This window comes from Erwinia sp. QL-Z3, from assembly GCF_004551645.1.
GTDB classification, from domain to species: Bacteria; Pseudomonadota; Gammaproteobacteria; order Enterobacterales; family Enterobacteriaceae; genus Erwinia; species Erwinia billingiae.
In genome coordinates this window covers 1,843,850-1,901,520 of record NZ_CP037950.1, presented here as the reverse complement: position 1 = coordinate 1,901,520, position 57,671 = coordinate 1,843,850, and the positions used below count along the sequence as shown (strand labels likewise).

45 protein-coding genes (2 of these 45 running past the window's edge) are annotated in these 57,671 nt (G+C 57.2%); 13 read left to right on the top strand and 32 right to left on the bottom strand.

Translation table 11 applies throughout. The features are described from left to right. From E2F51_RS09305 to tssB, 11 genes are all read right to left on the bottom strand, one after another. On the bottom strand, positions 1–1,676 hold the 5' portion of the coding sequence (locus tag E2F51_RS09305; RefSeq protein ID WP_134823287.1) for a type VI secretion system Vgr family protein. It extends 847 nt beyond the left edge of the window; 1,676 of the gene's 2,523 nt are visible here — the first part of the coding sequence; the start codon lies at positions 1,674–1,676; the stop codon falls past the left edge of the window. A 187-nt stretch (positions 1,677–1,863) separates the two neighbouring features. After that, positions 1,864–2,214, bottom strand: coding sequence for a putative T6SS immunity periplasmic lipoprotein (locus E2F51_RS09300; protein ID WP_134823286.1), 351 nt, complete (start codon positions 2,212–2,214; stop codon positions 1,864–1,866). Between the two features lie 43 nt (positions 2,215–2,257). Further along, positions 2,258–2,719 (bottom strand): putative T6SS immunity periplasmic lipoprotein, encoded by a 462-nt coding sequence (locus E2F51_RS09295; protein ID WP_245174182.1) that lies wholly within the window; start codon positions 2,717–2,719, stop codon positions 2,258–2,260. After that, complete coding sequence (locus tag E2F51_RS09290) at positions 2,713–3,261, bottom strand: type IV secretion protein Rhs (RefSeq protein WP_134823285.1); 549 nt, start codon at positions 3,259–3,261, stop codon at positions 2,713–2,715. The genes E2F51_RS09295 and E2F51_RS09290 overlap by 7 nt, the downstream gene beginning before the upstream one ends. Next, complete coding sequence (gene tssH / locus E2F51_RS09285) at positions 3,254–5,890, bottom strand: type VI secretion system ATPase TssH (protein ID WP_134823284.1); 2,637 nt, start codon at positions 5,888–5,890, stop codon at positions 3,254–3,256. The genes E2F51_RS09290 and tssH overlap by 8 nt, the downstream gene beginning before the upstream one ends. A 170-nt stretch (positions 5,891–6,060) precedes the next feature. Continuing rightward, a complete protein-coding gene (gene hcp / locus E2F51_RS09280; RefSeq protein ID WP_134823283.1) occupies positions 6,061–6,552 on the bottom strand; it encodes a type VI secretion system effector Hcp in 492 nt (163 codons plus the stop codon). A gap of 3 nt (positions 6,553–6,555) precedes the next feature. Next, positions 6,556–8,280, bottom strand: coding sequence for an OmpA family protein (locus E2F51_RS09275; RefSeq protein ID WP_209215505.1), 1,725 nt, complete (start codon positions 8,278–8,280; stop codon positions 6,556–6,558). A 3-nt stretch (positions 8,281–8,283) separates the two neighbouring features. Next, complete coding sequence (tssL, locus tag E2F51_RS09270; RefSeq protein WP_134823282.1) at positions 8,284–8,937, bottom strand: type VI secretion system protein TssL, short form; 654 nt, start codon at positions 8,935–8,937, stop codon at positions 8,284–8,286. Then, on the bottom strand, positions 8,934–10,271 hold the full coding sequence (gene tssK / locus E2F51_RS09265) for a type VI secretion system baseplate subunit TssK (RefSeq protein ID WP_134823281.1): 1,338 nt from the start codon (positions 10,269–10,271) through the stop codon (positions 8,934–8,936). Before tssK ends, tssL begins: the two co-directional genes overlap by 4 nt. Before the next feature lie 15 nt (positions 10,272–10,286). Then, a complete protein-coding gene (tssC, locus tag E2F51_RS09260; RefSeq protein WP_134823280.1) occupies positions 10,287–11,834 on the bottom strand; it encodes a type VI secretion system contractile sheath large subunit in 1,548 nt (515 codons plus the stop codon). Between the two features lie 28 nt (positions 11,835–11,862). Beyond that, a complete protein-coding gene (gene tssB / locus E2F51_RS09255) occupies positions 11,863–12,360 on the bottom strand; it encodes a type VI secretion system contractile sheath small subunit (RefSeq protein ID WP_134823279.1) in 498 nt (165 codons plus the stop codon). Positions 12,361–12,863: 503 nt separating this feature from the next. On the opposite strand from tssB, the gene umuD reads away from it, so the two are divergent. From umuD to dld, 3 genes are all read left to right on the top strand, one after another. Further along, positions 12,864–13,283, top strand: coding sequence for a translesion error-prone DNA polymerase V autoproteolytic subunit (gene umuD, locus E2F51_RS09250; protein WP_013200442.1), 420 nt, complete (start codon positions 12,864–12,866; stop codon positions 13,281–13,283). Between the two features lie 13 nt (positions 13,284–13,296). Next, on the top strand, positions 13,297–13,680 hold the full coding sequence (locus tag E2F51_RS09245) for a hypothetical protein (RefSeq protein WP_013200441.1): 384 nt from the start codon (positions 13,297–13,299) through the stop codon (positions 13,678–13,680). A gap of 143 nt (positions 13,681–13,823) precedes the next feature. Beyond that, complete coding sequence (gene dld / locus E2F51_RS09240) at positions 13,824–15,518, top strand: D-lactate dehydrogenase (protein ID WP_013200440.1); 1,695 nt, start codon at positions 13,824–13,826, stop codon at positions 15,516–15,518. A gap of 69 nt (positions 15,519–15,587) precedes the next feature. Here the strand turns inward: dld and E2F51_RS09235 are convergent, their stop codons facing one another. Next, positions 15,588–16,172: a YceI family protein gene (locus E2F51_RS09235; protein ID WP_013200439.1), complete on the bottom strand. Its 585-nt coding sequence runs from the start codon at positions 16,170–16,172 to the stop codon at positions 15,588–15,590. A 113-nt stretch (positions 16,173–16,285) separates the two neighbouring features. Further along, positions 16,286–17,053: an IclR family transcriptional regulator gene (locus tag E2F51_RS09230; RefSeq protein WP_134823278.1), complete on the bottom strand. Its 768-nt coding sequence runs from the start codon at positions 17,051–17,053 to the stop codon at positions 16,286–16,288. 89 nt (positions 17,054–17,142) lie between these two features. Here E2F51_RS09230 and E2F51_RS09225 point away from each other — a divergent pair, with 89 nt between their 5' ends. Then, complete coding sequence (locus E2F51_RS09225) at positions 17,143–18,303, top strand: MFS transporter (RefSeq protein WP_134823277.1); 1,161 nt, start codon at positions 17,143–17,145, stop codon at positions 18,301–18,303. Positions 18,304–18,306: 3 nt separating this feature from the next. Here the strand turns inward: E2F51_RS09225 and E2F51_RS09220 are convergent, their stop codons facing one another. Continuing rightward, on the bottom strand, positions 18,307–19,164 hold the full coding sequence (locus E2F51_RS09220; protein WP_134823276.1) for an SDR family oxidoreductase: 858 nt from the start codon (positions 19,162–19,164) through the stop codon (positions 18,307–18,309). A gap of 115 nt (positions 19,165–19,279) precedes the next feature. On the opposite strand from E2F51_RS09220, the gene E2F51_RS09215 reads away from it, so the two are divergent. Beyond that, entirely contained in the window at positions 19,280–19,693 is a 414-nt protein-coding gene (locus E2F51_RS09215) for a helix-turn-helix domain-containing protein (protein ID WP_013200435.1), read from the top strand. Positions 19,694–19,731: 38 nt separating this feature from the next. Here the strand turns inward: E2F51_RS09215 and E2F51_RS09210 are convergent, their stop codons facing one another. Genes E2F51_RS09210 through E2F51_RS09200 form a run of 3 tightly spaced genes read right to left on the bottom strand, consistent with a single transcriptional unit; the run spans position 19,732 to position 23,287 of the window. Further along, positions 19,732–21,147: a cytochrome c gene (locus tag E2F51_RS09210; protein ID WP_134823275.1), complete on the bottom strand. Its 1,416-nt coding sequence runs from the start codon at positions 21,145–21,147 to the stop codon at positions 19,732–19,734. 2 nt (positions 21,148–21,149) lie between these two features. Then, on the bottom strand, positions 21,150–22,739 hold the full coding sequence (locus E2F51_RS09205; protein ID WP_134823274.1) for a GMC family oxidoreductase: 1,590 nt from the start codon (positions 22,737–22,739) through the stop codon (positions 21,150–21,152). A gap of 26 nt (positions 22,740–22,765) precedes the next feature. After that, complete coding sequence (locus E2F51_RS09200) at positions 22,766–23,287, bottom strand: sugar dehydrogenase complex small subunit (RefSeq protein ID WP_134823273.1); 522 nt, start codon at positions 23,285–23,287, stop codon at positions 22,766–22,768. Positions 23,288–23,468: 181 nt separating this feature from the next. Here E2F51_RS09200 and E2F51_RS09195 point away from each other — a divergent pair, with 181 nt between their 5' ends. Next, positions 23,469–23,885: an NUDIX hydrolase gene (locus E2F51_RS09195; protein ID WP_134823272.1), complete on the top strand. Its 417-nt coding sequence runs from the start codon at positions 23,469–23,471 to the stop codon at positions 23,883–23,885. Between the two features lie 56 nt (positions 23,886–23,941). On the opposite strand, the gene E2F51_RS09190 is transcribed toward E2F51_RS09195, so the two are convergent. Next, complete coding sequence (locus E2F51_RS09190) at positions 23,942–24,967, bottom strand: Gfo/Idh/MocA family protein (protein WP_134823271.1); 1,026 nt, start codon at positions 24,965–24,967, stop codon at positions 23,942–23,944. Positions 24,968–25,118: 151 nt separating this feature from the next. Here E2F51_RS09190 and E2F51_RS09185 point away from each other — a divergent pair, with 151 nt between their 5' ends. Beyond that, entirely contained in the window at positions 25,119–25,898 is a 780-nt protein-coding gene (locus E2F51_RS09185) for a 2OG-Fe(II) oxygenase (protein WP_106381934.1), read from the top strand. A 74-nt stretch (positions 25,899–25,972) separates the two neighbouring features. On the opposite strand, the gene E2F51_RS09180 is transcribed toward E2F51_RS09185, so the two are convergent. From E2F51_RS09180 to E2F51_RS09170, 3 genes are all read right to left on the bottom strand, one after another. Then, complete coding sequence (locus E2F51_RS09180) at positions 25,973–27,064, bottom strand: DUF2817 domain-containing protein (protein WP_134823270.1); 1,092 nt, start codon at positions 27,062–27,064, stop codon at positions 25,973–25,975. A 5-nt stretch (positions 27,065–27,069) separates the two neighbouring features. Further along, entirely contained in the window at positions 27,070–27,849 is a 780-nt protein-coding gene (locus E2F51_RS09175) for an ABC transporter substrate-binding protein (RefSeq protein WP_013200422.1), read from the bottom strand. Positions 27,850–28,009: 160 nt separating this feature from the next. Next, positions 28,010–29,656: an alpha,alpha-trehalase gene (locus E2F51_RS09170; protein ID WP_041692193.1), complete on the bottom strand. Its 1,647-nt coding sequence runs from the start codon at positions 29,654–29,656 to the stop codon at positions 28,010–28,012. A 456-nt stretch (positions 29,657–30,112) separates the two neighbouring features. On the opposite strand from E2F51_RS09170, the gene E2F51_RS09165 reads away from it, so the two are divergent. Further along, entirely contained in the window at positions 30,113–31,414 is a 1,302-nt protein-coding gene (locus E2F51_RS09165) for an MFS transporter (protein WP_134823269.1), read from the top strand. 156 nt (positions 31,415–31,570) lie between these two features. After that, positions 31,571–32,467: a LysR family transcriptional regulator gene (locus E2F51_RS09160; RefSeq protein ID WP_134823268.1), complete on the top strand. Its 897-nt coding sequence runs from the start codon at positions 31,571–31,573 to the stop codon at positions 32,465–32,467. A gap of 30 nt (positions 32,468–32,497) precedes the next feature. Here E2F51_RS09160 and E2F51_RS09155 read toward each other — a convergent pair whose 3' ends face one another. Together E2F51_RS09155 and E2F51_RS09150 are read right to left on the bottom strand one after the other, a co-directional pair. Then, a complete protein-coding gene (locus E2F51_RS09155) occupies positions 32,498–33,277 on the bottom strand; it encodes an L-threonylcarbamoyladenylate synthase (RefSeq protein ID WP_013200418.1) in 780 nt (259 codons plus the stop codon). 183 nt (positions 33,278–33,460) lie between these two features. Further along, on the bottom strand, positions 33,461–34,528 hold the full coding sequence (locus E2F51_RS09150) for an SDR family oxidoreductase (RefSeq protein WP_134823267.1): 1,068 nt from the start codon (positions 34,526–34,528) through the stop codon (positions 33,461–33,463). A 98-nt stretch (positions 34,529–34,626) separates the two neighbouring features. Here E2F51_RS09150 and E2F51_RS09145 point away from each other — a divergent pair, with 98 nt between their 5' ends. Beyond that, on the top strand, positions 34,627–35,538 hold the full coding sequence (locus E2F51_RS09145; protein WP_134823266.1) for a LysR family transcriptional regulator: 912 nt from the start codon (positions 34,627–34,629) through the stop codon (positions 35,536–35,538). On the opposite strand, the gene yjdN is transcribed toward E2F51_RS09145, so the two are convergent. The 4 genes from yjdN to E2F51_RS09125 form a co-directional block, all read right to left on the bottom strand. Then, the gene (gene yjdN, locus E2F51_RS09140) at positions 35,528–35,968 is read right to left on the bottom strand and encodes a VOC family metalloprotein YjdN (RefSeq protein WP_134823265.1); all 441 of its coding nucleotides are present in this window, start codon (positions 35,966–35,968) and stop codon (positions 35,528–35,530) included. The genes E2F51_RS09145 and yjdN overlap by 11 nt on opposite strands. A 317-nt stretch (positions 35,969–36,285) precedes the next feature. Then, complete coding sequence (locus E2F51_RS09135) at positions 36,286–37,599, bottom strand: cytochrome c (protein WP_134823264.1); 1,314 nt, start codon at positions 37,597–37,599, stop codon at positions 36,286–36,288. Between the two features lie 10 nt (positions 37,600–37,609). Next, on the bottom strand, positions 37,610–39,391 hold the full coding sequence (locus tag E2F51_RS09130; RefSeq protein WP_013200413.1) for a GMC family oxidoreductase: 1,782 nt from the start codon (positions 39,389–39,391) through the stop codon (positions 37,610–37,612). 2 nt (positions 39,392–39,393) lie between these two features. Further along, entirely contained in the window at positions 39,394–40,131 is a 738-nt protein-coding gene (locus tag E2F51_RS09125; RefSeq protein WP_134823263.1) for a gluconate 2-dehydrogenase subunit 3 family protein, read from the bottom strand. Positions 40,132–40,402: 271 nt separating this feature from the next. On the opposite strand from E2F51_RS09125, the gene E2F51_RS09120 reads away from it, so the two are divergent. Beyond that, entirely contained in the window at positions 40,403–41,815 is a 1,413-nt protein-coding gene (locus E2F51_RS09120; protein WP_134823262.1) for an MFS transporter, read from the top strand. Positions 41,816–41,862: 47 nt separating this feature from the next. On the opposite strand, the gene E2F51_RS09115 is transcribed toward E2F51_RS09120, so the two are convergent. After that, the gene (locus E2F51_RS09115) at positions 41,863–44,748 is read right to left on the bottom strand and encodes a bifunctional diguanylate cyclase/phosphodiesterase (protein WP_134823261.1); all 2,886 of its coding nucleotides are present in this window, start codon (positions 44,746–44,748) and stop codon (positions 41,863–41,865) included. A gap of 335 nt (positions 44,749–45,083) precedes the next feature. Here E2F51_RS09115 and sbmA point away from each other — a divergent pair, with 335 nt between their 5' ends. Then, entirely contained in the window at positions 45,084–46,313 is a 1,230-nt protein-coding gene (sbmA, locus tag E2F51_RS09110) for a peptide antibiotic transporter SbmA (RefSeq protein ID WP_134823260.1), read from the top strand. A 356-nt stretch (positions 46,314–46,669) separates the two neighbouring features. Here the strand turns inward: sbmA and E2F51_RS09105 are convergent, their stop codons facing one another. Continuing rightward, entirely contained in the window at positions 46,670–48,322 is a 1,653-nt protein-coding gene (locus E2F51_RS09105) for a dihydroxyacetone kinase subunit DhaK (RefSeq protein WP_134823259.1), read from the bottom strand. 688 nt (positions 48,323–49,010) lie between these two features. Here E2F51_RS09105 and leuA point away from each other — a divergent pair. After that, a complete protein-coding gene (leuA, locus tag E2F51_RS09100; protein WP_134823258.1) occupies positions 49,011–50,684 on the top strand; it encodes a 2-isopropylmalate synthase in 1,674 nt (557 codons plus the stop codon). Here leuA and E2F51_RS09095 read toward each other — a convergent pair. The 3 genes from E2F51_RS09095 to E2F51_RS09085 form a co-directional block, all read right to left on the bottom strand. Further along, the gene (locus E2F51_RS09095; protein WP_013200405.1) at positions 50,657–51,430 is read right to left on the bottom strand and encodes a helix-turn-helix transcriptional regulator; all 774 of its coding nucleotides are present in this window, start codon (positions 51,428–51,430) and stop codon (positions 50,657–50,659) included. The two genes, leuA and E2F51_RS09095, sit on opposite strands and share 28 nt — an antisense overlap. 194 nt (positions 51,431–51,624) lie before the next feature. Further along, on the bottom strand, positions 51,625–53,169 hold the full coding sequence (locus tag E2F51_RS09090) for a PAS domain-containing methyl-accepting chemotaxis protein (RefSeq protein WP_134823257.1): 1,545 nt from the start codon (positions 53,167–53,169) through the stop codon (positions 51,625–51,627). A gap of 295 nt (positions 53,170–53,464) precedes the next feature. Then, positions 53,465–57,671, bottom strand: the 3' portion of a protein-coding gene (locus tag E2F51_RS09085) for an autotransporter outer membrane beta-barrel domain-containing protein (protein WP_134823256.1). 1,949 nt of this gene lie beyond the right edge of the window; only the last 4,207 of its 6,156 coding nucleotides appear in the window; its start codon lies off the right edge, out of view; it ends in the stop codon at positions 53,465–53,467.

Below are 57,671 nucleotides of genomic sequence, written 5' to 3'. Positions count from 1 at the left end.
ACTCCATTCCCACCGCGGATACTGACCCAGTCATCCGTCCGCAGTTCAGCACCTTCTCCACGTAGTGACCCTTTTGCATCAACATTGTGTCCTAAATTGAGCTGCGTCTTGCCGCCGTATTCAGTGCTGAGCTTGATATGTTCTTCGCCGCGTTTGTCTTCCATCCGCAGTTTGTTGAGGCCTGCGGTCCTGACTACGTTACGCGTGCTGTTCTTCTCAGTGACGTGGTCAATGTGGCGGGAATCGTGCAGGGCGTGGGCGATATATGGCCGGTCCGGATCACCTTCATGGAAGGCGATGGCCACCTCTGTGCCCTGTATCAGCGGAAAGTGAATGCCGTATTGATCACCGCCGTAGGGTTTGGCCAGGCGCACCGGCATACTTTCCATACCCTGACGTTTATCGTCACGGTCGGCATCAAATTTCACGCGATACAGGCCAGCTTCATCCTGCCAGGCGTAAATATCGTTGTCTTTGGCGCTGGTCACGCGTGCCATTAGCGTGCCACTCACCACAGGGCGCCTTTTGGCCGGCGGTCTCCAGCAGCAGGTTTCGCTGTAGGGCATTGCCGCCCATCCCACCTGCAGGGCATTTTTACGGCTGGCCGTGTAGTCTGCACGCACGATAACCAGTCCATTTTCCGTGACGGCCGGCAAGGTAGGAGGGAGCGCTGTTTCCGTGATAGTGAGTATCTGCGCCACCCCCAGAGTGGAATCGGTACTGCAGCCGGTCACCGTGGTCTGGGTCGAGAGAAAGCGTTCATGCTCCATTCTTGCCCAGAAGTTGCCGGTTTCGGCAGCCGGGTTAATCTTCTCCCCGCTTTCCAGATGACGTGGACGGTAGTGGTAGACATCCCCGTAAGTCACGCCGTCGCCGTCGCCACGGGTCATATCGGCCTGCGCGGATGTCAGGATTTTTTGTGCCTGCCGGTGGTTGTAGTCGCCGGCGGTTACCGAACTTTCCACCACGTTGTGCCTGACATGAATATCCCACACGGAGTCGACGCCGTTGTCATTCGCCCCTGACGGGCTGTTCAGCGGCAGGGTTTTCCCGAACGTCCAGGCACTCTGGGTGTCCGCAAAATTTACCACTTCGGTCTGGGTGTCTTTTTGTAAGGTGAAGAAGTAATAAATCCCCACCTCTGACAGCAGGCGTTCAATAAACGCGAGGTCATTTTCCTGGTACTGGTTTATCTGCTCACGCTTCGGATAGTCAGCTTTCAGGGAAAATTCGTATTCCCAGTCTTTCAGACCATGCTCCTGGAGTACCTGCTTCACCACGTCTGGTACTGATTTGTCGACAAAGAAGCGGTGCGTGCGGAACTGTTTATTCAGCAAAGAGAGGAAAGGTTCGATAATAATCTGGTAAGTAACCTGATCTGCGGAACCATTGATACGTTTGAAATGAGTGACGACACCGTGGATCACCTTTTGGCCGCTCAACCCCATCAGGGTCCCCGTTCCCATGGTCAGGGATGCGGGCTTGCTCAGCAACTGTGCTGCTGTAATGTCTTTGTCAGAACTGGTAAACAGGACGGTGTAATAATACAGAGCACTCATAAATTCTTTGCCGCTGAACTCTTCCACATCCAATAAGGATGTGCAGGAAGGAATATCCAGACGGTAACGGTTCAGGGTGGTTTTAATTATGCTGGTCAGCGTATCTGTCAGACTCATGATTTTTACTCCATGTAATTTTTCAGTGCTTGTAAGATTTACAGCTGGCAGACACCGACTGAGTTATCCATCGCATAGCGACAATACGGCAGGTTTATTTCTCTCTCTGTCGGCGTCACGTTATAAATATGGTCATTGTTAATTTCCAGGGTGATTACGAAACTCCGTGGCTCATCGTGATGTTTTTTTAAGTTAATACATACTCAATGATGAACTGCCCCTTATGCAGGAAGCGGAAAAAAGAGGGGGGAATATATAATTTCCCATCTGAAACAGTAAGGTTCGGTGTAAAATTAAATTTCTTTTCTTTTGAAGATATCCCCCGGGGATTGATCCCGATATCTGCGGGTTGATAATCCTGAGCATCAGTAACGTTAAAACCCACGCTGTCTCCTTGCTGACTGACCTGTGCTGTTTCGTCAAATCGCCCCCTGTCTCCAGGTCCCGGACATCCCGTTAACATCAAAAGACACATGCCAGACAACAGCAAAGACCACGAAATACTCACCATGGAGAATCCAACACTATATTCCTGCATTTTTAGCGTCATCGAGAATAGAATATGACATGAAGAGCTATATTTAGCGTGTGAATTCAGATTGGCCGTGCTCTCTTTCAGTAAAAAACACATTTCGAGCCCTGCCTCTAATTATTTCAACTTCCGTAACAAAACTTCTTGGATGATTATTTTTATCCTGAGATTGCAATACAAACTCAATCACAAAGGACTCAGTTGATGTATCAGGAAAATGATAGTACGAAGGTGGGAAACATAATTGACCATCTGTCACACGTAATTGTGGGTGGTCAATGAACTTTCGCTCTTTCGAAGGTGTACTCTTGAGATTGACTGCGACAAAAACGGGCTGATAATCTTTACTGTCTGGAATAGGAAAACAAAGCGAATTATTTTTCATAAAAACATGAGTTGTTTCTGCAGGATAATATTTCACCCCCCCCCATGGACATCCCGTTAATGTCAAAAGAGAAACAACTAGCAAGCCTGACAGTAATATTGAGTGTCGTTTTTTTATTTTCACCATGGAAATCCTCTCAATGTTTTTTGATACATTTCCCGGATTATCGGTTCAGAAGTATTGCCATCCAATGTAACGATCTCCCATCCCCTAAGTTTCTGCCAGCCATAATAACCATGAGTCTGAAAGGTGAAATTATCCGCAATAATCTGCGCCTGCTGCTCCATTGGATACTCACTTAACAGCCGTCCATCAAGGGTATAACGATAACTGACCAGCCAACTCACCAGTCCCCGGCCGATAACATTCATCCCTCGGGCACGTTGCCAGACATGGCTCATTTCATGGATAAACAGATGCTGCATATCATCGAGCGACAGCGAAAAGTCATCATGATACTGATTACGAAAATACAGCTCACCGTTCGGCGTCATTGCCGTATTTTCATTCTGCAGATTAAAAGGCAGATAGCTGTCCTTGTGGATCCACACACTTGCATAATTAATCGTTGACGCAAACACCGATTGTACCAGCTGTATTTCACCTGTTGTCAGTAACCTGATACCACCTTTCTTTAATTTGTCGTTATCCTGCTTTTTCTCAGCCATGAGCAAACTCCAGCACAATCCCTTCCTCATCACTCCAGCCCAGCGTCAGCAATTTAGGTTTCTGCTTCGCCGCCATGTGAGTCAGCAGCTGCTGGCTCAGCACTGGCAAAATTTGCTGATTAAGCAGACTGTCGACGTTACGCGCACCGGTATCCGGCAGCAGGCAGGCGGACGTCAGGGCGTCGAACAGGCTTTCGTCGATGTGGGTGGTCAGATCGTAATGACAACGTAAGCGCTTACTGACCTGCTCCAGTTTCATCTGCACGATGGTGCGCATGGCGGTTTCCGCCAGAGGGCGATAAATCACGGTCTGGAAACGGGCCAGCAGTGCAGGCTGGAAGTGGTCTCGCAAAATCGGGCGCAGCAGTTCGTGCAGATCGGCTTCGGTCGCTTCCGGCTGTTCGTCCAGCAGTTGCATAAGTGGGTCGCTACCGAGGTTGGCAGTCATCAGAATGACGGTGTTGCGAAAATCAATTTCTCGCCCTTCGCCGTCACGCATAAAGCCCCGGTCAAACACCTGGTAGAACAGGTTCATCACATCCCGGTGTGCTTTTTCCACTTCATCGAGCAGCACCACGCTGTACGGGCGTTTGCGCACCGCTTCGGTCAGAATGCCTCCCTGACCGTAACCAACGTAGCCCGGCGGCGAACCCTTTAGCTGCGAGACGGTGTGCGGCTCCTGGTACTCGGAGAGGTTGATGGTGATCAGTGATTTTTCACCGCCGTACAGCACGTCGCTTAACGCCAGCGCAGTTTCGGTTTTCCCGACGCCGCTCGGCCCAACCAGCAGAAATACGCCCTGCGGACCGTTCTCAGCGGTGAGGCCGGTTTTCGCGGCGCGCAGACGCCGGGCGATGGCGTTCAGCGAAGCATCCTGCCCGACCACGCGTTTTCCCAACGAGTTTTCAAGCGTCAGCAGGTCGGTCTGCTCGTCTTTCATTAATGATGACAGCGGCACGCCGGTCCAGTCGGCAATCACGTTGGCGACGGTGCGGGTATCCACATCAATCTGAATTAATGCGGCGTCCTGTTGCAGCTGGCTCAGTTGCTGTTGCAGGCTGTGAATTTCTTCCTGCCGGCTGATGTCCTGACGGCAGGTCATCAGCTGTTCTGCCAGCGATTTTTCTTGCGCGAAACGCTGTTGCTGTGTCTTGATATCCGCATCCAGCACGAGGCGCAGTGTATCAATGGCAGCCAGTCGCTCACCATGGGAATGGCCGCCGACGGCGATATCTTCCAGCAGCGCCTGCTGCTCCAGCGCCAGTGCCGTCTGCTGCGCTCTCAGGTACGTAATGCTTTCCGGCACGGTATCGAGGCTCATGCGAACCCGGGCGCTCGCGGTGTCGAGCAGGTCCACCGCTTTATCGGGCAACTGACGGCCGGTGAGGTAACGGCGGGAAAGTGTCACGGCGGCGCGCACGGCATCGTCGGTGATATGTACGCCGTGGTGCCCGGCATAGCGGGATTTCAGGCCCCTGAGCATCAGGCAGGCGGTGTCGTCGTCCGGCTCATCCACCTTCACCATTTGAAAACGACGTTCCAGTGCGGCATCACGTTCAAAATACTGTTTGTACTCAGACCATGTGGTGGCCGCAATGGTGCGCAGTTCACCACGTGCCAGCGCAGGTTTCAGCAGGTTGGCCGCATCCGCGCCGCCGGCCTGATTGCCAGCCCCGATAATGGTGTGCGCTTCGTCGATAAACAGCAGAACGGGAGTAGGGGACTGCTGTACCGCCTCAATCACGTTTTTGAGGCGCTGTTCAAATTCCCCCTTCACACCGGCACCCGCTTGCAGCAGGCCGAGGTCGAGAGTGCGCAGGCTGACGGCTTTCAGGCTTTCCGGCACGTTGCCCTCGCTGATCCGCAGCGCCAGCCCTTCCACCAGGGCCGTTTTTCCGACGCCCGGTTCGCCGACCAGTATCGGGTTGTTTTTACGACGGCGGGAGAGGATATCCACCATCTGACGGATTTCGATATCACGCCCGAATACCGGGTCGATACTGCCCGCTTTCGCTTTGGCGGTGACATCAAGCGTGAATTTATCCAAGGCGTTCTGCAGCGCCGGGTTAAGTTCACCTTCCGCCGTTGCCCCTACCGGGCGCCCAACGAATTCAATGTCTCCGCCACGCTTCTGTGTCAGCTCTTCCTCCCGCTGCATCTCCTCTCGTTCATCAGACTGCGCATCAAGCAGCGGACGCAGACGCTCAAGCTGGCTCTGTCCCAGCGTCAGCAGTGGCCACACCCCGTCACAGCGCAGCATTTTTGGCATTTCAATCATTGCTGCCAGCAGGTGTGCGCTGCGGATGTGTTCACAGCCTTCAAGCGAGGCAACCAGCCACGCTTGCTTCAGTAACGCATGAAGCGTGTCTGACAGTTGGGGCCGCCCACGCACTGAGCGCTGCAGGTTGTCCAGCCAGCCGAGTAAGTCTTGCCACAGCGCATCCATGTCCCACTCATAACGGCGTGCTAACACCGTCAGGTCGCCTTCGCCCTGTTCCAGCAGTTTCAGCAACCAGTGCTCGGGTAAAATTTCCGCGTGGGCGCGGGTCTGGCACAGGCTGGCTGCACCGTCTAACGCACGGGCACAATAAGGATTAAGACGACGTAACAAGGCGGCTGAATTTTCCATAACTCTCTCTTTTGTCTTTCCAGGCACGCTACCGCCCTTCGCTATTCCCTGACTATCAGGAAACCAAAGCGCATAAGGTCAGGGGCATGGAGTGATGTATATTTTGCTGAAAGCCCGCACGACAGACGTTCAGCAAAAACTGCGGACAGAAAAACCTGCCCGCATCAGGCTTACGCCGTGGCGCGTTCGTTCCAGGAATCGGAATGAATGATGTTGCCGTCTTTGTAGGTCCAGGTGATTTTTTCGTAACGCAGTTCGATGGTTTCGAGGTGGTTATGCTTCTCGTAGCCCGGGTCTTTGATGTCGTGCATTTTCGGCGCGACTTTCACCAATTTCACGTTCTCAAGCTTGGTGTTGAAGTACTCCATTTCCTGGCCCGCATCGTTGATTTTGTACCACTTGAACTCAGCAGACTTCAGGGTCTGACCAGTGGTCACTGCCTTGTAAAGGTACGGGCTGGAGGAGTCGATTTCCTTGGTGAACAGGAAAGGTGTATGAATACGCGTGCCGGTCAGCTTGCCGGTATTGTTGTCGGTCGGGATGTACAGGTTGTGTTCCTGAGCGACCACTTCGATGCTGCCTTCACGATCCTGAACGTCTACGGAACCTTTAATGTCCGCACCGCCGTCGTCTTTCAGCCACAGATAAACAGGAATTGCCATGATTTACTCTCCATTGTGTTGTGAGACGTCATCATCCTGCGATGACGCTGAGGGTTTGCCCGGTATCTGGCAGGCATTGGCCTGCGGTACCAGACTGATTTCGACACGCCGGTTAAGCGCACGGCCTTCCGGGGTGTCGTTAGTTGCAATCGGGCGGCTTTCGCCATAGCCCTGCACCGCAAAACAGCTTTCCGGCACATCACCGGTGTCACGCATCCAGTCGCGCACCGCTTCGGCACGTTTCAGAGACAGCGTCTGATTCAGTTTCGGGTTACCGGTGTTATCGGTATGGCCGGATACGACAATTAGCCAGCCCGGTTTCGCCTTAACTCCGACCAGAGAATTCACCAGCATTTTGGTCGAACCGACTTTCAGCGCCGACTTGCCCGAATCGAACAGCGACATGCTGTCAAGACGAAGGGTTTTCGGACCCTGAATGATTTTCTTAATGACCGGTGGTGGTGGCGGCGGAGGTGCCCAGTCGCTGACGGCGGCCTCAACTGGTGGAACCAGACGCAGCCCCTGATAAAGACCCAGGCGATAACGCAGTGGCTCCCCGCGACGCGCCCAGTCGTCCAGCAATGCGCCATCAGCCCTGAGGCGCTGCTGCGCCCGCAGTTTCGGGGCAACAGGCTTCCCTGTCAGCTGGTGATATAACGCAAGGTGATCGCCAACATTACGGATGAGGCGCTGGTTGTTCATCCAGGACGCCAGCATGGCAAGGGCCAGGAAAATCCCGCCCAGTAATCCGGCATAGCGCCAGAACACCATTCTGCGGCTGACACCACGTCGGCGCGGTAACGCCGGCAGCAGCAGTTCAGGCAGCGGCAGTGACTCTGTCGTCACAACGGCATCCGGTGGCAGCGCCGTCACGGCGGTGATGTGCTGTTGCCAGAGATTGCCCGCGATACCGCTCACCGGCACCATGCACATTCCCTGCACGCAGGGCTTTATCACCGACAGCTCGCCCTGGCGTACCGACAGCAGGTCATTCACCGCGCTGTTCTGCCAGGCAAGCAGGCTGTCCAGCCACAAACCCTGACTCAGACGCGAAAGTCGCCCGTCAGCTCCACTCTCCCGGGTCCACTCCGTCAGTGACACATTGCCCTGACCGGGCTGATACACCTGAATACCGCTTCGCTGGCTTACCGTGGTAAACCAGACGGGTTCGGCTTGCGTGCAGGCTACAGGGGGCGATACCCAGGTCACGGTCCACAGCGGGGGGATCGTCCCAAATGCCGCACGGCACTGGACGACTGCCCGCTGCCAGCCCCGCAGGGACTGGGTAAGGTCATCACCGGAGGTGTGCTGTTCAGGTACCACAGCCAGCATGACGGAGATTTGCGACACCAGGGCCGGGCGCATCAGGCTCAGGTGCTTTGCCAGGATTGGCAACTGTTCCGCATCCTTCACCAACAGATACCAGCCCTGCCGGGTTTCCCGGTGACGGGAACCGGACACAAACAGCGGAGCGTTGTCGCCACAGACGAGGATCACCGCCCCCTGAAAATCTTCCGGCGGCAGGTGTTCATTCACAATTTCCCGGACAGCGGTCGCCCGCGCCTGCGAAGCCCGACGCTGACGCCAGAACATCACCCCGGACACCAGAACAACCAGCAGGCTGAGTGCCACACGGCTGCCTGTCGACAATGGCCAGAATCCCAGAATGAGCCACAGCGCCAGTACGGCACCCAAGGCAGTTAACAGACTTCGGTACGCATCCCGCATCGCTTACCCCGGCCTGACGATCTGGCTTACCAGCTCGGAAAGCGAAGACGAAAGGAAGAACCACAGCGCCACCAGGGCGACAGCGGCCACAACCCAGGTCAGCCAGTACCAGCGACGACCACTGCGCAGGCGTGATGCCCGGGCAACGATGGGGGCGTCCTGTGCAAGCGTAAAGGCCGGCACCCGTTCCGCGAGTTCGCGAACAATATCTTCCCGACGCTCATCATCCTGGGCGCGATATTGCCCCACGAACCCCAGCTGCACGGTCCGGTACATACAGGTCAGGACGGCCGCGTCAGGAGCGGTTTCTTTCAGCAGGTTGCGGATCCGTTCCCACAATTCTTCGCCTGCATTGAGAGTGCCAAAGAAGTGTGCCTGCAGCGGGTCACGACGCCAGATCAGGTAACCATCATCGGTGGTTCCCCGGTTCATCACGCTCTCATCAAGCAGTGCACACAGGGCATACACTATATGGTCACGGCTGATGTCGCTGTATCCTGCCTCCGTGAGCGCCGCTTTCACCTCCTGCACCAGACGGCAGGCCCGGCGATAGAGCCCTTCCCCGTCCCGGACTTCCTGACCGCCCCGCAGCTGGCTGGCCATCAGCCAGCCCGGGTAGAAGATACGTTCTATCTGGCTGAGTTCGGTTTTATTCATGAGCGCAGCACCGCAAAGAGTTCAAGATTCACATCCCCCAGTGAGCGCGGGGTGTAGAAGGTACAGCTGGCCATCTCAAGCATTGCGCGAGCCGCCTCAGTACTCAGATCCAGCGAGAAATACTGGTTCTCAAGGCGTAACGGAATCGCGGCCGGCACATGGGTGAGCGGCTTGATAACCATCCCACTCAGAGCCACATTCACCACATCGGACACATCTTCAAAGCTGCCCGCTTTACACAACTGCGGGAATTTCGTCTGAAGTTCATGGTTCGGCATGGAAGAGCGTACGGAGAGATAGAAGTCTGCCCCTTCGCGCAGGCGCGCATCGTGCAAGGCACCTTTCCAGATCTGATCCTGATGCTCCAGGTGGATACTCACCACCCGCGACGGCAGGCTAGCCTCCAGCAGCTTGTCGAGCAGTGCCAGCAGCGGCGGGAATACCCGCTCCGGTGCATCGTGCTGATAAGCAGGAATATCGCCGGCGTCGTGCTCCAGTGAAAAGGTCAGCAGACTGCCGGCCAGACGGGTCAGTTCGCGGTACAGCAGTTCCGGGTGACGATCCGGCGTCTGAAGCAGTTCCGTCAGCACCGGCTCGGCGCTGTTCAGGGCATTGAGCAACCAGAACAGGGAAACATCCGCGACCGCAAAGTCGGCCATCCGCTCATTGCTTTCACGACGCATGGCCATCAGGCGACGACGGCGGGCCTGCAGACGGACCAGCAGATCACCCAGTTCGGTGGCAAGCCACGGACTGGCTGCAACAGAAAGCATCGGCGGGATAAAGGCCGGGTCACGGCTCCACTTTCCCTGCGCATTACGTACCAGCCGGGCGACCGGACAGGTCAGGTATGCCGTGTTTTCCTGGCTGGACAGACGCAGGGTCAGTGCATGACGCAGAATCGCAAGTTCCCCGCTTTCATGCCCGGCCAGTTCCTGCACCACCACACGCTCAGCTTTCCATCGACGCGGACGCTCACTGTCCTGACCGTTATCGAGGTTGCCACCACTGGCGCTCAGTAGCGGTAGCGCGACAACCACGTCGACAACTTCACTGCCAGCTGCAACAGACAAATCACAGACCGGAGGAAGCGTGTCTGCCAGGTCGGTATCAACAAGGGTACCGTCCTGAAAGCGCACTACCAGACGGTTGGCGTTCAGGCGCGAGAGTGCCAGTGCAGCATCATCAAATTCTGCCGTAACCACGCCCCAGGGATGAGAAATACCCATCCGGGCGACCATGTCGGCAACGTGTTCACTCCAACGAGCCTGCTGCTGGAACTGTTGTGGGGCCAGCATGGCCCCGTCAGTCCATAACGGACGGTAAATTTTCATCCCTGTTAACCCGCCTTACGCTTTCGCCTTCGGCATCTGGGAAACCAGAGACAGGTTGACGTCCATGCCTTCCACCTGGAAATGTGGGATGGCGAACAGCCTGACGCGGAAGAAGCCCGGGTTGTCTTCGATATCTTCAACAATCACTTTGGCATCGCGCAGCGGGTGGGAGGCCTGCAGCTCGTCGCCCGGATCGGTCATTTCGGTTACCAGTCCGCGCACCCAGGTGTTCAGCTCCAGCTCGAGCAGGCGGCGATCCTTGGTGGTGCCGATATTTTCACGCTGGATCAGCTTCAGATAGTGCGCAATGCGCGACAGCAGGAAGATGTACGGCAGGCGCGAGTTGATGCGGCTGTTGGCGGTGGCGTCTGCGGTGTCGTACAGCGCCGGTTTCTGCGTCGAGTTGGCGGAGAAGAAGCACGAGTAGTCGCGATTTTTGTAATACGACAGCGGGATAAAGCCGAGGTTGGCGAACTCAAACTCGCGGGTTTCCGGGATCATCACCTCAGACGGGATTTTCACCTGATTGCCGGTGCCGAGGTCGTACAGATGGATCGGCAGATCCTGGACGGCACCACCGGCCTGCGGGCCACGGATCTGCACGCACCAGCCGTTGTTGATAAAGCTTTTCACCATGTTGGCGGCGAAAGCGAACGAGGCATTGGTCCACAGGTATTTGTCGTGGTCCGGGCCTTTCACCTGTTCAACGTAGTTAAAGCTGCGCACCGGCACGGTGTCCGGGCCGTACGGCAGGCGACCCAGCACACGCGGCATCACCAGGCCGATATAGCGTGCGTCGTCGGTTTCACGGAACGCCTTCCACTTGATGTATTCGGCGCGATCGAAGTAGTTGCCGATATCTTTGATTGCCGCCACGTCTTCCATATTGTCCTTCAGGAAGAACTGCGGGCCGGCGGAGCCGATAAAGGGCATATGCGCGGAAGCCGCGACTTTAGAGATATTGCGCAGCAGCGCCACGTCCTGCGCCGAAGCGTCGAACTCGTAGGAGGAGATCAGTGCGCCAATCGGCTCACCGCCCGGGGTGTCGTATTCGGCAATATAGGTGTGTGCGTACAGCCCGCTCTGGATGATTTCCGGCGCGTCTTCAAAGTCCTGCAGCAGGTCCGCTTTCGACAGGTCCAGCACGTCGATCTTCACGTTCTGACGGAAGTCCGTTTTATCGACCAGCGACTTCAGGCCGCGCCACAGGGATTCCACCTGCTGGAAGGCGTCGTGATGCATTACCGCATCGAGCTGACGGCTGATCTGCTCGTCCAACTGGGCGATATGGTGGTCCAGCAGGGTCTTGTCGAGCTTTTCAACCGTTGAACCTGACTGATTCAGGCACTCAACCAGCACCTTCATCGCCGCGGTGACGCGTTCGTCGACGCTGGCATCGGACATCGCCTGGCTGTCCTGCCAGATATTCAGGTCGCTGAGGTGCGTGACCGGATTGAGATTGATTTTTTCAAACAGTGAAGCATAAACGCCGCCCGCAACGGGGCGATCCAGCACGGTGGTGGTTCCGGCAGAGGCGGTTTCATTTTGAACTGACATCAGCATTCTCTCTATATCATTCCGTGAAGGGGGATCAGGCTTTTTCAGGCGCCAGCGCAGACAGCTCGCTACGCAATTCGTCACTCAGCGCCGGGTTTTTCAGGATGGTTTCCAGCTCCTTGCGGAAGGTGACGTTATCCAGCAGGTTGGCTTTGAGATCGCGCAGCAGGTTGCGCATCGCCAGCATGGCGTTGAGTTGCGGGATCTGGCGGGCAACCTGCTCCGGCGTGAAGTCGTTCATATCGCGGAAGGTCAGCCTGACGTTCTCTTCGCTGCCGTCGCCGGCGAGGGTGTTCTTTACAGAGATGTTGAGGGCCGGAGAGAACTCCGCCAGCACGCTGTCGAAGTTGTTTTTATTGACGTTGATCTTTTCACGCTCAGAAAGCACCCGCTGCTCCTGACCGTTGCTGAAATCGCCGGTCACCAGCAGCTTCAGCGGCAGCTCCATCTTTTTCTGGGCGTTACCGGTATGAACATCCAGCTTGATATTTACTCGCGCTTTTGGGATCTCGTTCTGATAAGAGTTGCTCATATTTATTCCTGTAAAAATGGGCGCGGAAAGCAGGCGTTACGCACACTTTCCCTGTGTGTACCGGCGCGACTATATAGCAGTCAGTTTGAGATGAGCAATATTAAATATTCGATATTTATCATCGATTTATATAGTACTTTTCTTATAGTTTTCGTTAAACCCATGATTAAAAAACGCATTAATAATAAGATTCGTCCGAAAAATAAACAAAAACGTTCCTTTTTCACCGCAGGAGTAAAGGTTAATGCTGATGCAATATCATTACATTTAGTTAACTGTTCAGTCTTATGATTGTCAGTGAGGATGATTATCATGGTGGTCGCATTGCCTGAAGGCGGCGGGATGACGGGTTGCGGTAACACGCGCAGGAGGTGAAATCGAAATTAAGTCTTAGTTAACATATGATTAACATGATTCCGCTAAAAAACTCCGCTATCAGACTTGATCGCTGACCGCAAATGATAATACTGTATTTATATACAGTAATTTTGCGAGTCACCATCATGAACCTTCTCCAGATTGCCGAAGTGCGGAAAAGCCTGCATTTGCCCCTTTTTCTATCCCGCGTGCCTTGCGGTACGCCTTTTGCGGCCGGAGATGATGTCGGGCAGCGTCTTGATCTCAATAACCTGCTGATCCAGCGTCCAGACTCGACCTACTTTATTAAGGTCAGCGGCGAGTCAATGAAGGATGCCGGGATCAACGATGGCGATTTACTGGTGGTGGATAACTCGTTGACGGCGGGCCATGGCGATATCGTGGTCGCCGCTATCGACGGTGAGTTCACCGTCAAAAAACTGCAGCTGCGGCCCACGGTGCAGCTGATCGCGATGAACGCGCGCTGGGCACCGATTGTGTTGTCCGGGGAAGATAAGCTGGAGATTTTTGGCGTGGTGACCTTCACCATAAAAGCGATGGAATAACACAGAGGCAGGTATGACTGAGTTGATCAAATATGATGTTACGGGTGAGGTACTGGCTTCTCATGCGGCCAGCTTTCCCTCTCCTGCACGCCACGAAATCAAATTTCTGTTCAGTAAATTGCAGGATTTGGTGCCGACCAATCACGACTGCTACCTGACCTCCTGCAACGGCACGCTGTGCATTATTGACCGTTACCGTCCCGCCATTGCCGGCAGCCGCGTGCTGGTCGAGCTGGATGGCAGCTGCAACTGGGCACGGGTCAGGCAAAATCCGCCACAGCTGGTCACCGATGACGGCGAGATCATTGAAGGTGAGCAGCTGGATGACGCGACGGTGATTGGCGTGGCCATTCGTGAAGTGGTCTCCACTTATCTGGCACCGCGTCCCTGCCTGTAAATTCAGCGGTATGGGTAAAAAGCAGCCGCACAGAAATCACAGTTTTTCGCCGATGTGCTCTGTAGTATGGAACCTTCAGGCCCAATCAGGCTGCCGCCTTAGCGCGGCCGCTGCTGGACAGGTTACATTCAGGAGCAGTTCAGATGGTGAAGGATTCAGGCGTCATTACCCGGCTGGAGCAGGTATTGGGTAAAGAGCAGGTGCTGACCAGCGAGGACAGCAAAGCGTATTACACCAAAGGCTTTCGCGTCGGCGGGGGCAACGCGCTGGCGGTGGCCATACCGCAAACGCTGATGCAGCTTTGGCAGGTGCTGCAGGCCTGCGTCGCCTGCGACACCATCATTCTGATGCAGGCGGCCAATACCGGCGTGACCGGCGGTTCAACACCGGATGGCGCAGACTATGACCGCGAGGTGGTGATTGTCAGCACCCGCAGGCTGAAAGGGGTGCAGGTAATCGACCAGGCCCGCCAGGTCCTTGCCTTCCCCGGCAGCACGCTGACCGAACTGGAAAAGGCGCTGCTGCCTCACGGTAAAGAGCCGCACTCGGTGATCGGTTCATCCTGTATTGGCGCGTCGGTTATCGGCGGCGTCTGCAATAATTCTGGCGGCTCGCTGATCCGCCGTGGTCCTGCCTTCACTGAAAAATCGCTGTTCGCGCGCATCAATGCGGATGGCTCACTGCAACTGGTTAATCATCTGGGTATTGAACTGGGCAGCACGCCAGAAGAGATGATTGCTAACCTGGAATCGCAGCAGTTCACCACCGGCACGGCGCCAGACTGGGAAGGTAAAATCTGGGCCGATGATTACGCCGCGATCCTGCGTAATGTCGATGCCGACACGCCAACCCGCTACAACGGCAACGTACAGTACCTGCATGACAGTTCCGGCAGTGCCGGCAAGATCGCGGTCTTCGCGGTGCGCCTGTCGACGTTCGATGCCAGCGACCGCACCCGCACCTTTTATATCGGCACCAATGATGAAACCGAGCTGGTTGCCCTGCGCCGTTATCTGCTGGAAGGGCTGTCGGAATTGCCGCTGCAGGCGGAATATATCCACCGCGATGCCTTTGACCTGACCGTGCGCTACGCCAAACATATGTACTGGGCGATCAACCGCTTCGGTCCTGAAGCCCTGCCGCAGCTGATGGCTAACAAGGCGAAATGGGATATACGGGTAAAAAACCTGAAGGTCCTTCCTGCTAACTTTGTCGATAAAGTGCTGCAGTTTGCCAACAATGTGACGCCAAAAGGGGTTGCCCCACGCATTCTCGATTACCGCGAGCGTTTTGAGCACCATCTGATGATCAAAGCGGAAGCCCGCCATGCGGATGAGTTGCAGCGGCTGCTGGACACCTTCTTCTCCGATCGGTCGGGTCAGTATTTTGCCTGCGACGCGCGCGAAGAGCGGGATGCTTTCCTGGTGCGTTTCGGCGTCGGCGGCTGCACCATCTCTTATTGCGACTATAAAGGAATTAATACCGACCAGCGGCTGATCGCCTTTGACGTGGCGTTACGTCGGAACGATACGGAATGGCGAATTAAATTACCGCAGGCGTTGCAGGATCAGGTGCTGGAAGACTCGTGCTGTGGGCACTTCTTCTGCTTTGTGAATCATCAGGACTATATTTTGAAACCCGGCGTGGATGCGCTGGCGTTTAAACATGATGTGCTGGAATACCTCGATCGGCGTGGCGCGAAATATCCGGCGGAGCATAACGTCGGCCATCTTTATCATGCGTCCTGTGAACATGAGTCGCATATGCGTCAGCTCGATCCGACCAACAGCTGTAATCCGGGGATTGGCAAAACCAGTAAGAAGAAGTTCTGGCAGTAGCGCAGGCAGGGAAATTGCGCAGGAGGACGATAAGCAGTGCGGAAAGCAGGCCTTCCGCACTGAAAAAGCTTATTTCGCGTAAGCTTCGGTAGAAATAGTCAGCTTCACGTCATCGCTGACGGCTGGCACGTATTTATCCAGCTTGAAATCAGAGCGCTTGAAGGTGGTGGTGGCGTCAAAGCCAACCGCCTGCTTCTTCACCATCGGATGCATACCCTGCTTATTCAGTACCGCGTGCAGGATCACCGGCTTGGTAATATCTTTGATGGTCAGGTCGCCGTAAACGTCCATTTTATTTTTCCCTTTGCTGACCACTTTGGTGCTTTTGAAGGTCGCGGTTGGGAATTTAGTCACGTCGAAATACTCAGCACCTTTAAATTCGGTGGTCAGCGCGTCAACATGGGTATTAATGGTGTCGACCGGAATGGAAACGTCCACTTTTGATTTCGCCACGTTGCTATTATCAAAATCAATATTACCGGTGATGCCAGATAAATCAGCCGTAGGATGCGAAAAACCAAAGTGCGTCCAGGAGACAACGACCGAGGTGTGGCCTGAATCCATCGCATAGCTTTCAACCGCAGCCGCAGAGAACTGAGAATATAACGCGGCGGTAATGAATAACGGGACGGACATTTTTTTGATTAAGGACATCAATCTAGCCTTTATTTTCGCGAAGTGTACTGCTGATAGTGCAAGATTAATCTCTGTGCCGATAGTGAAGATATTTGACCGGGTCTGTCAAAAAGATTAGCCGACACGCGAAATTACTTTCCCGCCAGGGATTCTATTTCCGCTTTGGTTTGTAATAACGCACGCAGTAAACTTTCCAGCCGATCGTCGAAACGGAGGGTGGGCACCGCCACCGACAGCGCATAACGTTCGTTACCGGGCAGGTCTAACACCACCGCCAGCGCACTGACGCCCAGCGCATGCTCCTCGCGATCGATGGCCATGCCCTTATGCCGGACACTGCCGATATCCGCCAACAAGGCTTCCCGCCCTACCCGCGTATTGACCGTGCGCTGCTCCAGCGGCTGCGAAAGCAAAGCCTGCAGCTGATCGTCAGGTAGCGCGGCCAGCAGCGCTTTTCCCGGCGCGGTGGCATTGACCGGGAAGGCGGTGCCCACCGGCGACACTACGCGAAGCTCCTGATCCGACACGCATTGCTCTACCAAAATGGCATGCAGCCCGCGAAACACCACCAGATCCCCCGTTTCCCGCGTTCGACGCGCCAGCGCTTCCACCGCCGGTCTGGCGAGCGCCACAATATCGGTATGCGCAGCCGCCGCCAGTCGGGCCAACGCCGGACCCAGCGTCACGCCTTCCGCCGTTTGCATCACAAACTGCTGCGCTTCCAGCGAGGCCACCAGCCGGTAAACCGTGGTGCGGGGCAATCCGCATTGACGCGCAAGCTGGGTCAGACTCAGCCCGGAAGGGCAACTCTCCAGCACTTTCAGCACCGCCGCCGCCCGGGCAATAACCCCAGACTCACCTTCTGCTTTCACCGTCGATCCTCCTGCGGCCATTGACATTGACGCACTCTCCCACGACACTTATACCACTATACGGACACACTGTCCACTATTCGGACGGTGCGGACGTTTTTATTATGGAGAAGACCATGAAGCAGATTTCTACCGCCGGGGTGTTTACGCTGCTGGCTATCGCCTGTCTGACCATTATGGTCGGTTGTGTGATTGTCCCAGGATTGCCTTCTGTTGCCGCCCATTTGGGCATTAGCGGGCAGGCCAGCTGGCTGATCACCCTGCCCTCGTTGGGCGTGGTGATGTTTGGGCCGATTGCCGCCAAAATCATTGAAAGTAAAGGGCTGTATCGCTCGCTGATGGTGGGTCTGCTCAGCTATGGCGCGTTAGGCGCCGCCGGGGCTTTCCTGACGCATCCGGCGGTGCTGTTCGCCGACCGTTTTCTGTTAGGCGGCGCAACGGCGCTGGTGATGTCAGCCGGAACCGGGCTGCTTTCCAGCTTCTTTAGCGGCGAACAGCGGCTGAAGATGATTGCGCGTCAGGGCATGTCGATTGAGCTGGGTGGGGTGATTTTCCTGTTCTTTGGCGGGCTGCTCGCCACGGCAGGCTGGCGCTGGCCATTCAGTCTGTATCTGTTTGCCTGGCTGTTTTTACTGATGCTGCTGATCTTTGTGCCCCGCCCGGATGAAAGCCGTTATCAGTCGGTTCTGGAAGAGGCCGACGCGCCAGCGACCTCGCGACTGATCCCGGTTTATCTTGCCGCGTTCTTTTCGATGGTGTGCTTTTTCACCGCAGTGATCGTGCTGCCTCTCCAGCTGCATGGTCTGGGCTATAACGAAGCGCAAACGGGTTATTACCTGGCATTTATTTCGCTGATGGCGGTGATTGCCGCCTGGCTGATGCCGCGCGCGGTCAAAGGGCTGGGAGAGTTTACGACGCTGTATCTGGCGTTTCTGGCCTATGCTGCCGCGCATCTGCTGCTGGCATTTTCTTCCGATCCCGGTGGCTTGATCGCCGCAGGCATTCTGATGGGATGCGGATTTGGTCTGTCGGTGCCGCTGGTCAATCATCTGGTGGTTGAGCACAGTCCGGTCAGTCGCCGGGGACAAAATCTGGCTTACCTGTCGATGGCGATTTTTTCCGGGCAATTCTGCTCTTCTTTTATGGAGCTGATGCCTGGCAATCGCAGTGGGATTTTCTGTGGCGCGGCGGGTATCGCGTTGATGGTGGTGCCGGTGTTGTGGCGATTCCATGCCAGCCAGCATAAAGAAGCACGGGAGAGTCAGACTCTCCCGTAATCATCAGCCTTTGGTCACGAACGCTTTGACCACATCCTGCCATGGGGTGGTCGGATGTCCGGTCAGTTTGCTCAGGGTGTGGCTGTCATCAAACAGGCCGCCTTTCGCTGCTGCGGCATCAGAATCCGCCAGCATCTCTGCCAGCCAGTCCGGCAGGCCTGCGCCCTTCAGCGCGGCGGAGAGATCGGCCTGTGGCATATCGATATACTGGATCTCTTTGCCGCTCTGGCGGGCAATCTCCGCAGTGAATTCCGCCAGGGTGTAAGCGGTATCGCCAGACAGCTCATAAATCTGACCCGCAGCCTCATTGCCAGCCAGCACCGCAGCAGCGGCTTCGGCATAATCCTTGCGGCTGGCGGAGGCAATCTTGCCTTCGGCTGCTGCGCCAATAAATGCGCCGTGCGTGATGGCCGGCGCAATGCTGGCGGCATAGTTTTCGGTATACCAGCCGTTACGCAAGATGGCGTAAGGCACGCCAGAGGCGATCAACGCCTGCTCGGTGGCCCGGTGTTCCGTTGCCAGTCCCAGCGGGCTGGTGTCCGCATGCAGCAAGCTGGTGTAGGCCAGCAGAGACACGCCCGCCTCTTTCGCCGCGGCGATCACCGCTTTATGCTGCGCCTCACGCGCGCCGACTTCGCTGGACGAGATCAGCAGCACTTTTTCCACGCCACTGAAGGCACTGGCCAGGGTTTCGGGTTTGGCATAGTCGGCCTTGCGCAGCTGCACGCCCAACGCCGCCAGATCCGCCGCCTTTTCTGGCGAACGCACGGCGGCAATAATTTCCGCGGCAGGCACTTTCTTCAGTAAAGCATCAATCACTAAGCGGCCCAGTTGGCCCGTCGCACCGGTAACAGCAATCATGATCATCTCCTGTGGATTTTAATAAGGTGTGGCGGCCGCTGCCGCCGAAATCGCTTTCACCCAACCAGCCTATGCCATACACTAATCAAAAGTAAGTACTTACAGGAATGTTAGTGTGAAAAAAAATCAAGATGTGGCCTGTGACTCGCTCAGCGAAAAGTTTCGCCGGGGTGAACTGTTCGATGCCAACTGCCCCTCACGCGACGTGCTGAAACGGCTAACCAGCCGCTGGAGCCTGCTGATCCTCGTCGCCTTGCAGGATGACACGCTGCGCTTTAGCGAACTGAGAAGAAAAATCGGCGGCATCAGTGAACGCATGCTGTCGCAAACGTTACGATTTATGGAAGAGGATGGCTTTGTAGAGCGTATAGCCTATGACGTTATTCCGCCACACGTTGAGTACCGCCTTTCGCCCAGCGGACATGAAGTGCGGGGCCAGGTGATCGGGCTGGCAGACTGGATTGAGATGAACCTGCAACAGATTATGGATCATCGCCGCCAGTATGCCGGCGACGTTGAAAAAGCGTAACGCGTCCCCCGCCAGACCGCGCAGGGGACGCCTCGCCGTTAACGGCGTTTTCTTTTGCTTACCAGGCGATACAACGCAAACAGCACCAGCAGCGCAACCCCGCCGCCAACCGCCATCAACACGTTGACGTACCGCACGATAAACGGCGCATCGCCACCGGCACGCAGGGTTTTCACCTGCTCAGCCGTCACCTGCGAGTCGATATTGGCAAAGTGGCTGCGAACGTAGTTGGTGACGGACGCAATTTGCGCATTGTCCAACTGCTGACCGAAGGCCGGCATGCCGACATCGCTGTCACTGCTTTTACGGTGGATCCCGTCGACGATGGTCATCACCAGGTTGCTGGCCGTCTGACCCGAGACCGCGCTGTTGTGGGTCAGTGACGGATAGAAGTTATCCTTCGTGCCCTCGCCTGCGCGACCGTGACAGCTGGCACAGGCGCCACTGTAAAGCTCCGCGCCATCGGTGCTGCGGCTGTCGGCCAGCGACGCCTGATCGCCCTGCCCGCCGATCACCTGATTAATATCGGTCGCTTTCACCGGCTGGGTTGCCGCAGGTGCGGACGGTGTGGCGATCGCCGGGACCTGTTTCATCCATGCTGCAATCGCCTGCAGATCGTCATCGTTCATATGCTGGAAGCTGTGTTCCACCGCTTCGCCCATCGGCCCGGCGGCCTGCGCTTTGCCGGCAAGATGCCCGGTTTTCAGGTAGGTGACGATATCATCCTGACTCCAGTCGCCAATGCCACTTTTGTCCGGGGTGATGTTCGGCGCATACCAGCTTCCCAGCGGGCTGCCCGCCAGCGCCTGGTCGCCTTTTTCGGCCATCATCATATTGCGCGGCGTATGGCAGGTGCTGCAGTGCGCCAGCACATCCACCAGATACTTACCGCGATTCAATTGATCGGACGCGCCCGCCTGCTTTTCAAACGGTTTATCGTTGCGATACAGCAGGTTCCAGCCCCACATAATCTGGCGAATGTTGAACGGGAAGCTCAGGTCAGTTTTCGCTTCCGCCGGAATATCCGCCGGCTTAACCCCTTTCATAAAGTAGGTGTAAAGCGCGTGAATATCCTCGTCGCTCATCGCGCCGTAAGCCGTGTAAGGCATCGCCGGATAGAGGTTACTGCCATCGGCTGCGACGCCTTTGCGCACCGCATCCGCAAACTGCTGCTCGCTGTAGTTGCCAATGCCGTACTGCTTTGATGGCGTGATATTACTGGCAATAATCCGCCCCATCGGCGAGTCGATGGCATAGCCACCGGCAAAGGGCGCACCGTCTTCTTTGGTCTGACGGTGACAGGCACCGCAGTCAGCGGCCACGGCGGTGTATTCACCGCGTTTAATTAATGCCGATTCATCGGCCGCGCTGTCCGCCAGCGCGGCGGCAGAGGCCAGCAGGCTGCCCACCAGCACGGCGCTTTTCAGCAGAGAATAAGATCCAGACAGTTTCATGATCAGATCTCCCGCTCAATAATTTCGGCCAGACGAATACTCAGCGCGACGCCGGTCAGCGTGGGGTTAATCACCCCGGAAGCCGGGATAACGCCGGTTGTCGCCAGGAACAGGTTGCTGTGATCCCAGCTCCGGCACTCGTGATTCACCACCGAATCTTTCGCATTGTCACCCATGATCACCGTGCCCATCAGGTGGTCACGGTTCTGCCAGCCGGTATTGTCTTCTATCACTTCACCGCCCATCAGGCTGACGAACTTTTTGTAGTCGGCATCCACCACCTTCTTGCCGGCCTTCACATAGTCATCCACCTCGTAATTCACCGTCAGCATCGGAATGCCGAGCGCATCTTTACGGGTGGTACTTGGACGCACGGTGTTGGTCGCGTGCGGCAGGATTTCGAACACCGTTGAAATATCGACCCAGCGCGCGGCCTGATGGCGGATCTGTTTATCCAGCTCGCTGCCAATCACACCCTGGCCGATCAGACGCTGTGCCACCGCCATATTCGGCACGTTGTTGGACACGGCATGCTTGATCGCCGCGTGATTTTTACGGAAATCCCCGTCGCGGTAGTTAAAAATCCCGCCCTGCTGAACCGCACCACGGCCAGGCCACATCGGTTCGTCAGCGAGGAATTGCAGGCCCATCCCGGTGTGGTCCATCAGGTTACGGCCGACCTGATCGGAACTGTTGGCCACATCAGAAATCAGCAGCAGTTTTGGCGTTTCCAGGCCATGCGCGGCAACGATAAAGTATTTGGCGGTCAGTCGGGTATCCACCCCTTTGGAGCTGCGCACGTGCACCGCGACAATCTTGCCGTCGCTGCCTTTTTCCAGCTTCCACGCGGTGGAATCGGTCATCAGCTTCGCACCGGCATCTTCCGCGTGCTGCGCGTGCTTATCGCCGCTGTACATCGAGCCGATAGGGCAGACCGGCATACAGTTGTTGTTGCCGCTGCAGGCCGGACGACCGTCGTAAGGACGCGTCGCACGGGCGTTTGGCTCATGGATAAAGTGATAGCCTGACGGGCTGAGGCGCGCTTTCAGGCGCTGGAACAGATAGGTTTCGCCTTCTGGCTCCATCGGATAGGGTTTGGCTCGCGGTGGGAATGCGCCGCCAGCCTGACCGCTCTGATCGTCGGTATCGCTGCCGCAGACGCCCAGCGCCTCTTCGGCTTTCTGGTAAAAAGGTTCCAGCTCGCTGTACTCCATCGGCCAGTCGCGGCCAACGCCATACAGGGTTTTCAGCTTCATATCGTTCGGCAGATAGCGCCAGCAGGCGGATGCCCAGTGCCAGGTGGTGCCGCCGACTAACTTCAACATTCCCGGGCGGAAATCAAAAGAGCCGACGTTTTCAATGTACTGCTCGTCGTAGGAGTGATGGGCCCAGGGCTCGTTGGGATACGGCGAGTTGTAGTTGCCTTTTTTGGAAGAGTTACGGAAATTCTCGACGATTTTCCAGCGCGGGATCTTCTCACCGGCTTCAAGAATAATCACGGATTTACCCGCGCGGGCGAGCGTCGTCGCGGCATTACTGCCCAACGCGCCGGACCCGACGACAATCACGTCGGCATCAAATTGCTTGTCCATGGTGTGCTCACATAAATTGGGAAAAATTAATCGTTTTTCAGGGTCGCTGGCGGCTGTGTCCAGTAATTGGTATGGCCCCGGGAATAGGTCGGGATCACCGTGGCATCGAGCGTCGGTGCGTACATCAAGGCGTCGGTGTAGGTGACAAAGCGGGTGTTATCCCCCGCCCGCAGGCTTACTGGCGTGCCGGTAAAGCCCAGATACCATGCCGAGACGATTTTCTTCGCCGTCGCACCGGTATTGGCATCGGCCATAATGGCGTGGCCATTAAGCGCGTCTGCCGAAGTGATCCCTGCCGCGTTCAGCGCCGCCGCGAGCTTTTGCAGCTTCTGCGGAAACTGGCTATCCTCTTCGGTCAGCCCATTCAGCGCCCGCTGCGCGACCAGTGAGCTGAGCGACGCTTTACCGGTCAGCAGCTGCGAAATGGCCAGAAACTGTGCGCTGTCGGAGCTGGACGCAGGCGTGGCAGCCCACGAGAGCGCGGGGCGAAGCACGGCAAACCCCAGCAGGGCCGCACCGGAAGTCATAAATTGTCTGCGCGATAACATCGTGATCATCCTTGTTGATAAAGTGTGATCCATTTCACGTTATAACCCCACATTTGTAAATGCTTTGTAAACCAAGGGAATTATTAAGCAGCGCTGATAACAAACCCAATACATAAAACTCACCAGCTGAATCCATTAAGCTAACAATGGCGGATTCACCCGGCCCTCGAAGGAGACAGAAATGACCCAGCCAAAAATTGGCGTAGGCGTACTGATTGTGCGGGAAGGCAGGCTGTTACTGGGCCGACGCAGGGGAAGCCATGGTGTAGACAGCTGGTCAGCGCCCGGCGGACACCTGGAATTTGGCGAAACGCCAGAGGCGTGTGCGCGCCGGGAAGTGCTGGAAGAGACGGGTTTGGTTGTGGGAAAACTGGCTAAGGTCGCGTTCACTAACGACTTTTTTATCGCCGAGAAGAAACACTACGTTACGCTTTTTATGCTGACGGAAGACATTAGCGGCACGCCGCAGCGCTGTGAACCCGACAAGTGTGCCGGATGGGAATGGTTTTCCGCCGATGAATTGCCGCAGCCGCTGTTCGCCCCACTGGAAACACTGCTTCAGGAAGGCGGCCTGTTGCCTTTACTGACCGGCCGCTGATGCCCCAGCGTATTTAGAGGCATCGGGCCAGTCGCTCATACAGACCGCTGAGGCGCTTATTCCAGCGTCACCAGCCGCCCTTCTTTGGCGCTCAGTAACGCCGCATCCAGCACTTCCAGGGTCATAATCGCCTGCTCGGGCGTGACAGGAGGTGCGGTCCCTTCCCGCACGGCCCTGGCGAAAGCTTCGTAATAGGCGTGATAGCAGCCCTGAGCGGACGGCACGCGTTCTTCACCCGCCGCCGTGCGCAGCGTTCCCCACAGCGCCTGCTCTTCATAGCCCCAACCTTGCAGATCGTCGGCCGGCCGCTTTCCGCCAAAGATGGCGTTGGCCTGCACGTCCGTGCCGTTGGAGACGTAACTGCCTTTGTCGCCATAGGCGCGGATATCGCGCGCGGCCAGGTGATTCAGCTTGCTGGATGAGATATGCGAATGCACGCCGCTGGTGTGCGTCAGGGTGATGACAAAGCTGGCATCGGTCTGGCCTTCCGGGCGGTCAACCCTATCCGTCTGTGCCAGCACCGATTTCACCGGCCCAAGCAGCCACACCGCCTGATCGACCAGGTGGCTACCCATATCACGCAGCAGGCCGCCGGTTTCGCCGCCCTCCAGCGTATGAGGATCGTCAAGATCCATGCGGTTATGCAGCCGCCACAGCTTGCCGACGCGCTGCTGTTCCAGCACATTCCGCAGCGTCAGAATATCTGCGTCAAAGCGGCGATTATGATAAATGCCCAACACCACGCCTTTCGCTTTCGCGGCGGCGGCCAGTTCGCGTCCGGTGGCGGCATCCGGCGCAAACGGCTTATCGGCAATCACCGCCACGCCCGCCTCAATCGCCTCCAGCACCAGCTCCCGGCGGGTTTGCGGGGGTGTGGTGATGGTGACGATATCCACGCCCGCGTCCAGCATCGCGGTCAGGCTTGGATAGATCGGGACATCCGGAAAATCCGCCTTCACGCGGGCAATGGTGGCCGGTGCTCTGGCGACGATCCCCACCAGCTCCACGCCTTTTGCCGCGGTAATAAACGGCGCATGAAAGTTCTGACCGCCGGTGCCGTATCCCACTAGTCCAATTCGCATGCGTGGCTCCTGTTCGATGTTGATCACAATTTAGCTTTTAACTTTAGTCAGTTAACCATAAACCAGCCAATCAGCCCGGCGAATATCTGGTGAGCAAGACCAACTGGCAGTAGAGTAAGAAATCCTGATAACTGATGACGATGAGCGTGTGATGACCCAGCTGGCCCCGATTATCAATTTGTCCTCCCATCCGATTATGGATGCCGAATACCTTGCCAGTTGCAAAGCGTCGCTGGACGACAGCGGTGCGCTGGTCCTGCGAAATTTTCTGACTGCCGACGCGCTGGACGCCATACGCCAGGAGGGTGAAGCGCAGCAGCATCTGGCGTTTTATACCGCCAGCAAGCACAACGTTTATCTGAAAGCGCCGGATGACGCCTATGCGGCCGATCATCCGCGCAACCATCAGATTGTCTCGTCCAAAGGCTGCATCACGGATGATCAGGTGCCCGAGCACTCCCCGTTGCGCACGCTGTATAACGCCGAGGCATTTAAAGCGTTTCTGTGCAGCGTGCTGGGCGAGCAGCAGCTGTATCCCTATGCGGATTCCCTCTCCTCTATCAATCTGCACTATGCCCACACCGGCCAGGAACTGGGCTGGCACTTCGATAACTCGTCGTTTGCCATCACCCTGCTGATCCAGAAACCGCAGGGCGGCGGCGTGTTTGAGTACGTCAGCAATCTGCGCAATGCTGAAGCGGGCGAGATGAATTTCGAGGGTGTGGAAAAGGTGCTGCACCAGCAGCAGCCGGTCGAGAAGCTGGCGATTAATCCCGGCGACCTGGTGCTGTTCCGCGGCCGCAATGCGCTGCACCGCGTCACGCCAACCGAAGGCGATACCAGCCGGATGTTGGTGGTGCTGGCGTACAATGCCCAGCCCGATATTGCCCTGTCCGAAACCGCCCGCATGACCTTTTACGGCCGCCTTTAAATCTGCGGCGGCCAGATCGTCCCGATAAAAAAAAGGGCTGAAATCATTCAGCCCTTTTATCACTTATTCAACGGTTACTTGCTCAACAACGCCTTCCAGGCCCGGGCGAAGATCTGCTGGGTGCGGAAGGCGATCAGCGCCTGCCAGTCAGGATCGTAAGGATAGAAACCGTCGTAAAGATCCTGCTTGATCTGCTGCCCACGATCGCTGGCAGGATCGCCATACAGATGCAGCCAGTGATCGTCGCGAAGGCGGCGATGCATCTCTTCCCCATCCAGCGTGCCGCACTCTACCACCAGCTGCAGCAGCTGCGTCTCCGGCAGATGATCGAGCATAAATTGCGACAGATAGCCGGTCGCCGTGGCGGTGACGCCGGTTTCACTGTCGCGTCCGGCGCCGGTGATCAGCACCGTCAGCCATTCGCCAAAGATCGCCCGCGCCTGTTCGAGCGCAGGATAATCCCGTTCGGCAATCGCCATCAGCATCGGATGACCATAGGCGCCCGCGCCGGTATGCAGATCAAAGCTGATGATGCGCTTCGCCTGCGCCAGGTGGCGGGAAATGATGGTTTTCAGCGTCTGATGGGACCAGCTGGCCTGCTGGCCACCAAAGAAAATACCGTCGGCAAACTGATACTGACCGGCTTCCACAATGCGCTTAACGCCCGCCCAACCCAGCGCTTCACGTTTGGCCTGCAACAGCGCATCGGCCTGCTGACGCGCTGCGCCATCCAGATCCTTGCAGCTATAAACGGCATGCAGATCGCGATAAGCGGCGTTATCCGGTGCACCGGCCGCGAAGTCGATAAAGTTACGGTTAAGATCGGCGTTATCTTCGTTCACCCGGCGCAGGTGGGCCGTGCCCCACGGATTGATCAGATGCACCATCACCAGCGCCACACCGGCGGGCAATGTTGCAGCGTCGAGTCCGTCCAGCCAGGCAATCTGACTGTCCGATCCGTAATAGCCTTCAACACCGTGGGTGCCGGAAACGATCAGCAGCAGATTGTCTGCCGCCGGGTCGCCAATCACCGCCACATCGGTGCTTAAGGCTTCGCCCTTCGGCCCGCTCAGCGGATGGGGATAATGGGTGACGTGGCCGTCCAGCCGCGCCACGGCGGCAAGAAAGCGCGCCCGCTGCGCGCTGTAGTCAGGTAGGGATCGCATCAGGCTCACTTCTGAATATGATAGACGTCAAAGCTGAAGTACTTCTTCGCCAGCCGCTCGTAGGTGCCATTTTTATGCAGTTCGGCCAGCGCCGCGTTGATCTTCTCAACCCGCGCCCGATCGTCTTTGCGCAGACCGATCCCCACGCCTTCGCCGAAGTATTTTTTGTCATACAGGGTATCGCCGCTGATCTGGTAATCCTTGCCCTGAGGCGACTTCAGGAAACCGGTTTCCGCTGAGGCGGCGCTGGTCAGCGTTGCATCCACCCGTCCTGACGCCAGATCGGGCCAGATCTCTTCCTGGTTAGGATACGACACCACGTTGATGCCGGTGCCCGCCCAGACGGCTTTGGCATAGGTTTCCTGGGTGGTGCCCTGCGCGACGCCCACTGACTTGCCTTTCAGCGACTCAGCATCGGGTTTCAGGCCGCTGTCCTTCTTGGTCACCAGCGCGCTTGGCGTGTTGTAGAGCATATCGGTGAAGGCAACCTGCTGGCGGCGTTTGTCGGTCATCGCCATCGCCGAGAGGATCGCATCGAATTTACGCGCCTGCAGCGCCGGAATAATGCCGTCGTAGCCGGTCTGCACCCACACGCACTTCACCTTCATCTGATGGCAAATGGCGTTGCCCATTTCAATGTCAAAGCCCTGCAGGCTGCCATCGGGCGCTTTGGACTCAAACGGCGGGAAAGTGGGATCGACGCCGAAGCGCAGCGACTCGGCAGCAAAAGCGGTTGAACTGGCGCAGGCGAGCAACACCAGCGCAGACAGGGCGATTTTTTTCATGCAGGCTCCCAAAAAAGCAAAAAGGGTTAATAAAAAAGCGGTTATCCTCTTTCATACCATGATTTATTGCGCAAAGTGGGGATTTTTTCTTCGCTGTGAACAGGCGCTGCGCAAAAAAAAGAGCCTTCATAAGAAGGCTCTGATTCAGTGACAACGCGGATTAGCGTTTGGGTGCGGCATCCGGATACATCTCCAGCAGGCGGCGCGTGACGCCGTTGGTCCAGCCGAAACCGTCCTGCAGCGGATACTCACCGCCGCCCGCCAGCACCGGCGCGCGTCCGGCCACGTTATATTTTTCGACCATCTTGTGATGACGATGGTAGGTGGCGCCGACAATCTGCAGCCAGCGGGTAGCAATCTCTTTCGCCAGCAGCTCTTCGCCGTAGTTATTCAGGCCTTTGATCGCCATCCACTGCATTGGCGCCCAGCCGTTAGGCTTGTCCCACTGCTCGCCGGTCTCTTCCACCGTTGACAGCACCCCGCCCGGCGCCAGCAGATGCGAGCGGATGGCCGCTGCGGTGTGCGTGGCCTGATCGAGGCTCGCCATACCGACAAACAGCGGCGTTACCGACGCGGCAGAAAACGCCCCTTTCTCACGGTCACGCCAGTTGTAGTCGCGATACAAACCCGCTTCGGCATCCCACAGATATCTGTCGAGGATTTCCCGGCGGCGCACCGCTTTCTGCTGGAACAGCTCGGCCGTGGCATGGTCGTTTTTGCTGGCCGACAGCCGCGCAATGGTGGTTTCCAGCTTATATAGGAAGGCGTTCAAATCCACCGGCACAATGCTGGTGGTCTGGATGCTCTCCAGACGGCCGGGCTCGCTGAGCCAGCGCGATGAGAAGTCCCAACCGGACGCCGCACCGGCACGCAGATCGCGATACACTTCGTTCGACGGCCGCGAAGAGTTTCTCGCCGTTTCCACATCTTCAATCCACGACTCGTCGCGCGGCGTATCCCGATCGTCCCAATAGCGGTTGAGCACCGAGCCATCCGACAGCATCACCACGTGGCGATAGGCTTCGTTCGGCGTCAGCGACGCTTCACCGTCCATCCAGAATTCGTATTCGCGCTTGAGGTGCTTCAGATAGCGCTGCGCTTCGTGCACGCCGTCCTTCTCGAACAGCTCGACCATCATCGCAAACACCGGCGGCTGGGAGCGGCTGAGGTAATAGGTGCGGTTGCCGTTAGGGATATGCCCGTAGGTGTCGATCATCCAGGCAAAGTTATCCGCCATATTCTTCAGCAGATCGGTGCGACCGCTGGCGGCAAAGCCCAGCATGCTGAAGTAGGAATCCCAGTAGTAGGTCTCACCAAATCGTCCGCCCGGCACCACGTAAGGCTGCGGTAACGGCAGCAGCGAAGAGAACTCCGAGTGCTTCTCCGGCTTACGGGTTAACACCGGCCACAGCGCGTCGATATGCTCGCCCATCGATTTATTGGGGTCCGAAACATAGCGGCTGTCATGGACTTTTGGCAGGTCAAAATTCTCCAGCACGAACGCCAGTAAATTAAAATCCTCGCGCTCACGCTGCATAAAATAGCGGTACAGAATTCTTTCAGGTTCAATTTTGGGCGCACAGTCGGCAAACGTTTTGCTGTCGGTAAATATCCGCGACGTTTGCACGGCTTCAAACAGCTCCTGATACCGATCGGAAGGCGTCAGGATGTCCGATGCGGGCAGACCACGAATCGACTCCGGTTGCGGCTCAACGACCGATTCCAGACCCGCCTCGTAATCGTGATAATAGGCTTCGTAGTCAGTCTGATTATTGTCAATGATTAGGTCATTTTGGTTAAAAGTGATAGAAACCTCCTGTGCCAATTGATATCGACAATGATTGCGCTGAATTTCAGAAACAAGCCCTCAGTATAGTACCCCAGTCTCACAACGCAACCCATTGAACTTATTACCGACGATGAGAAGATATTTCAAAAAATAACCGTAAGCGGTTACTTAAGATTATTCTGCATATTAATTTACAGTAATTGAAAAGCGAGCATTCCATATCGCCGTTGTTCGCAAGCCCGCCAGCCCTGCACTTAAGCCAAACCGTTAAAATGATGTTTATTTATCCAGTTTTGAAATTAAATTAACTGAAAATTTACGTTTATAAAAAAAAATTGCTTTTACCATTTACATTATATTTAAACCGCCGAATACTGTGCAGGCCAGATCGTCGCGCAGCCCTTGCCACGCCTGGTAAAAATAAGTTTATCTGATAGCAAACCAGACCTTTAAATGATTAATTAAGGAACTCTCGTGGCACCGGTAGTAAATAAATCCGCAGCGTTGCACTCGGAAAGCCTCTCTGATGAGGATGACAGTTTAGTTTCCCCCTTCGATACACCCGCTCCCATAAATAAAACCTATATTACCCGTGGAACCCGGCGTTTTACCCACGCCACGCTGGCGCTATTTTGTGCCGGGCTTTCGACGTTTGCGGTGTTGTATTGCGTTCAGCCCATTCTGCCGGTGTTCTCGCAGAGTTTTCATCTGACGCCGGCCCAGAGCAGCCTGTCACTTTCCGTCACCACGGCGATGATGGCATTGGGATTGCTGGTCACCGGGCCGTTGTCGGATGCCATCGGGCGCAAATCGGTGATGTCGATTTCGCTGCTGCTGGCGGCGTTCTTCACGCTTATCTGCGCCACCATGAGCAGTTGGGAAGGCGTACTGGCGATGCGCGCGCTGACCGGCCTGGCCCTCAGCGGCGTGGCGGCGGTGGCGATGACCTGGCTGAGCGAGGAGCTGCACCCGGTGTTCCTCTCCTTCTCGATGGGGCTGTATATCAGCGGCAACTCGATTGGCGGGCTGGTCGGCCGACTGTCGACCGGGATGCTGGCGGATCACTTCTCGTGGAACGTATCGCTGTTTGTGGTCGGGCTCTTTGCGCTGGCGGCCGCCGGGCTGTTCTTCCGCCTGTTGCCGCCGTCGCAGCATTTCCGCGCCTGCTCGCTGCGGCCGCATAAGCTGCTGGTTAACTTTATGTTCCAGTGGCGCGACATGGGGCTGCCGATGCTGTTTATCGTCGGGTTTATCCTGATGGGCAGCTTTGTCACGCTGTTTAACTACGTCAGCTACCGCTTTATGGCCGCGCCGTTCTCGTTAAGCCAGACGGTGGTCGGACTGCTGTCGGTAGTGTATCTGACCGGCACCTACAGCTCGCCGCGTGCGGGAATGATGACGGTGAAATATGGCCGTGGCGTGGTGCTGATGGGCGCGCTCAGCCTGATGCTGGTCGGCTTGTTAGCCACCCAGTTCACCACGCTGTTGCTGGTATTGCCGGGACTGATGCTGTTTGCCGCCGGCTTTTTTGCCGCGCATTCGGTGGCCAGCAGTTGGGTAGGACACCGCGCCCGCCGCGCCCGAGGACAGGCGTCGTCGCTGTACCTGTTCTTCTATTACCTCGGCTCCAGCGTTGCCGGTACGCTCGGTGGCGTGTTCTGGCACAACTGGGGCTGGATGGGCGTTTCCGCCTTTGTGGCGGTGATGCTGATCGGCGGCCTGTTTCTGGCCAACAACCTGCGTAAGATCCCGGTGCTGGTGAAAAAAGTTCGCTAACCGGCGGGCGGAGCTCAGGCTCCGCCCCTGCTCGCCTGCCGTGACGATTTACTTCCCCCTGCCCAACCATTAAGCTAGCGCCCCTGATTATCACACCCCTTTATTCCCCGCCTGCGACCCTGTTCAGGCAGCGAATTTTCAGGAGCCGAACCGGCGATGAGCGACGTAGAAAACCTGCAGGGGATGGTGATCTTCGCCAAAGTGGTGGAGACGCTGAGCTATACCGAAGCGGCAAAGCTGCTGGGATTATCCAAATCCTCGGTGAGCAAAGAGATCTCCGCGCTGGAAGTCCGGCTGGGCACCAAACTGCTGCAACGCACCACCCGTAAAATCGTGGTGACCGATGTCGGCATGACCTGGTATCACTACTGCGCGCGCATCCTCAGCGAAGTGAAAAGTGCCGGGCTGTTTATCCGCCAGTATCACGAAGAGCCGACCGGCAGCCTGCGCGTGGTGGCGCCCGTCACCTTTGGCTGTCAGTGCATCGTGCCGGTGCTCAATCAGTTTGTCGCCAATAACCTGCATGTCAGCGTCGATCTGGACCTGACCGATCGCCCGGTTAACCTGGTCGATGACAATGTCGATCTGGCGATAGTGATCCGCCGCGAGCCGCCGGAGCATGCCCACTGCACGCCGTTGATGGACATCGGCTGGGGCCTGTTTGCCGCACCGGACTATCTGCAACGCTTCCCGCCCATCGCCCAGCCGGACGATCTACCACGCCATGACTTTATCCTGTTCCGTGGCCCGGCCCACACCATCTCGCTGCCGTTCCGTAAAGAGAAGCAGAAGCTGGATATCGAAGTGCGTAGCCGTTTTCGCGCCAATAACAGCACCGCACTGCTGAATTCCGCTATCGCCAACAGCGGCATTGCCTATTTGCCGGAATACGTCGCGCAGGAAGCGGTCAAAGAGGGCAAGCTCAGTCGGGTGTTAGCGGAATGGGAAATGGACGTCTATCAGTCGTGGATCCTGACCAAAGCCGACAGTTTGATTTCACCGCGGGTCAGGGTATTTATCGAGGATTTGCAGCAGGCGTTACGCTTGAAATAAAGGGCGGAACAGCGTCCGCCCTCTGCATACTTAGTAGTAGTTACCGTGACGGTAATCCCAGGTGGTGAAGGTGTCAGACAGCATCGACATAATTTTGTCCACATCCAGACCTTTACGGATCAGGATTGGGCATGGCGTGATGTTGCGCTCGCCTTTCTGCTCTGGCACCAGTTTGCCCTGCTCATCCACCATCGCCACCATCACACCCTGCTCGTAACGGGTTTTCTCAGACTCGTTCGGCTGGATGGATTTCACGTAGTCGTTGGCTTCAATAATCAGGTCAGCCTGCGATTCGATACGCTCGCCGATCCCTTCGACCAGGCCACGGTTGCCTTTGCCTGACGGGTTAGCGGAGCTGGCGAAGGAGAATTTACCGTGGTTTTCCCACAGCTCTTTCGCCAGGTTTTCGCCAGGGGTACCGAATTTGATCACGAAGCAGCTGGTCTGACGGCGATCCATCATCAGGTCTTTTGAACCGTCTTCCGGAATGCGTGCAACTGCGTCTTCTTTCCACGGCAGGATGCAGCCCAACAGCACGTCCTGATCCCAGTGCTGCTGATACAGCGATTCAATTTCCGGGTTCAGCTGCGCCAGCTCTTTCAACTGCTCCAGAGAACCACACAGCACCACGCCCGGCTTGTTGCGGTTGCGCTGCTTGGCATCAAATTTACGCTCCAGCCCTTTGGCATCGGAGGTCATGATGATGTAGCCCACTTTGGTCGGGCAGACGATCATGCCGCCGTCAGCAGACAAAACCTTAACTGCTTCTGGCTGTAAGCCGCCGTTCCAATGGATAGTCTTATTGCTCATGGTCGCACCTGTATAACGTAGAGGGTTAAAGTGTGTCGGTCAGTATTTCAAGGTAGCACGGCTGGCTAACCCTGCACTGGCCTGTTGCAACCATCCTGACGTTAAACCGCCATTCAGGCAACAATAAAACACTTTAAACCTGCATTGTTTTCCACAGGAAACAGTCGTTGCTGAAAACCGAAATCAGGAAGGGATCAGCTTTTCCGCTTTAAGCTTGTCGAACAGCGCGAAAAAGGCGTCACGCGTGGACTGATAGCCGGTGAAGCCCGCTTTACGGCTCTTGCTGATGTCGGTAAACACTTCCATCGGACGGCCCAGATCGGCATCGGTATGCCACCAGGACACCAGCTTGCTGATATCCGCTTCCTTCAGGTTGAACTGCTTCGCCAGCGCCTGCCACTCGGCGGGAGCCGCGTCCATGCGCCCATCCAGCGGTTGCACGTCGTCCGGGAACGGCGCGGCCTCAATGCCAAAGTAGCTGGCGATTTCGCCCCACCTCCACTTCCAGCGGAACACGTCGCCATTCACCACGTTATAGTCCTGATCCTGCGCCGACGGCGTGGTGGCGGCCCATTCGAGCTGCTGGGCGAGAATATGCGCGTCGGTCATATCGGTGACGCCTTCCCACTGCGCTTTGGAACCTGGGAAGACAAACGGCTGGCCGGTCTGCTTGCACAGGCTGGCGTAGACGGCCAGCGTCTGGCCCATATTCATCGCATTGCCCAGCGCGAAACCGATGATGGTGTGCGGGCGATGCACGCTCCAGCTGTAGCCATATTTTTCCGCGCCAGCGAACACTTCGTCTTCCTGCGCGTAGTAGAAGTTATCCCCCGGCTGACGGCCCTGTTCTTCGCGGAACGGCGTCATCGGCACTGCGCCTTTACCGTAGGCATCAAACGGGCCGAGGTAGTGCTTGAGGCCGGTGACCAGCCCGACGTGGCCGCCTTTCAGGCTGTCGCCCAGCGCGTCAATCACGTTGCGAACCATGGCGCTGTTAACGCGGATGTTCTCTTTCTCGTTGGCCTGACGGGCCCAGACGCTGAAAAAGACCTTATCCACGGTGACGCCTTGCAGCGCCTTTTCTACCGAGGCTTTGTCGGTGAGATCGGCAGTCAGCGCGGTGCAACCGGCTGGCACCGCGGTGCGTCCACGGGACAGGCCGTAAACCTGCCAGCCGTCACCGGTGAGTTGTTCCGCCAGCGCGGTTCCAATGACGCCACTGACGCCGACAATAAGTGCACGTTGTTGCATAGCCAGACTCCTGAATAAAGGGGTAACAATCAGCTTAATAGAGAATTGGAGTCTTATCTGAGGTATAAATTCACATAATTAATGAACTGGATTCCCTAATGATGATGACTCAGGATCGCCTTAAGGGCATTACGCCGTTTGTGGCCAGCGTCGAACAGGGCAGTTTTACCGCCGCCGCTGCGGTACTGCACCTGACCAGTTCAGCGGTCAGTAAAAGCGTGGCGAGGCTGGAAGCGCGATTAGGTTCGCAGCTGTTTGAACGCACCACCCGCCGGCTGGCGCTGACCGACGCCGGTCAGGCCTTTTATGAAACCTGCACGCGCGTGCTGAACGAGCTGTCGGAAGCGGAGTCGGTGCTGGCGGCGCAGCGCGCCATCCCGGTCGGACGACTGCGGATTGCGGTACCCAACACCTTTGGCCGGATGCGGGTGATGCCGCTAATCAACGAATTTTGCCAGCAGAACCCGGAGATGCAGATTGCCCTCTCTTTTTCCGATCGCTTTGTCGATCTGTTTGAGGAAGGCGTGGATATCGCGATACGTATTGGCGGCTCGACAGATTTTCCGCCCTCGCTGGGCTACCGCTTTTTGGGTAATGAAAGGCTGATCTTCTGCGCTTCGCCGGACTATCTGGCGCAGCATGGCGTGCCTGACTCTTTGCAGGCGCTGACCGAAAGGCGAGCCATTGTTTACGATCGGGTAGATGGCAGCACCAGTCCGTGGCATATCCGCTCGCCGGATGGACGAACGATAACCCGAACCCTGCCTTATCGGATGGCGTTGGGGGATGGCGAAGCCCAGGTCGCCGCCGTGGTAGCCGGACTCGGCGTGGCGCAGATGGCGACCTGGCTGATGGAAAAAGAGTTAGCCAGCGGTGCGCTGGTGCCGATCCTGCCAGAGCTGGCGGTAGAAGGTCTGCCGCTGTTTATCGTCTGGCCGCGCAGAAAGCAGCTGCTGCCGAAGGTCGACGCGCTGCTTGCCACGCTGGATCGGCTAAAAATCAGTCAGTAGCGGGTTTATTTACGTTAATGCGCCACGGCACGCCGAACTTATCGATCAGCGTACCGAAACCGGCCGCCCAGAAGGTTTCTTCCCATTCCAGCGTGACCTTACCGCCAGCGGAAAGATTATCAAACCAACGTTTGCCTTCGGCAGGATCGTTGCTCGACAGGCTAACGGCAAAACCGTTGTAGCTTACCGCTTCCGCGCTGTCGCTCATTTGCAGCTCACCTTCGCCGATATGCAGCAGCGCGTGCATGATTTTATCATCCGCTGGCTGTTCCGCGGCTGGGCTGTTCTGTTTCTGCGGCTGCTGTTTTTTCTCCGCAGGCACGTCACCCCAGGTCATTTTAACCGTCAGTTTGGCTCCCGTAGCCTGCTGATAAAAAGCGATAGCCTCTTCACAGTTTCCCGAAAAATATAAATAAGGCGAAAGTTGCATAACATCTCCTTCGTTTGAGGTATGTGCTTAAGAACAAGCTCGAAGAAAGTGTAGCAGGCGACTCAAATCTGGCGCTTAATTACATTTTACTGGTTAATAACATATGCAAAGAAGACAGAGGATAAGCGGTTATGAATACCGTATAGCGGCGCGGGAACAGTCGCCGGGAAAGAAAGAGTTTCCCAGATTATGAGCGATACAATATTCTTCAAATTGCTTCAACGAATGGACATCAACATGCTAAAAATAGCGAGATGACTAAAAATAAAGCAAAAAAAAACGGCCAGTTTGCTGGCCGTTTTCGATCGTAAAGTCGCTTACTTCTCTTCCATCAACTTTTCAACGTCGGCATTGCCCTGATGCTCAGGCACCGTCTTGCGCACTTTCGCCACATCGCTGGCGCTGACCTGCTGCTTCGCGCTGTTACCCCAGCTGCTGCGGATAAAGTTCACCACGTCAGCGACCTGCTGGTCGTTCAGACGCCAGCCGAAGGCCGGCATGGTGATGCTGGAAGGCGCACCCTTCACGCCCGGCAGCGTGGCACCGCTGAGCACGATATGGATCAGCGAGGTTGGGTCTTCTGCCTGCACCACCGCGTTACCGCGCAGTTCCGGGAAGAAGCGCTTATAGCCGCTGCCGTCGGTTTTATGGCAGGCAGCACAGCTGTCGACGTACACCGAGGCACCCGGTTTGCTGTCATCGCCTTTCCACAGGGCTTTCGCCACCGCGTCATCAGACTTGAAGCCCACCTGATTCGGATCGCGCGCGCCCAGCGACTTCAGATAACGGGCAATCGCCGTGGCATCTTCCGGGCTGAGGTGCTGCAGGCTGTGCTCGACCACATCGGTCATACCACCGAATACGGCGGTCTGATCGTTACGGCCGGTACGCAGGAACTGCACCAGATCGTCTTCACTCCAGCGGCCCAGGCCGTCACGGTTATCGCCACGCAGGTTGCTGGCGGTCCAGCCATCAATCGGCGCGCTGCTGCCGGACAGATAGTCACTGCCTTCGCTGTCATTGAGGGCTTTTTCCTGCATGGTCAGGCTGCGCGGCGTATGACAGGCACCGCAGTGGCCGAGGCCTTCAACCAGATACTGACCGCGTGCCAGCACCGCATCCTGACCTTTGATTGGCTGGAAGGCCTTCACGTCCGGCGCAAACATGCCGCGCCAGATCGCCAGCGGCCAGCGCATCGACAGCGGCCACGGAATGTCGCTGTCCTGATTGGCCTGCGAAACCGGCTGCACGCCATGCATAAAGTAGGCATACAACGCCTGCATATCCTCATCGCTGACCACCGCGTAAGACGGATACGGCATCGCCGGATAGAGCGTATCGCCGTTCTTCGCCACGCCATGACGCACCGCTTTCTGGAAATCGTCGTAGCTGTAATCACCAATACCGGTTTGCTTATCCGGCGTGATGTTGGTGGAGTAAATATTGCCGATTGGCGTCGCCATCGACAGGCCACCGGCGAACGGCTGGCCGCCCGCTTTGGTGTGACAGGCCACGCAGTCACCGGCGCGCGCCAGGTATTCACCGCGTTTGATCTGCGCCGCACCGGAGTCGTCCGCCAGCGCGGCAAAGCTTGCCATGCCCAGTAACAGGGCCGGGATCATCATCTTCATCGGGTTGTCCTTATGCCTGCACCAACGGACCTGGATTTTTCAGGTACTGTTCACGAATCGCTTTAGCTGACCAGTAGGTCAGGGCTGCCACCATGCCGGTTGGGTTGTAGCCCAAACCTTGTGGGAAGGCAGAAGCGCCGGGGACAAACACGTTCGGGACATCCCAGCTCTGCAGATAACGGTTCACCGCACTGGTTTTTGGATCTTCACCCATAATCGCGCCGCCGTTCATATGGGTGGTCTGATAGACGGTGGTGTCGAAGTGCGTGCCGGCCGCTTTCGGTGAACCGCTGATCAGTTTCGGGTTCATCGCTTCGGCAATTTTGTGCATTTTGCCGTGCATAAACTGCGACATCTTGATGTCGTTGTCCTGCCAGTCGAAGGTCATACGCAGCAGCGGCTGGCCAAAGGCATCCTTGTAGTTCGGATCCAGGTCCAGATAGTTGTTGCGATAGGACTGGTGAGCCCCGTGCGCATCCATCGACACGTGATGGGTGTAGTGATCGGCCACGGCGGCTTTCCACTTGCTGCCCCAGTTTGGCGTGCCCGGAGGCGTTGGCAGACCGGAGATAGGCTTCACGCCCGCCTGGTTCACCCACATTGGCGAGCCGCCAACAAAGCCGTATTTGGCGTGGTCAAAGTTATCGGCATTGAAATCATCCAGACCCACGCCCGCACCGCCCGCACCAATAAAGTTATTGGTGAACACGTCCTTATCGAAGAACGCCTTGATGGTGGAGATGTTCTGGTAAGCAAAGTTACGGCCCACGGTCCCTTCATTGGTCACCGGATCGTATGGCTTGCCAATGCCGGACAGCAGCATCAGGTGCACGTTGTGGAACTGGAAGGCAGAGAGGATCACCAGATCGGCAGGCTGCTCAATCTGACGGCCTAATGCATCGACATAGGTCACGCCGGTGGCGCGCTTTTTATCGGCGGTCAGGTTAACGCGCAGCACGTTGGCGTTCTCACGCAGTTCGAACTTCGCTTCCTGACGCAGCGCCGGCAGGATGTTGACGTTTGGCGAGGCCTTGGAATACATGTAGCAGGCATAGCCGCTGCAATAACCGCAAAAGTTGCACGGTCCCATCTGCGCGCCATAGGTATTGGTATACGGGCCGGAGGTGTTGGCCGACGGCAGATCGTACGGGTGATAGCCGATGGATTCTGCGGCCTGGGCAAACATCTGCGCCGAGAAGGTGCGCTTCTGTGCCGGCAGCGGGAATTTATCGGAGCGGTCTGGCGCAAACGGGTTGCCCTTGCCCTGACCAATCACCTTGCCTTTTACGCTCCATTCAGAGCCTGAGGTGCCGAACACTTTCTCCGCTTTGTCGAAGAACGGTTCCAGCTCGTCGTAGGTGACGCCGTAATCCTGAATGGTCATGCCTTCAGGAATGAAGTTCTTGCCGTAACGCTCTTCGTAATGGCTGCGCATACGCAGTTCCATCGGGTCGACGCGGAAGTGCACGCCTGACCAGTGCAGGCCCGCGCCGCCGGTGCCGGTGCCCGGCAAAAACGCCGCCAGCTGGCGATAAGGCTGTGCGGTTTGCGCCGAATTGTGGCGGATGGTGACGGTGCTTTTCGACAGATCCTGGAACAGCTTTTTACGGATGTTATAGGTCAGCTCATCAATCACCTGCGGATAGGCGCCGTCCGGATAGGTGTCGCGATGCGGGCCGCGTTCCAGTGCCACCACGTTCAGACCGGCTTCGGTCAGCTCTTTGGCCATGATCGATCCTGCCCAGCCGAAGCCGACGATCACCGCATCTACTTTCTTCATTTCGTTTGCCATGGTTATGCTCTTTCCCCACGAATCGATACCGGTGGGAACGGATAACGCTCGCCACGTTCAACCCAGTCCATAAAGTCCGCACGCGCGCCCGGGAAGTTAATCAGCGTCCAGCCGACCATGCCCTGATTGCCGCCGTGGAGCGGATCGCTGAAGAACCCTTCACGGGTGTTCTGCAGCAGGAAAGAGAAGAAGACTTTGGCCGGAACCTGTTTGAACGCAACGCTGCCCGCTTCGAACGCCTGCAGCAGCGTGTCCTGCTGGTCCGCGCTCAGTTTGGCGAAGACCTTGCCATGCTGCGCTTTCGCGACCGCATCGGCATCTTCCAGCCCTAAACGGTAAATCTGGCGGGGCACCAGCGGGTACTGATAGCCCAGTTCCTTGTCGGCATCAGGGTGGAAAGGTCCCTGCATATACCAGTTGGAACCAATGGCATACGGCGTATTCATCTGGCGATCGATATATTCCGCCACGCCGGCTTCCAGCGCGCCAGGTCCACGATCGTCGGCCGGGATCAGGCGCGCGCAGGCGGCCTGCACAAAGGCATACTCTTCGGGGGTGAACCAGGTCGGTTGGTAATCACGGGCTTTTTGTGGACCGGATGGCGCGGATTCTTTCGCGGCGGCCGGAGCAGCGGCGGTCAGCGCGCCAATTCCGGTACTGCCGATCGCCATGGCCGGAGCCAGGGTGATGGTTTTCAGCAGAAAGTCCCGGCGGGAGCTTCCTGTGGTTTCTTTCGACATGACATTGCCTTAATAACTTGCGCCTGGTGCTTCGGCTTGGGATTCACGGTTGCTTGCAGTATTTTTTTTAATCGGGCACATAACGCGGTTACCGAATCAATGTTACCGGTAACAATGACATAGAGTTTAACAGGTCTTTTAGCAAAGATTTAGCGCAGGGAAACAAAATGGCACAAATTCATTAACAAGATTTGCATCTGGATATACAAAACCTGACATAAACCCTTAGGATGGAGGATCTGCGTACCGCAAGAACGAGGATTAAAAAGCAATGAGTGAAGTCTGTTCGCCAGGGACGATGCCGTCTGAACCTGCATTCAATAACAATAAGCTTTCCGAACGTATCGATGCACTGCCGGCCTCAGCCGGACTATGGCGCTTTATCGCCCTGCTCTCGCTGGGTGGGTTTTTCGAGCTGTACGACCTGTTTCAGACCGGCTATATCAGCGCCGGTCTGGTGGCGGAAAATATCTTCCATGTCGGCAGCCAGGGCGTGTTTGGCATCTCCGATCAGGCCGCTTTTGCCTCTTCCACCTTCCTGGGGTTATTCCTCGGTGCCAGCCTGCTGGCTCCCTATGCCGACCGCTTTGGCCGTCGCATCACCTTTATGTGCGCGCTGGCCTGGTACGGCTGTTTTTCGCTGATCATGGCCTTCCAGAATCACGCCGAAGGGATCATTTTCTTTCGTTTCCTGGTCGGCGTCGGGCTGGGCATCGAACTGGTGACCATCGATACCTATCTGACCGAATCGGTGCCGAGCTACCTGCGCAGCAAGGCGTTTGCCTTCGCCTTCTTTGTGCAGTTTCTGTCGGTGCCGGCGGTTGCGCTGATGTCGTGGTGGCTGGTGCCGCAAACCATCCTCGGCCTGACCGGCTGGCGCTGGGTGGTGATTGCCGGGGCGTTATGCTCGCTGGTGATCTGGTTTATCCGTAAAAATCTGCCGGAATCGCCGCGCTGGCTGGCGCAGCAGGGCCGCCATCTGGAGGCGCATAAAGGCGTGACGGCGATGGAGATCCGCTGTGGTAAAGCCAGCACCGAACCGGCGGCAGCGACGATCGAAACCGGCGGCATCATTGAAAAGAAAGGTCGCTTCCGCGATATCTGGCGCCCTGAATACCGTCAGCGCACGCTGATGCTGGTGGTGATGAATATCTTCCAGGCGATCGGTTTCTTCGGCTTCGGCAACTGGCTGCCCGCGTTGCTGTCCGGCAAAGGCGCGAGCATCACCCACAGCCTGCTGTATGCCTTTTTCATTACCCTCGCCTATCCGCTGGGCTCGCTGATTTGCAGCCGCTATGCCGACAAGATTGAGAATAAATGGCAGATCGTGCTCGCCTCGTTGATGACGGTGGTCTTCGGCACGCTGTTTGCGCTGCAAACCAGCCCGATTTTGCTGATTGTCTGCGGCTTCTGCATCACGTACTCCAACGCCTGGCTGACCTACAGCTATCACGCCTATCAGACCGAGGTGTTCCCGACATTTATTCGCGCGCGCGCCGTCGGGTTCTGCTACTCGTTCAGCCGTCTTTCCACGGTGTTCAGCAGCATTATTATCGGCATGATTTTGCAGGTGGCCGGTGCGCAGGGCGTGATTGCCTTTATCGTGGTGAGTATGGTGATTGTGATGCTGGTGATTGGGATTTTTGGTCCGAAGACGCGCGGGCTGGATCCGGAGCGGATCTGACACCGCGCCGGTATTGCCTGACGGTTCAGGCAATACCGGCGGCAGGCTTACTTTTCGGCTGAGACTTCAGCAAATCTTTCCGGCGGATTAAACACCTTGAGTCGGGTTTCTGGCGGCTGCGGTCGCCCGAAGAAATAGCCCTGGAACAGCGTACAGCCTTCACTTTTCAGCTGTTCAAACTGCTCATTGCTCTCCACCCCTTCTGCGGTAATTTGAATATCCAGACTGCGGCTCATGCCGGTAATGGCGCGAATAATCGCCAGCGCTTCACGGCTGTCCTTCATATCGTTGATAAATGACTTATCAATTTTGATTTTGTCGAACGGGAAGGATCGCAGATAGCTGAGCGACGAATAACCGGTGCCAAAATCATCCAGCGCAATGCGCACGCCCAGCGCCTTCAGCTTCTGCAAGGTGCGGATATTGACCAGCGTGTTGTCGAGCAGCACCGACTCGGTGATCTCCACTTCCAGCCTGCCCGGCTCCAGCCCGGAGTCTTTCAGCGCCGCTTCCACCACCGACACCAGCGAGCTGTTTTTAAATTGCAGCGGCGACAGGTTAACCGCCACGCTCTGGTGCGCCGGCCAGTTGGCGGCCTCGCGGCAGGCTTCATACAGGGCATAAGCGCCCAGGCTGTGGAGTAACCCGGTTTCTTCGGCAATCGGGATAAAGTCCATCGGCATGATCAGCCCTTTTTCCGGGTGATGCCACCGCATCAGCGCTTCGTAGCCGATGATTTCGCGACCGTGATTGTTGGTAATCGGCTGATAGTAGAGCCGCAGATGCTTGTGGGTAATCGCATCGCGCAGGTCATTTTCAATCATCCGACGCAGATTGGCGGCTTCGCCCATTTGCACCGAGAAGTGTTCGAAGCGGTTACGGCCGTTGCGCTTGGCTTCATACAGCGCCATATCGGCACAGCGCAACAGCTGCTCCGGCGTGGCCAGCTCGCGGCCGCCAATCGCGATGCCGATGCTCAGCCCGACCGAGAGGTTATGGCCATCGACGTTAAACGGCAATTTGGTCACTTCAATCAGCCGGTGAGCAATCGCGTCGGCTTCCTGCTGATGGGTCAGGCCGGGCAGCACAATCGAGAATTCGTCGCCGCCATTCCGCGCAAGCGTATCGACATCGCGCAGTACCCCGCGCAACCGGCTGGCTACCGCGCGCAGCAGATCGTCGCCGACCTGATGGCCAAGCGCATCGTTGACGTTTTTAAAGTTATCGAGATCCAGACCCAGCGTGGCGGTCAGTTTCCCGGCCTCGCGATCGGCACGCAGCGCCTCATTAAGCCGCTGACTGAACAGCACGCGGTTCGGCAGGCTGGTGAGGTTATCGTGATGCGCCATATGGTGAATGCGCGCATCCGCCGCACGCTGATCGGTGACGTCATCGGCAATCAGCAGCACGTAGTTAGTGCGCGCATCGTTGCCGCGAATAATCGCCGCCGAGGCGGAGATAATCCGCTCGCCGCCACGGGTATTTAACAGCTGCTCGTTTTTATGCAGCCCTTCGAAGCGCTGCGCGGCGGTGGAAAGCTGGGTGAAATAGTCGCTCATTTCAGAGGTCAGGCAGGCTGCCAGCTTTTTGCCGCTCATCTGCTGCTGAGTCAGCCCCAGCAGCTGTTCGGCCTTGTTGTTCATCAGCAGGATTTCGCGCGAAACCACGTCTTCCACAATCACCGAAGAGGGAATATTGGCGATGATGGTGTCGAGGAATTTTGACAGCGACGCCGTCCTGGCGCTGGTCTGCTCGGCCAGATCCTTCGCCCTTAAAATCTGCTGCTCGTATTCCCGCACTTCGGTGCAGTCGCGGGTGATTTTGGCGTAGCCAATCAGCTGACCACTGTCGTTATGGATGGCGTCGATCACCACATGGGCCCAGAACGCGCTGCCATCTTTGCGGTAGCGCCAGCCCTCGTCGTCAAAGCGACCGGTGGTTTCAGCCAGTTTCAGATTGGTTTCAGGTAGGCGCGCCAGGCGATCCTGCGCGCTGTAGAAACAGGAGAAGTGCTTTCCGACAATTTCGTCGGCGCTGTAGCCTTTGGCCCGCCGCGCACCGGCGTTCCAGTTCACCACCAGGCCATTCGGATCCAGCATGTAGATGGCGTAATCGGTGACGCCTTCCACCAGCAGGCGGAACACCTGCTCCCTTTCACGCTGCTCGACCAGCAGACGCTGTTGTTCGGTACAGTCGCGGGTGATTTTGGCGTAGCCGATCAGCTTGCCGTCGTCGTCGTGGACCGCATCAATCACCACGTGGGCAAAGAAAGCGCTGCCGTCTTTGCGGTAGCGATAGCCCTGCTCTTCAAAACGTCCGGTGCGGTGTGCGGTCCGCAGGTTGGCTTCCGGCACTTTCGCCAGCCGATCCTGGGTGCTGTAGAACACCGAAAAGTGTTTTCCGACGATCTCATCGGCGGTATAGCCTTTTGACCGGGTGGCACCGGCGTTCCAGTTCACCACGTTGCCTTCGGCATCCAGCATGTAGATGGCGTAATCTTTGACGCCATCCCCCAGCAGGCGAAATTTTTCTTCATGCGCGCGCTGCCCGGCCTGGGCGGCCTTTTGTTCGGTGCAGTCGCGGGTAATTTTGGCAAAGCCAATCAGCGTGCCGTCTTCCGCGCGCACAGCATCAATAATCACATGCGCCCAAAAGGCGCTGCCGTCTTTGCGATAGCGCCAGCCTTCCACTTCATAGCGCCCGGTGCGGCTGGCGATTTCCAGCCCATGCTGCGGGAGGCCTTTAGCGCGGTCCTGTTCGCTGTAAAACAGCGAGAAGTTTTTCCCGACAATTTCGTCCGGCAGATAGCCTTTGGCGCGCTGTGCGCCGGCATTCCAGTTGGCGACGGTGCCATCCGGCTTGAGCATATAAATTGCGTAATCCCCTACGCTCTGTACCAATAAGCGGTACATCACATCGCTATTTTCTGTCATGGTCTTTTCGCCTGGTTGCTGAAGGTCTGGACGGGTATTTGCCTGTCCAGACCCCTGGCTTTCAAGTGCGTCAGGGCTTGACGCCAATGGGCTCAACGCTGCCTTTTATCAGCAGGCCGTCTGTTTTTTCTAAGAATATTCTTAATAGCTATAAACTGAAAAGCGCTGTAATTTCAAGCGATTTCAGATGAATGTCAGAGGTTCTTTCCTGTTTATCGGCATTGTTTAAAAAACATTCAGCGTTTATTTAGGGCTGACACTTTCGGAAACAACCGCGATAAGATTGTTCACAGCAAAAAGCGTTATAAAAAAAGAGCACATTATTTGGAGTCATTATGTTCAAATCATTTTTTCCCCGACCGGGGCTGTTTTTTGGAAGTGTCGTGCTCTGGAGTGCCCTGGCCATTTTGTTGTGGTTTGCGGGTGCCAGTACCTGGATGACTCACTTTTCGGCCTTTGCTGGCAACGCGCAGGAACCGTTACCGAATAACGCACTGCGCTTTATCGCACCCAGCGCGCTGGCTTTTTATCTCTACTATCTGCTGGTGGTAGCGATATTTTATGCCTTCTGGGCCATCGTCAGCCCGCATCCGTGGCAGCGTTGGTCGATTCTGGGTTCAGCGCTGATTATCTTCGCCACCTGGTTTTCGGTGCAGGTCAGCGTGGCGGTGAATGCCTGGTACGAGCCTTTCTATGATTTAATTCAAAAGGCGATGTCGCACCCTAATACCATCAAGATCGAAGCATTTTACCTGCAGCTTCAGGGATTTTTGAGTATTGCGATGATTGCGGTGGTAGTCGGCGTGCTGAATATGTTCTTTGTCAGCCACTACATATTCCGCTGGCGCACGGCGATGAACAATTACTATATGGATCATTGGCCGGAACTGCGGGGCATTGAAGGTGCGGCTCAGCGTGTGCAGGAAGACACCATGCGTTTCTCTTCGACGCTGGAAGATATGGGCACCAGCTTTATCAATTCGATCATGCTGCTGATTGCCTTTTTACCGGTGCTGGTCGCGCTGTCGGTCCACGTCAAAACCATTCCGATTTTGGGCAGCATTCCCTATTCGCTGGTGATTGCCGCGCTGCTGTGGTCCTTGCTGGGAACCGGCCTGCTGGCGGTTATCGGGATTAAGCTGCCGGGTCTGGAGTTCAGGAATCAGCGGGTTGAAGCCGCGTACCGTAAAGAGCTGGTCTACGGCGAAGACGATCCGCACCGCGCCCGTCCACCGACCGTGCGCGAGCTGTTCTCCAACGTGCGCCGCAACTATTTCCGCCTGTACTTCCACTATCTGTACTTCAACATTGCGCGCATTCTGTATCTGCAGCTTGATGCGGTATTCAGTCTGTTTGTGCTGTTCCCGTCGATCATCACCGGCGCCATCACCCTCGGGTTGCTGACGCAGATCACCAACGTTTTCGATCAGGTTCGCGGCTCCTTCCAGTATCTGATTAACTCGTGGACCACGCTGGTGGAGCTGTTGTCGATCTACAAACGTCTGCGCAGCTTCGAGCGCACGCTGGATAATCTGCCCGACCCACAGGACGTCACCGTCGAGTAATCCCGCAACAGCAGAACCTGCGGGCAGAAAGCCCTTGTAAAAAAAGCCCGATATATCGGGCTTTTTTATGCGTGGTTCAATGACTCAGCGGCACCTTTTCCCCTCCAATCATCGCCAGGCCGCTATCGGTGCATTGCGACTGGGGCTGGCGGCATACCACCGAGTCAGCCCTTGACCTGTGCATCCCCAAATCCCACCAACAACTCAGAAGATTAAGGGTGGCGGCAGAGTGCGCGTTAGCCGAGTGTCTGCCGCAGGGATGCGGCAGCCAAGCCCCCAGGGATGGGTTCACGGCGCCTCGGATCACGCGCACTCTGCCGACGCCGAGACACCCGAGCCGGTTTTGACCTTACCCCTTAAGCCTTACCGCCCTTAGCCAACTCAGCAAACACCTGCTCCACGGCATAAGCGCCTGGGTCTTTCACCCCGTTCAGACTGTCCTTGTTCAGATACGATGAACGTCCGGCTTTGGCTGAACTCATCTTCGCGGTGCTGTCCGCCCCCTTCTTCGCCGCGGCAGCCACCTTCTTCAAATCCTTACCGGCGACCAAGGCTTCAAAGGCCGGATGCAACGCATCGATCATCGTGCGATGACCCGGCTGCGCGCCGCCGTAATGCTGCATTCTGTCCAGACCCCAACTCAACGCCTTCGCCAACGGCTCGCCCTCTTCCAGCTTCTGCCCCGCCGCGGTAAACATAATCGACATCAATACCCCGCTGGAACCGCCCATCACCACCGCTAACTGCTCACCGACATAGGTCAGCAGACTGGACAGATCGTCTAATGGCAATGCCTTCGCCTTTAAGTCCTTCAACACCTTGCCCGCGCCGGCCGCAAAGGTTGAACCGGTGTCACCGTCACCGACCTTCGCATCCAGCTGATTCAACTCACTCTCTAATCCCACCAACGTGCTGCAAATGGCCTTCACCACCGCAGCAACCCTGACATTCTCCGATGGCTTCACCTTCTGCTGGGAGGCCACTTTCTTACCTTTGATCACCTTCGGAGCCTTCACCTTCACCGCCGACTGCCAACCGCTGGCCTCGACCGGCGCCAGCAATGCTTCCTCCAACGAAGGCGTCAATACCAGCGTCGAAAGGGAAAAGCCCTTCATGTCCAACGCACTCACCAGGGTTGCCGGCCCCACCAACTGCTTAACGGTTTTACCTAAATCCGTTTTCAACACCTCGCGGGTTAGCACCGCCATCTCCAGCGCCGAAAAACCGCCCAGATTGTTCACTAACAACGCCACCTTCTTGCCATCCGGATTGTGCTTCGCCAGCTTCTCCACCAACACGCTGACGATCTCCTCGCTGTTCTGCGTCTTCAGCGTCGATGCACCCGGTTCGCCATGAATGCCCATGCCCAACTCGCTCTGCCCTTCCTTCACCCGATCGTCGCGCGTCTCACCAGGCACATGACAGGTGGAAAATGCCAAACCAATACTCGCCGTGGCCGCAATCGCTTTATTCGCCAGCGCCGTCACGTCTTTTAAGGATTTGCCCTGCTCTGCCGCATAACCGGCCACCTTATGCACCAACGCCGTTCCCGCAATGCCGCGCGGCTGCGGGTTATCCGGCAGGGCGATATCATCGGTCACCATCACCAAATCGACCTTGAAGCCCAGCTTCTTCGCCTTCTCCGCCGCCAGACCAAAATTGAGCCGATCGCCGGTGTAGTTTTTGACGATCAGCAAACAGCCTTTCTTACCGGTTACGTTAACAATGGCGCTTAATACCGCGTCAACGCTGGGTGAGGCAAAAATATCGCCGCAAACGGCTGCGGTCAGCATCCCTTTGCCGACAAAACCAACGTGAGCCGGCTCATGACCGGAACCACCGCCGGAAATCAACGCCACGCGCGACTTATCCCAGTCATTGCGCACCACCACCCGGATATCCGGCCCCACGTCCAGCTGACTGATATTGTGATAACCACTGCTAATCAGGGCACCTTCGATGGCTTCATTGACCAGGCCGCTCTTCTGATTCATAAAAAACTGACTCATGACGCTTCTCTCTCTGATGATGTGAATGATGAAGGGGAAAACGAGCTAAGTGTCTAACTGTAGCTGAATTATTTTTCGTGATTGGGCAAAAAGAGTCAGTAACGCGATGCAGTAATAGAAGCGCATTTCCAGAAAATCTGGCGGCAATACTAAAATAGCGATTACTGACTCCGCTAATTATTCATTCTTAATATAAAGGCCACAGCAGAATAATGTCCTGCTGACGTTTTAAAAAACCTGATACATGCCGTTACAATCAGTGAATTTTTTTCAACGTTAATTACAACCGACTGATATAGATCAGTTTTATGATTACTCATTACCCGGACGAAATGTTTCACATTCTGAAAAAGGTCAGGAGAGTGTTGTTTTTGTCACATTTCACCGTAAAGCTTGCTGCAATTTTCCGAGAAATGGCTTAAAAATATGGCGGATTTCCATGAACAGCTTGTGGCAAAGATTGTTTTCCTATAAAAAATAAGCCAGCGGATTTTTATACAACCAACAATTAATACCGCTGACAGCAAATCTCTTTGGTTCAACACGCCAATTCCAGGGCGTTCAGAAGGCAGACCGCAAGGTCTGCTTTTTTTTCATTTGTCACTTTTGCCACACTGATTGTCAGCTTTCCGCCAGTCTCTGCCGCGACCTGCGGTCATGATGGTTCTCCCTTTTCAGGAGACTCATCATGCTGTTATCCCCCGCAGAAAAATACCCCACGTCCCCGGTGCTGGCACTCCCCGACCGTCAGTGGCCGGGCAGGACCTTAACCCAGGCACCACGCTGGTTATCCCCCGATCTCCGCGACGGCAATCAGGCGCTGGCCGAGCCGATGGACAGCCAGCGCAAAATGCTGTTCTGGAACCTGCTGCTGCAGTGCGGTTTCACCGAAATTGAAGTGGCGTTTCCGTCGGCGTCACAGACGGACTTTGCCTTTGTCCGTGAGCTGATCGAAGGGGATCATATCCCCGAAAACGTCACCATTCAGGTACTGACCCAGGCCCGCAGTGACTTAATCGACCGCACCTTTGCCGCCCTTGAAGGCGCACATCGCGCCACTTTGCATCTGTATAACGCCACCGCACCGGTGTTCCGTAAGCTGGTGTTCCGCCAAAGCCGGGAAGAGATCGTCGCGCTGGCAGTCAACGCCACCCGACAAATTCGCCAGCGCTGCGAAGAGAACCCGGCCACCCGGTGGACGTTTGAATACTCGCCGGAAACCTTCTGTTTTACCGAAAGTGACTTTGCGCTGGAGATTTGTGAAGCCGTCGCCGCCGTCTGGCAACCCTGTGCCGAACGCCCGATGATCGTCAACTTACCGGCCACGGTGGAAGTGAACACCCCGAACGTTTATGCCGATCAGATTGAGCACTTCTGCCGCCATTTTTCGGCGCGATCGCAGGTGTGTATCAGCGTGCACCCGCATAACGACCGTGGCACCGGCATAGCCTGTGCCGAACTGGCGATGCTGGCCGGGGCCGACCGCGTTGAAGGCTGCCTGTTTGGCAACGGCGAGCGCACCGGCAATGTCGATCTGGTGACGCTGGCGCTGAACCTTTATACCCAGGGCATCCCGCCGGGTCTCGATTTCAGCCAGATTAAACAGGTGGTGGAAACCGTCGAGCAGTGCAACCAGCTGCCGGTGCATCCCCGCCATCCGTATGCCGGTGAACTGGTGTTTACCGCCTTTTCCGGATCGCATCAGGATGCGATTAAAAAAGGCTTCAGCGCCCGCCGGCAGACGCCGGACGCGCAGTGGGAAGTGCCGTATCTGCCCATCGATCCGGCGGATATCGGTTGCAGCTATGAAGCGGTGATCCGCGTTAACAGCCAGTCGGGGAAAAGCGGTGCCGCCTGGATGATCGAGCAAAACCACGGCCTGTCCCTGCCTCGCGCGCTGCAACAGCATTTCAGCCATCACGTGCAGCAGCAGGCCGACAGCGAAGGCGGGGAAATGACCCAGGCCGCCATCTGGCAACTGTTCTGCCGCCTGTATGGCTTAACCTCGCCCGCGCTGCAACTGCATGATTACCGCAGTCAGAGCGAAGGCGGCGAACTGCTGTTACAGGGCGAACTTTGGCAGGGCGAAAAACGCCAGAAACTGGACGGTCGGGGAAAGGGCCTGCTGTCGGCGGCCGTGGCGGCATTGAGCAAAACCTATAACGTCACGCTGTCGATCCAGGATTACCACGAGCATACGCTGGGGCAACACAGTGACAGCCGCTCGGTGACCTATCTGCGCTGCATCCTGCCGGACGGCCAGAGCAGCTGGGGCGTCGGCATCGATGGCGACGTGGCCAGAGCTTCTCTGCAGGCGCTGCTCAACGCCTTCGCTCACTGGACGTCTTTGGCCGGGAAATAGTCGCTGGGCGCCACGCCCATAATCCGCCGGAACATGGCGCTGAAGGCACTGTGGCTTTCGTAACCCATATCCAGCGCCACGCGCAGCACCGACTCACCCGCTGCCAGCCGCGTCAGGGCTTCCATCAGCCTGGCGCGGCGCACCCAGTCACTGAACTGCAGGCCGGTTTCCTGATAAAAACGTCGGGCCAGCGTCCTGCTGCTGACACTCAGCTGGCTGGCGCTATTTTCCAGCGTCCAGCGTTCGGCGGGCTGCGTGCGGATGCGTTGGCACAGGGCCACCAGCGGCGGCGTCTGTGGCTCCGGCAGGCAAAACGGCAACGCCGCCATCACCCGGATTTCATCCAGCATCAGCTCGTAAATCCGCTCGGTGCGGGTGTTGGCCGAATAAGACGGCGGCAGCGACAGCGAGCTGACGATCAACTCTCTCAGCAACGGCGAAACCTGCACCACCTGACAGCTGACCGGCAAATCCGCGCGGGCGAGCGGGTCGATAAACAGCGTCCTCGCCGCCACCTGGCCGGTGATCTGCAACGCATGCCGCACGCCAGCGGGCATCCAGACGCCGCGCCCCGGCGGCACAATCCAGTGTCCGGCGGCGGTTTCAACCCTGACCACGCCGGTCAGGCTGTGGATCAGCTGCGCGCAGTCGTGGTGGTGCATCTGTTCGCGGTCGCCATGCTGATAATCATGGGCAAAAGGGATCAGTGGACGGGTGGAAAATTCGGGGATAAAGGTGGTCGACATGACGGTTACCGGCGGCAGGTGGTGACAGAAACGTATCACGCCACCGGTGAGAAATGCGAGCCGGTTGCAGTGCAATATTATGCGGCAATCGGACTGGCCAATGCGAGCCGGTTGCAGTGCATTATTATGCGGCAACCGGACTGGCCAACGCGAGCCGGTTGCCGCGCATTCGCGCGCCGCAACCGGGACCGGGGTTAGCGGAAGACGCTGATCGCTTCCACCAGCCGCGTTGCCTGACGCGTCATGCGGCCGGAGGCCTGAGCGCCCTCTTCCACCCGCGCGGCGTTTTGATGGGTGATGTTATCCAGGTCTTCCACCGCCAGGCTGACTTCGCTGAGCGCGGTGGCCTGCTCGGAGGTCGCCGCGCTGATCTGCGCAATCAGTGAGGTGACGTTCTGGACCTGGCTGACGATGTTTTCCATGGTTTTACCGGCATCATTGACGTGATCGCTGCCTAAACGCACCTTGGTGGCGCTGTTTTCCACCAGATTCTTGATCTCACTGGCGGCGACCGCGCTGCGTTGCGCCAGGCTGCGGACTTCGCCAGCCACCACCGCAAAGCCTTTACCCTGCTCGCCGGCGCGTGCGGCTTCCACCGCGGCGTTCAGCGCCAGGATATTGGTCTGGAAGGCAATGCCGTCGATCACGCTGGTAATGCTGGCGATTTTCTTCGAACTCTCGTCGATTTCGGCCATCATCGTCACCATCTCGTTCATCGCCTTGCCGCCTTTGGTGGCCACATCGCTGGTGCTTTTCGACAGCGTGTTCACCTGACGGGCGGTTTCGGTATTGCTCTGCACCGTCGCGGTCATTTCGTTCATGGTGGCGGCGGTTTGCTGCACGTTGGCGGCCGCTTGTTCGGTGCGGCGGCTCAGTTCGTTGTTGCCGTGGGCGATGGCATCGCTGGCACTCAGCACGTTAATCGCCTGGCCGCTGACGTCATCCACCAGCCAGCGGAACATCAGCCCCAGCTGACCCACCGCCCGCAGCGTCATGCCGACGTCATCCACCCGATCGGTTTCATCCCCCTTGTGGCTGGCCCCGGTCGCCACCTTCAGCGCCTGCTGGCACATCCGCTCGATCGGGCGGGAAATCTGCTGCTCCAGCCAGGCCGACGCCAGCATTAACAGCACCGCCATGACGGCGGCAAAGATCGCCAGCGACCGGCCCGGCAAGCCCAGTAGCCAGACGCCCAGCAGCGCCAACGGCAACAAGGCGATCATCGCGCTGCGGATGCGCCAGCGCAGAGACAGGGTTTTAAACAGCGTGGTCCAGCTCAGCAAGCCGGTACGCACCAGCAGCCCTTTATGGAAGCGCCAGCCTTTACGCTTCCCTTCGCGGAACTCGCGGTACAGCTTTTCGGTTTCACGCACTTCCTGCTTGCCGGGTTTGGTGCGAACCGACATAAATCCCTGCACCTTGCCGTCCCGGACCACCGGAATGGCGTTGGCACGCACCCAGTAATGATCGCCATTTTTACGGCGGTTTTTCACCAGCCCGGTCCAGGGTTCGCCCTGCTTGAGGGTCGCCCACATATCGGCAAAGGCTTCAGGCGGCATATCCGGATGGCGCACCATATTGTGCGGCTGGCCGACGATCTCTTCCGGCGAAAATCCGCTGGCCTCAATAAACGCATCGTTGGCATAGGTGATGTGGCTGCTGATGTCTGTGGTGGTCATCAGAGTGGCATTATCGTCAAACACATATTCCTGCTGTGTTACGGGCAAATTTGTACGCATGAATCAACATCCTTGAGGCTGTCGCCAGGATTGGGGTTAGGCAGAAGAGTTATCTTTTTTTATAGTTTCGGCGGGAAATCAGTGAACTTTAGCGACTTAACCTAACTTTTGCGATCCAGGCCAAAAAGCAGACAAAGCCCTTCCGCTGCGTGATTAGTGCACTTTGAACCGGTTCCAGGGCAGGCAATGCCCCTTGAATTGCTAAGCCATTATTATTAAGGCGGGTTTTAGTGTATTGCGGATGTATCTTCAGTGAGGGGGAATAACGGGCTGAGTTTCCCCAGCCCGCGATCTGTCAGAATGTCCAGCGGACGCCGGCGTTATAGCGCCAGCCTTTCGCTCCGTTGCCATCAATCTCTTTGCGGTAATCCGCTTCCGCATACAGCGAGACGTCATTTTTAAAGGTGGTGGTGCCGCCCACGCCTAACTCCCACATCTGACCAAACTGGCCGCCGGTGAAGGTGTGATCGAAGTTATCGTAGCCCTGCTGACCAAGGGTGGTTTTCGACTGGCCACCCCACCCTTTATAGACATTGCCGCGAACATACGGCGTGTACTGGCGTTCGCTGTCATCGGTCCAGGTTCTGTCCAGCCGCGCGCCAAGACGCCCGATGGTCTGGTTGTAGTCATTGTATTTCACCGTCAGGTTGTCCTTGTCGGTGAAGTTGTCTATGTCCAGATGCAGATACATCAGCTGCGCCTGCGGCTCCAGCCGCACGCCGTTGCCCAGCTCAAACGGATAGCCACTTTCCAGCGAGGCGGTCCAGCCCTGGCCTTTCAGCTTCGCCACCGTTTTCTGCCGGGCGATATCGGTTTCACCCCGATGCCAGTCGTACGACAGCACGCCATCCAGATAGAAGCCGTTATCGCGCTGCCAGGTGCCATACAGCGCCAGGCTGTCGCTGTCGAAGGTGGTGCTGCTGTAACCGTCCGCCGCATCCGGGCGCAGGCGGGTGTTGCCGCGCGTATAGGCAATACCGCCGCGCAGACTGTCTTTTTCACCATCAAACTTCAGCAGGTTGCCGCCCACCTGCACCGCGCTGTAATCCTCATCAAAATCGTAGCCAAAGGCCTTAAAGGATTGGTTGGTTTTGTAGGTCATGTTCGAGCCGATATAGCGCAGGAACATTTCGCCGCCGTAGCCTTCCGGCTGGCTTTGCTGATGGCGAAGTTCACCCAAACGTTTATGCAGGTCATCAATGATTGCGGTGGTGTAGTACGCCAGGCCCAGCGGCGCAGAGATATAGGCCGGCACCTGCGGCACCACGGCCGGACGGCCTGGCGCACAGGTATCAATGCCATCCTTGACGCAATTGTCAGCCGGCGGGTTGCTCAGGCCCGCGCCATCCGGCGTGGTCGCCACCGCCGCCACGTTGGCGCCGGGCTGGCAGGCAATGCCACCTTCGCAGACGTATTTGTTCGCCAGGCGGTAATCCCAGAACTGGTTGGTGTTGCCGTCGCCCACCCGCCGCTGGTTAGCGTCACTGCTGCCCGGCGCGAAGCTGTACAGCACGTAGCTCCAGGGCCCGGCGGCCAGATACCCGCCTTTTAAGGCAAAGCTGTCCGCGCGGGCACTGCCTGCCACCTGCGCCAGCGAGATCCCTTCATAGCCTTCCACGGTGCTGCTGTGGTTAAGATCGGTCAGATTACCGTTGCTGAGTACGCTGGGCGTGACATCCAGCAAGGTGGTGCCGCTGGCGTTGCCTTCCACACGCAGATTGTCGGTGAACTGATTGCTCAGCACGCCGCCCTCATTCAGATCGGTGTTCAGCTTTACCTGACCATTGTCAGAGGCCAGATTACCGTCAATCGACAGCGCATTACCCGGCGAACCGCTGCCGTTGGTCAGATCGATAATCCCGGCATTGTTCACCGTCAGCGAATTGTTGCTGCCGCCGGCAAGGGTGGGATTGACGCCGTTACCGGCATACAGGATCGAATCAGCCGCGATAGCGATCGTGCTGTGCGCCAGTTGCAGATCGTCGGTCAGCTCCCAGCGGCTGCCGGTGAAGTTGATGGTGCTCCAGCCGCTGCCCAGATTGACGCCTTTGCTCAGGTCGTCTGAGGCGAAGGAGCCGCCGCGTGCGTCGATGTTGTTAAAGGTCAGCGCGCCACCCGTTGCGCCACCGTTGGTGATATGCCGGGTCTGGCTGAGATCGACGCCATCGATCAGCGCCGAGTTATTCACGCCGCCACCGAGCGTCAGGCTGCCGTTCAGCGTGCCGCCTGTCCAGCGCAGGCTGTCCGTGCCGCCGCCGGTGCTGACATCGCCGACCACATCCCCTTCCGTCAGCAGCACCACGTCATTGGCATCACTGCCCGCCACCGCCTGCCCCAGCGGCGATGTGGTGGTGATGGTACCGAGGTTTTCAAATACCGCCGTGCCGCCGCGCAGATCCACCACCGGTGCGGTGGTGCTGGCGGAGGTCAGGGTGCCGGTATTCAGCACCGAGCGGGCGGTTCCCGCCACCAGCGCCGAGCCGCCGTTGATGCTGGTGATATTCACGTTCGCCGCCGACTGTACGTTGCCAGTGGTGTTGGCGCGGATGCCGGTTCCGCCCGCGCCGCTGACGTTAAACTGATAGTCGTCGCCGAGGATCAGATCGTTGTCAGTGGCAGCGCCGTCGGCCTGGGTGAAGTTCAGACCGGTGCCGCTGCCGGAGACGTTGGTGGTCACCCGCGATCCGGCATCAAACGGCACCGCGGTGCGCAGGCCGCTGCCGTTGGCGACGTTCACCGTCAGGTTATTCAGCGTTACGTTGCCGGTTTCCACCCGGTTTTCAATGCCGTTTCCGCTGCCGTTAACGTTGAGCGTGGCGTCGCTGGCGGTTAACGCTGCGGCGCCGCTATCCAGCAGAATGCCGTGCGCCGTACCGTTGGTGGTGATCACCGTGTCGCTGCCGGTCAGGGCCAGGCTGGACCCGCTGCCGACCCGCACGCCAGCGATGCCATCAGCCACGTTGATTTCGCCGCCGCGCGCCAGCGTGGTGCCGCTGCCGCTGATATCCAGCCCGGTGCCCTGCGCGACGTTAACCACGCCCTGATTGGTGATATTGCTGCCGCTGCGGGTGCGGATGCCGATATTGTTGGCCCCGTTCAGAGTGACGTTACCCTGATTGACCAGCGTGCCGCCGTTGGCGACGTCATAGCCGATGGCATTCTGACCGCTGCCGGTGACGCTGGCCTGGCTGGTGACGGCGGTGGCGGCGGAAGTGCCGTTGAGGGCATTGCTGAGGTCAGTGCGCAGATTATTGACCCGTACGCCCACGCTGTTGGCGCCGTTGAGGGTGAGGGTGCTGCCGCTTGCCAGGGTGCCATTGGCGCCGCCTTCCACGCTGACCGCCGTGGCGCCGTCACCGTTGGCGATAAACTGACTGCTGCCGCTGTTAAACTGGCTGCCGCTGCCAGAGGCAATCACTCCGGTGCTGTCGGCCCCGCTGAGGGTGATGGCGGCCGGAGAGGTGAAGTTCAGCGCCGCCGCATCGTCGATACGGTACAGCGTTGAGCGATCGGTGCTGACGGTGTTGGTTGAGGTCGCGCTGTTGATCGCCGAGCCTGCGCCCGCCGCATGGTAGGCAATCTGGTCGGTATTGTTGAACACCGGGGTGGAGGCCGCATTCAGATTCACTCGCGCGCCGTTCAACGCTTCCGCACCGATGGCACCGAGGCCGTTCATGGCGATCGCGCCATTCAGGTTGGCGATGGCGTTGCTGCCCGTTGCGCTGACGCCACGGGTGCGGCTGGTGGTGCTGCCGCCGTTAATGTTGAGGGTGCCGGTGTTGTTTGCGGTGGTCGCCTGCGGCGTGCCGCCTACCACCCGGATGCCGGTCCCGCCGTTATTGACCGAGATATTGCCGCTGTTGCTGGCGGTGGCACCACTTTCCACCGAGATGCCGGTGGTGCCCGCCCCGGAAAAGTTAATGTCGCCGGTATTGGTCAGCTGCGCACGGTTGCGGGCAATCAGCCCGGTCAGGCCGCTCTGCGTTGAACCCAGCGCCGCGTTCGAGACCAGCGTAGTCGCGGTCTGGGCCTGGCCGCTGTTTTTGCCCGATAAATCATGCTTCTGCCCGTCCGCAATCGCGCCAACCGCGTTCGCGCCGCTGAGGTTAATATTGGTGGCGGCATCAATGGTGCCGGTGGCACCGCCTTCGACAATCACCCCGGTCGCGCCGGTGCCGGACACGTTGATATCGGCATTCTGGGTGCTGATTTGCGTGCCGCCGGTGCCGGTGCCCAGCACGCCGACCGAGTTGGCTCCGGAGGCGGTTAGCGCCAGGTTGGTGCCATCAAAATCGGCCCCTTGCTCCAGACGGAACAGGGTTGAGCCGGTGGTGGTGACGTCAAAGGCGTTGTTGCCCACCACATTGATTTTGGCATTGGGGCCGTAGGCAAAAAAGGCAATCTGATTGCTGCCCTGGCTGAAGCTCGGAATGGCGGCGCTGTCGACATTGACCGTGGCGTTGCCGCGCGCATGGACGCCAATCGCCCCGGTGCCGGTCAGG

What these genes read in the sequence shown, in the direction of transcription:
- E2F51_RS09300 (WP_134823286.1), bottom strand. Translation starts at nt 2,214, where the DNA reads ATGCAGGAATATAGTGTTGGATTCTCCATGGTGAGTATTTCGTGGTCT.
- E2F51_RS09295 (WP_245174182.1), bottom strand. Translation starts at nt 2,719, where the DNA reads ATGGTGAAAATAAAAAAACGACACTCAATATTACTGTCAGGCTTGCTA.
- E2F51_RS09290 (WP_134823285.1), bottom strand. Translation starts at nt 3,261, where the DNA reads ATGGCTGAGAAAAAGCAGGATAACGACAAATTAAAGAAAGGTGGTATC.
- tssH (WP_134823284.1), bottom strand. Translation starts at nt 5,890, where the DNA reads ATGGAAAATTCAGCCGCCTTGTTACGTCGTCTTAATCCTTATTGTGCC.
- hcp (WP_134823283.1), bottom strand. Translation starts at nt 6,552, where the DNA reads ATGGCAATTCCTGTTTATCTGTGGCTGAAAGACGACGGCGGTGCGGAC.
- E2F51_RS09275 (WP_209215505.1), bottom strand. Translation starts at nt 8,280, where the DNA reads ATGCGGGATGCGTACCGAAGTCTGTTAACTGCCTTGGGTGCCGTACTG.
- tssL (WP_134823282.1), bottom strand. Translation starts at nt 8,937, where the DNA reads ATGAATAAAACCGAACTCAGCCAGATAGAACGTATCTTCTACCCGGGC.
- tssK (WP_134823281.1), bottom strand. Translation starts at nt 10,271, where the DNA reads ATGAAAATTTACCGTCCGTTATGGACTGACGGGGCCATGCTGGCCCCA.
- tssC (WP_134823280.1), bottom strand. Translation starts at nt 11,834, where the DNA reads ATGCTGATGTCAGTTCAAAATGAAACCGCCTCTGCCGGAACCACCACC.
- tssB (WP_134823279.1), bottom strand. Translation starts at nt 12,360, where the DNA reads ATGAGCAACTCTTATCAGAACGAGATCCCAAAAGCGCGAGTAAATATC.
- umuD (WP_013200442.1), top strand. Translation starts at nt 12,864, where the DNA reads ATGAACCTTCTCCAGATTGCCGAAGTGCGGAAAAGCCTGCATTTGCCC.
- E2F51_RS09245 (WP_013200441.1), top strand. Translation starts at nt 13,297, where the DNA reads ATGACTGAGTTGATCAAATATGATGTTACGGGTGAGGTACTGGCTTCT.
- dld (WP_013200440.1), top strand. Translation starts at nt 13,824, where the DNA reads ATGGTGAAGGATTCAGGCGTCATTACCCGGCTGGAGCAGGTATTGGGT.
- E2F51_RS09235 (WP_013200439.1), bottom strand. Translation starts at nt 16,172, where the DNA reads ATGTCCTTAATCAAAAAAATGTCCGTCCCGTTATTCATTACCGCCGCG.
- E2F51_RS09230 (WP_134823278.1), bottom strand. Translation starts at nt 17,053, where the DNA reads ATGTCAATGGCCGCAGGAGGATCGACGGTGAAAGCAGAAGGTGAGTCT.
- E2F51_RS09225 (WP_134823277.1), top strand. Translation starts at nt 17,143, where the DNA reads ATGAAGCAGATTTCTACCGCCGGGGTGTTTACGCTGCTGGCTATCGCC.
- E2F51_RS09220 (WP_134823276.1), bottom strand. Translation starts at nt 19,164, where the DNA reads ATGATTGCTGTTACCGGTGCGACGGGCCAACTGGGCCGCTTAGTGATT.
- E2F51_RS09210 (WP_134823275.1), bottom strand. Translation starts at nt 21,147, where the DNA reads ATGAAACTGTCTGGATCTTATTCTCTGCTGAAAAGCGCCGTGCTGGTG.
- E2F51_RS09205 (WP_134823274.1), bottom strand. Translation starts at nt 22,739, where the DNA reads ATGGACAAGCAATTTGATGCCGACGTGATTGTCGTCGGGTCCGGCGCG.
- E2F51_RS09200 (WP_134823273.1), bottom strand. Translation starts at nt 23,287, where the DNA reads ATGTTATCGCGCAGACAATTTATGACTTCCGGTGCGGCCCTGCTGGGG.
- E2F51_RS09195 (WP_134823272.1), top strand. Translation starts at nt 23,469, where the DNA reads ATGACCCAGCCAAAAATTGGCGTAGGCGTACTGATTGTGCGGGAAGGC.
- E2F51_RS09190 (WP_134823271.1), bottom strand. Translation starts at nt 24,967, where the DNA reads ATGCGAATTGGACTAGTGGGATACGGCACCGGCGGTCAGAACTTTCAT.
- E2F51_RS09185 (WP_106381934.1), top strand. Translation starts at nt 25,119, where the DNA reads ATGACCCAGCTGGCCCCGATTATCAATTTGTCCTCCCATCCGATTATG.
- E2F51_RS09180 (WP_134823270.1), bottom strand. Translation starts at nt 27,064, where the DNA reads ATGCGATCCCTACCTGACTACAGCGCGCAGCGGGCGCGCTTTCTTGCC.
- E2F51_RS09175 (WP_013200422.1), bottom strand. Translation starts at nt 27,849, where the DNA reads ATGAAAAAAATCGCCCTGTCTGCGCTGGTGTTGCTCGCCTGCGCCAGT.
- E2F51_RS09160 (WP_134823268.1), top strand. Translation starts at nt 31,571, where the DNA reads ATGAGCGACGTAGAAAACCTGCAGGGGATGGTGATCTTCGCCAAAGTG.
- E2F51_RS09155 (WP_013200418.1), bottom strand. Translation starts at nt 33,277, where the DNA reads ATGAGCAATAAGACTATCCATTGGAACGGCGGCTTACAGCCAGAAGCA.
- E2F51_RS09150 (WP_134823267.1), bottom strand. Translation starts at nt 34,528, where the DNA reads ATGCAACAACGTGCACTTATTGTCGGCGTCAGTGGCGTCATTGGAACC.
- E2F51_RS09145 (WP_134823266.1), top strand. Translation starts at nt 34,627, where the DNA reads ATGATGATGACTCAGGATCGCCTTAAGGGCATTACGCCGTTTGTGGCC.
- yjdN (WP_134823265.1), bottom strand. Translation starts at nt 35,968, where the DNA reads ATGCAACTTTCGCCTTATTTATATTTTTCGGGAAACTGTGAAGAGGCT.
- E2F51_RS09135 (WP_134823264.1), bottom strand. Translation starts at nt 37,599, where the DNA reads ATGAAGATGATGATCCCGGCCCTGTTACTGGGCATGGCAAGCTTTGCC.
- E2F51_RS09130 (WP_013200413.1), bottom strand. Translation starts at nt 39,391, where the DNA reads ATGGCAAACGAAATGAAGAAAGTAGATGCGGTGATCGTCGGCTTCGGC.
- E2F51_RS09125 (WP_134823263.1), bottom strand. Translation starts at nt 40,131, where the DNA reads ATGTCGAAAGAAACCACAGGAAGCTCCCGCCGGGACTTTCTGCTGAAA.
- E2F51_RS09120 (WP_134823262.1), top strand. Translation starts at nt 40,403, where the DNA reads ATGAGTGAAGTCTGTTCGCCAGGGACGATGCCGTCTGAACCTGCATTC.
- E2F51_RS09115 (WP_134823261.1), bottom strand. Translation starts at nt 44,748, where the DNA reads ATGACAGAAAATAGCGATGTGATGTACCGCTTATTGGTACAGAGCGTA.
- sbmA (WP_134823260.1), top strand. Translation starts at nt 45,084, where the DNA reads ATGTTCAAATCATTTTTTCCCCGACCGGGGCTGTTTTTTGGAAGTGTC.
- E2F51_RS09105 (WP_134823259.1), bottom strand. Translation starts at nt 48,322, where the DNA reads ATGAGTCAGTTTTTTATGAATCAGAAGAGCGGCCTGGTCAATGAAGCC.
- leuA (WP_134823258.1), top strand. Translation starts at nt 49,011, where the DNA reads ATGCTGTTATCCCCCGCAGAAAAATACCCCACGTCCCCGGTGCTGGCA.
- E2F51_RS09095 (WP_013200405.1), bottom strand. Translation starts at nt 51,430, where the DNA reads ATGTCGACCACCTTTATCCCCGAATTTTCCACCCGTCCACTGATCCCT.
- E2F51_RS09090 (WP_134823257.1), bottom strand. Translation starts at nt 53,169, where the DNA reads ATGCGTACAAATTTGCCCGTAACACAGCAGGAATATGTGTTTGACGAT.